This window comes from Vulcaniibacterium thermophilum (genome assembly GCF_007923255.1).
Lineage (GTDB): Bacteria > Pseudomonadota > Gammaproteobacteria > Xanthomonadales > Xanthomonadaceae > Lysobacter_F > Lysobacter_F thermophilum.
In genome coordinates, this window is the sequence record NZ_VOHJ01000008.1 from 1 (window position 1) to 57671 (window position 57671).

The 57671-nt window shown below is 70.7% G+C and carries 44 protein-coding genes, 1 pseudogene and 1 riboswitch (1 of these 46 running past the window's edge); of the genes and pseudogenes, 18 read left to right on the forward strand and 27 right to left on the reverse strand.

The window, feature by feature from the left end; all coding sequences use genetic code 11:
• A partial coding sequence (locus tag FQY64_RS14700; RefSeq protein WP_186760859.1) for a hypothetical protein occupies window positions 1–493 on the forward strand: 493 nt, incomplete at its 5' end.
• Window positions 490–1161 (forward strand): hypothetical protein, encoded by a 672-nt coding sequence (locus tag FQY64_RS04960; protein WP_146472597.1) that lies wholly within the window; start codon window positions 490–492, stop codon window positions 1159–1161. The genes FQY64_RS14700 and FQY64_RS04960, both read left to right, overlap by 4 nt.
• A gap of 7 nt (window positions 1162–1168) precedes the next feature.
• Here the strand turns inward: FQY64_RS04960 and FQY64_RS04965 are convergent, their stop codons facing one another.
• Window positions 1169–3418, reverse strand: coding sequence for a DUF5916 domain-containing protein (locus tag FQY64_RS04965; protein ID WP_146472598.1), 2250 nt, complete (start codon window positions 3416–3418; stop codon window positions 1169–1171).
• 287 nt (window positions 3419–3705) lie between these two features.
• Here FQY64_RS04965 and ybaL point away from each other — a divergent pair, with 287 nt between their 5' ends.
• The 4 genes from ybaL to FQY64_RS04985 all read left to right on the forward strand — a co-directional run bounded on the left by ybaL (window position 3706) and on the right by FQY64_RS04985 (window position 7305).
• Window positions 3706–5376, forward strand: a complete 1671-nt coding sequence (ybaL, locus tag FQY64_RS04970) for a YbaL family putative K(+) efflux transporter (RefSeq protein WP_146472599.1) — start codon at window positions 3706–3708, stop codon at window positions 5374–5376.
• A 40-nt stretch (window positions 5377–5416) separates the two neighbouring features.
• A complete protein-coding gene (locus FQY64_RS04975; protein ID WP_146472600.1) occupies window positions 5417–6133 on the forward strand; it encodes an NAD-dependent deacylase in 717 nt (238 codons plus the stop codon).
• A gap of 83 nt (window positions 6134–6216) precedes the next feature.
• Window positions 6217–6561, forward strand: coding sequence for an MBL fold metallo-hydrolase (locus tag FQY64_RS04980; protein ID WP_146472601.1), 345 nt, complete (start codon window positions 6217–6219; stop codon window positions 6559–6561).
• Window positions 6562–6570: 9 nt separating this feature from the next.
• Window positions 6571–7305 (forward strand): MBL fold metallo-hydrolase, encoded by a 735-nt coding sequence (locus tag FQY64_RS04985; protein WP_186760860.1) that lies wholly within the window; start codon window positions 6571–6573, stop codon window positions 7303–7305.
• 10 nt (window positions 7306–7315) lie between these two features.
• Here FQY64_RS04985 and clpB read toward each other — a convergent pair whose 3' ends face one another.
• Complete coding sequence (gene clpB, locus FQY64_RS04990; RefSeq protein ID WP_146472603.1) at window positions 7316–9901, reverse strand: ATP-dependent chaperone ClpB; 2586 nt, start codon at window positions 9899–9901, stop codon at window positions 7316–7318.
• Between the two features lie 178 nt (window positions 9902–10079).
• Here clpB and otsB point away from each other — a divergent pair, with 178 nt between their 5' ends.
• The 3 genes and pseudogenes from otsB to otsA all read left to right on the forward strand — a co-directional run.
• A complete protein-coding gene (otsB, locus tag FQY64_RS04995) occupies window positions 10080–10850 on the forward strand; it encodes a trehalose-phosphatase (protein ID WP_146472604.1) in 771 nt (256 codons plus the stop codon).
• Window positions 10847–12640, forward strand: coding sequence for a glycoside hydrolase family 15 protein (locus FQY64_RS05000; RefSeq protein WP_146472605.1), 1794 nt, complete (start codon window positions 10847–10849; stop codon window positions 12638–12640). Before otsB ends, FQY64_RS05000 begins: the two co-directional genes overlap by 4 nt.
• A 73-nt stretch (window positions 12641–12713) precedes the next feature.
• Window positions 12714–14075 (forward strand): annotated as a pseudogene (gene otsA, locus FQY64_RS05005) (alpha,alpha-trehalose-phosphate synthase (UDP-forming)); the annotation flags it as partial.
• Window positions 14076–14083: 8 nt separating this feature from the next.
• Here the strand turns inward: otsA and FQY64_RS05010 are convergent.
• The 3 genes from FQY64_RS05010 to rluD all read right to left on the reverse strand — a co-directional run bounded on the left by FQY64_RS05010 (window position 14084) and on the right by rluD (window position 17597).
• Window positions 14084–15685, reverse strand: coding sequence for a SulP family inorganic anion transporter (locus FQY64_RS05010; RefSeq protein WP_146472607.1), 1602 nt, complete (start codon window positions 15683–15685; stop codon window positions 14084–14086).
• 185 nt (window positions 15686–15870) lie between these two features.
• Window positions 15871–16626, reverse strand: coding sequence for a peptidoglycan editing factor PgeF (gene pgeF, locus FQY64_RS05015; protein WP_146472608.1), 756 nt, complete (start codon window positions 16624–16626; stop codon window positions 15871–15873).
• Window positions 16623–17597, reverse strand: a complete 975-nt coding sequence (rluD, locus tag FQY64_RS05020) for a 23S rRNA pseudouridine(1911/1915/1917) synthase RluD (protein WP_146472609.1) — start codon at window positions 17595–17597, stop codon at window positions 16623–16625. The genes pgeF and rluD overlap by 4 nt, the downstream gene beginning before the upstream one ends.
• Before the next feature lie 93 nt (window positions 17598–17690).
• Between rluD and FQY64_RS05025 the strand changes: the two genes are divergently transcribed.
• Window positions 17691–18548, forward strand: coding sequence for an outer membrane protein assembly factor BamD (locus FQY64_RS05025; RefSeq protein WP_146472610.1), 858 nt, complete (start codon window positions 17691–17693; stop codon window positions 18546–18548).
• Window positions 18549–18767: 219 nt separating this feature from the next.
• Window positions 18768–19622, forward strand: a complete 855-nt coding sequence (locus FQY64_RS05030) for a PhzF family phenazine biosynthesis protein (RefSeq protein WP_146472611.1) — start codon at window positions 18768–18770, stop codon at window positions 19620–19622.
• Between the two features lie 15 nt (window positions 19623–19637).
• On the opposite strand, the gene FQY64_RS05035 is transcribed toward FQY64_RS05030, so the two are convergent.
• The 5 genes from FQY64_RS05035 to sucC all read right to left on the reverse strand — a co-directional run bounded on the left by FQY64_RS05035 (window position 19638) and on the right by sucC (window position 27682).
• The gene (locus tag FQY64_RS05035) at window positions 19638–21266 is read right to left on the reverse strand and encodes an NAD+ synthase (protein WP_146472612.1); all 1629 of its coding nucleotides are present in this window, start codon (window positions 21264–21266) and stop codon (window positions 19638–19640) included.
• Window positions 21267–21309: 43 nt separating this feature from the next.
• The gene (locus tag FQY64_RS05040) at window positions 21310–22326 is read right to left on the reverse strand and encodes a ribonucleotide-diphosphate reductase subunit beta (RefSeq protein ID WP_146472613.1); all 1017 of its coding nucleotides are present in this window, start codon (window positions 22324–22326) and stop codon (window positions 21310–21312) included.
• 141 nt (window positions 22327–22467) lie between these two features.
• Window positions 22468–24795, reverse strand: coding sequence for a ribonucleoside-diphosphate reductase subunit alpha (locus FQY64_RS05045; RefSeq protein ID WP_146472663.1), 2328 nt, complete (start codon window positions 24793–24795; stop codon window positions 22468–22470).
• A 327-nt stretch (window positions 24796–25122) separates the two neighbouring features.
• A riboswitch (cobalamin riboswitch) is annotated at window positions 25123–25364 on the reverse strand.
• Window positions 25365–25555: 191 nt separating this feature from the next.
• Window positions 25556–26431, reverse strand: coding sequence for a succinate--CoA ligase subunit alpha (gene sucD / locus FQY64_RS05050; protein WP_146472614.1), 876 nt, complete (start codon window positions 26429–26431; stop codon window positions 25556–25558).
• Window positions 26432–26512: 81 nt separating this feature from the next.
• Window positions 26513–27682 carry an ADP-forming succinate--CoA ligase subunit beta gene (gene sucC / locus FQY64_RS05055; protein ID WP_146472615.1) on the reverse strand — a complete coding sequence of 390 codons (1170 nt, stop codon included), beginning with the start codon at window positions 27680–27682 and terminating at the stop codon, window positions 26513–26515.
• 158 nt (window positions 27683–27840) lie between these two features.
• Here sucC and FQY64_RS05060 point away from each other — a divergent pair, with 158 nt between their 5' ends.
• The 6 genes from FQY64_RS05060 (at window position 27841) to FQY64_RS05085 (ending at window position 35911) form a co-directional block, all read left to right on the forward strand.
• On the forward strand, window positions 27841–29454 hold the full coding sequence (locus FQY64_RS05060; RefSeq protein ID WP_386112885.1) for a sensor histidine kinase: 1614 nt from the start codon (window positions 27841–27843) through the stop codon (window positions 29452–29454).
• 64 nt (window positions 29455–29518) lie between these two features.
• Complete coding sequence (locus tag FQY64_RS05065; RefSeq protein WP_146472617.1) at window positions 29519–30934, forward strand: sigma-54-dependent transcriptional regulator; 1416 nt, start codon at window positions 29519–29521, stop codon at window positions 30932–30934.
• 496 nt (window positions 30935–31430) lie between these two features.
• Window positions 31431–31865, forward strand: a complete 435-nt coding sequence (locus FQY64_RS05070; protein ID WP_146472618.1) for a pilin — start codon at window positions 31431–31433, stop codon at window positions 31863–31865.
• 177 nt (window positions 31866–32042) lie between these two features.
• Window positions 32043–33773 carry a type IV-A pilus assembly ATPase PilB gene (gene pilB, locus FQY64_RS05075; RefSeq protein ID WP_146472619.1) on the forward strand — a complete coding sequence of 577 codons (1731 nt, stop codon included), beginning with the start codon at window positions 32043–32045 and terminating at the stop codon, window positions 33771–33773.
• Window positions 33774–33778: 5 nt separating this feature from the next.
• Window positions 33779–35032: a type II secretion system F family protein gene (locus FQY64_RS05080; RefSeq protein ID WP_146472620.1), complete on the forward strand. Its 1254-nt coding sequence runs from the start codon at window positions 33779–33781 to the stop codon at window positions 35030–35032.
• A gap of 18 nt (window positions 35033–35050) precedes the next feature.
• Window positions 35051–35911, forward strand: a complete 861-nt coding sequence (locus FQY64_RS05085; protein WP_146472621.1) for a prepilin peptidase — start codon at window positions 35051–35053, stop codon at window positions 35909–35911.
• 132 nt (window positions 35912–36043) lie between these two features.
• On the opposite strand, the gene coaE is transcribed toward FQY64_RS05085, so the two are convergent.
• The 4 genes from coaE to FQY64_RS05105 form a co-directional block, all read right to left on the reverse strand.
• The gene (gene coaE / locus FQY64_RS05090) at window positions 36044–36652 is read right to left on the reverse strand and encodes a dephospho-CoA kinase (protein ID WP_146472664.1); all 609 of its coding nucleotides are present in this window, start codon (window positions 36650–36652) and stop codon (window positions 36044–36046) included.
• A 181-nt stretch (window positions 36653–36833) separates the two neighbouring features.
• Window positions 36834–37781 carry a Nudix family hydrolase gene (locus FQY64_RS05095; RefSeq protein WP_146472665.1) on the reverse strand — a complete coding sequence of 316 codons (948 nt, stop codon included), beginning with the start codon at window positions 37779–37781 and terminating at the stop codon, window positions 36834–36836.
• Window positions 37782–37929: 148 nt separating this feature from the next.
• Window positions 37930–40656 (reverse strand): preprotein translocase subunit SecA, encoded by a 2727-nt coding sequence (gene secA, locus FQY64_RS05100; protein WP_146472622.1) that lies wholly within the window; start codon window positions 40654–40656, stop codon window positions 37930–37932.
• Window positions 40657–40801: 145 nt separating this feature from the next.
• Window positions 40802–41695: a M23 family metallopeptidase gene (locus FQY64_RS05105; RefSeq protein WP_229814892.1), complete on the reverse strand. Its 894-nt coding sequence runs from the start codon at window positions 41693–41695 to the stop codon at window positions 40802–40804.
• A gap of 26 nt (window positions 41696–41721) precedes the next feature.
• On the opposite strand from FQY64_RS05105, the gene FQY64_RS05110 reads away from it, so the two are divergent.
• Window positions 41722–42171 carry a DciA family protein gene (locus FQY64_RS05110; RefSeq protein WP_146472624.1) on the forward strand — a complete coding sequence of 150 codons (450 nt, stop codon included), beginning with the start codon at window positions 41722–41724 and terminating at the stop codon, window positions 42169–42171.
• Between the two features lie 172 nt (window positions 42172–42343).
• Here FQY64_RS05110 and lpxC read toward each other — a convergent pair whose 3' ends face one another.
• The 13 genes from lpxC to ftsL all read right to left on the reverse strand — a co-directional run.
• Window positions 42344–43255, reverse strand: coding sequence for a UDP-3-O-acyl-N-acetylglucosamine deacetylase (gene lpxC, locus FQY64_RS05115; protein WP_146472625.1), 912 nt, complete (start codon window positions 43253–43255; stop codon window positions 42344–42346).
• 280 nt (window positions 43256–43535) lie between these two features.
• Window positions 43536–44741 (reverse strand): cell division protein FtsZ, encoded by a 1206-nt coding sequence (ftsZ, locus tag FQY64_RS05120; RefSeq protein WP_146472626.1) that lies wholly within the window; start codon window positions 44739–44741, stop codon window positions 43536–43538.
• Between the two features lie 219 nt (window positions 44742–44960).
• A complete protein-coding gene (ftsA, locus tag FQY64_RS05125; protein WP_146472627.1) occupies window positions 44961–46196 on the reverse strand; it encodes a cell division protein FtsA in 1236 nt (411 codons plus the stop codon).
• Window positions 46193–47029 carry a cell division protein FtsQ/DivIB gene (locus FQY64_RS05130; RefSeq protein ID WP_146472628.1) on the reverse strand — a complete coding sequence of 279 codons (837 nt, stop codon included), beginning with the start codon at window positions 47027–47029 and terminating at the stop codon, window positions 46193–46195. The genes ftsA and FQY64_RS05130 overlap by 4 nt, the downstream gene beginning before the upstream one ends.
• Window positions 47026–47997: a D-alanine--D-alanine ligase gene (locus tag FQY64_RS05135; RefSeq protein WP_146472629.1), complete on the reverse strand. Its 972-nt coding sequence runs from the start codon at window positions 47995–47997 to the stop codon at window positions 47026–47028. The genes FQY64_RS05130 and FQY64_RS05135 overlap by 4 nt, the downstream gene beginning before the upstream one ends.
• Window positions 47994–49454: a UDP-N-acetylmuramate--L-alanine ligase gene (gene murC / locus FQY64_RS05140; protein WP_146472630.1), complete on the reverse strand. Its 1461-nt coding sequence runs from the start codon at window positions 49452–49454 to the stop codon at window positions 47994–47996. The genes FQY64_RS05135 and murC overlap by 4 nt, the downstream gene beginning before the upstream one ends.
• Window positions 49451–50527 carry an undecaprenyldiphospho-muramoylpentapeptide beta-N-acetylglucosaminyltransferase gene (gene murG, locus FQY64_RS05145; RefSeq protein WP_229814893.1) on the reverse strand — a complete coding sequence of 359 codons (1077 nt, stop codon included), beginning with the start codon at window positions 50525–50527 and terminating at the stop codon, window positions 49451–49453. Before murG ends, murC begins: the two co-directional genes overlap by 4 nt.
• Entirely contained in the window at window positions 50524–51810 is a 1287-nt protein-coding gene (gene ftsW, locus FQY64_RS15030) for a putative lipid II flippase FtsW (protein WP_229814894.1), read from the reverse strand. The genes murG and ftsW overlap by 4 nt, the downstream gene beginning before the upstream one ends.
• Entirely contained in the window at window positions 51810–52895 is a 1086-nt protein-coding gene (gene mraY / locus FQY64_RS05150) for a phospho-N-acetylmuramoyl-pentapeptide-transferase (RefSeq protein WP_146472632.1), read from the reverse strand. Before mraY ends, ftsW begins: the two co-directional genes overlap by 1 nt.
• Complete coding sequence (locus FQY64_RS05155) at window positions 52885–54282, reverse strand: UDP-N-acetylmuramoyl-tripeptide--D-alanyl-D-alanine ligase (RefSeq protein ID WP_146472633.1); 1398 nt, start codon at window positions 54280–54282, stop codon at window positions 52885–52887. The genes mraY and FQY64_RS05155 overlap by 11 nt, the downstream gene beginning before the upstream one ends.
• Window positions 54279–55739 (reverse strand): UDP-N-acetylmuramoyl-L-alanyl-D-glutamate--2,6-diaminopimelate ligase, encoded by a 1461-nt coding sequence (locus FQY64_RS05160; RefSeq protein WP_146472666.1) that lies wholly within the window; start codon window positions 55737–55739, stop codon window positions 54279–54281. The genes FQY64_RS05155 and FQY64_RS05160 overlap by 4 nt, the downstream gene beginning before the upstream one ends.
• A gap of 11 nt (window positions 55740–55750) precedes the next feature.
• Window positions 55751–57604, reverse strand: a complete 1854-nt coding sequence (locus tag FQY64_RS05165; protein ID WP_425476671.1) for a peptidoglycan D,D-transpeptidase FtsI family protein — start codon at window positions 57602–57604, stop codon at window positions 55751–55753.
• Between the two features lie 53 nt (window positions 57605–57657).
• Window positions 57658–57671: the 3' end of a cell division protein FtsL gene (gene ftsL / locus FQY64_RS05170; RefSeq protein ID WP_146472634.1), read on the reverse strand. It continues 253 nt past the right edge of the window; only the last 14 of its 267 coding nucleotides appear in the window; its start codon lies off the right edge, out of view — the gene reads right to left on this strand; it ends in the stop codon at window positions 57658–57660.

A 57671-nucleotide genomic window follows, 5' to 3' on the forward strand; every position in this document is an offset into this window, starting at 1 on the left:
GGTGCCGGCGCCCGGCGAGATCGCGCCGGCCCCGGCCGCCGCGCCCGGCATGCCCGGCGTGCCCGCCGCCACCGCGACGCAGCAGGCGCCCGCCGCCGGCGATTCCGCCGACGCCGCGCCGATCGCGCCCGAACAGGCGGCCGACGTGGTGCGCCAGTACCACGCCGAGATCGACCGCGGCGCGTTCGACCGCGCCTACGCGCTGTGGGCGGAAGGCGGCGCGGCCAGCGGCCAGTCCGCCGAGGCGTTCGCCTCCGGGCTGCGCGACATGGTCGACATCAGCGCCGACGTGCGCGCGCCCGCGCGGCTGCGCAGCGGCGCCGGCGTGCTGTACATCGAAGTGCCGGTGTCGGTGGCGGTGGAATACCGCGACGGCCGCAGGCGCCGGCTGGAAGGCGCCTACCTGCTGAAGCGCTCCACCCAGCCCGGCGCCACCGACGAGCAGCGCCAGTGGCGCATCAGCTCGGCCCTGCTGCGCGAGGTGACGCCGTGAGGCCCGTGCTGGCCGCGGCGCTGACGCTCGCCTGCGCCGGCTGCATGCGCGAGGCGTCCACCGCTTCCGCGGCGGCGCCGCCGGCGGGCGAGGAGGTGGTCGCGCCCGCGCCGCGCGACGACGCCTGGCGCCTGCCGGGCCCGTTCGCGCCCGGGATCACCGTCGACGCGCTGCGCGCGCGGTTCGGCGCCCGGCACGTGCGCATTGCCGAGGTTCCCCTCGGCGAGGGCGATGTCGAACGCGGCGTCGTGCTGTTCCCCGACGATCCGACCCGCCGCGCCACGCTGTATTTCCACGACCCGGACGCGCTGCTGGGCCTGGCGTCGGTGCGCGTCGACGATGCCGGCTCGCGCTGGCGGCTCGAGCCGGGCGTCGCGATCGGCATGAGCGGCCACGCGCTGGTGCGCCTCAACGGCGCGCCGCTCAGCTACACCGGCTTCGACTGGGACTACGGCGGACGCGTGATCGACTGGCACGGCGGCGCGCTCGGCGCAGGTCCGCTGCGCTACCACGTCACGCTGTCGCTGGACGCCGGCGAGCCGACCGTCGAGGTGCCGAGCGGCGATGCCACCTTCCGCAGCGACGATGGCCGCTACCAGCCCGCGTTCGCGCGTGCACGGGTGTCGGAGATCGGCGTGTCCTGGCCCGCGCCGGGCGCGGCGGAGTAGCCGCGTCTCAGAGCTCGAACCGGTAGGACAGCTTCACCAGCAACTGCTCGCTGTCGCGCAGGTCGAACGCCTCGCCGAAGTGGCGGTAGACGTCGTAGCGGTTGTCGGGCGCTTCCTCCAGCATCGAACCGCCGCGCACGTAGGCGACGTAGAGGTACGACAGCGGCGCCAGTTCGTAGCGGTAGCGCACCTGGAAGCCCAGCGTGCGCAGCGCGAAATCGGGCACCGCCTCGTCCACCGCGCGCGCGCGGCGGTCGGCGCCCACCCGCCACACCTGTTCGGTCCGCGCGTCCAGGCCGATCGCCTCCAGCCGCACGCGCAGTTCCTGGCGGTCGTCGACCAGCCAGGTCATGCCCGCATCGACGTGCAGCGTCTCGGCATCGAACGTGGCCAACCGGTTGCCGCCGCGCCACAGCAGCCAGTCGGGATTGCGGGTGTAGCGCACCGAGGAGAAGAAGCTGAGGCGGTCGTCGACGTGATAGGTGGGCTCGAGCACGAGCTCGATCGCGCCGTCGTCCGGACCGCCGAGCCCCTCGGCGAAATAGCGCGCGCTGCCGTACCACGCCCAGTGGCCGCGCCGCGGCCGGAAGCGCTCGGCGAACAGGAACAGCTTGGCCGGCATCCGCACCACGCCGTTGCCGCGCAGGATCAGATCGTCGTGGCCGTCGGTCCAGCCGGCCAGCTCGATGTACTGGTTGCCGCCGTCGCGGCGCTCGCTCTGGCGGCCGATCGCGAACGCGTCGGCGATGTGCACGCCGCCGTCGGTGGAGCGGTGCGAGACCGCGAAGCGCCAGTCGTGCGAGTTGTACGGCGAGTCGTCCGGCAGGTCGGTCAGCCGCCGCGCGCGTTCGTAGCGGACGTAGTTGAAGTCGTTGCGTTCCAGAAAGCCGAAATCGTTGAGCTGCAGGCCGTCGCCCAGATGCAGCGCGAACAGTTGTTCGCGCCAGCCGTTGTCGAGCTCGTGGTCGATACGCACCTGCGCGCCGCTGTCGTCCACGCGCGCGCCGACCTGTTCCACGCGCGAGCCGACCAGCACGCTGCGCACGTTCCAGCGTGCGTCGGGTCGCCAGCGGTGTTCGAGCGAGAACACGTCCGCGGTGCGGTCGAAGTGCGGACGCTCGACCCGGGTCAGCATCGCGCCCAGCCCGTGGCGTTCGCTGTCGCGCGTGGCGCGCAGCGCGTAGAAGTCGCGGCCGGCGTCGTCGTCCTCGGTGGCGGCGAACACGCCGTAGCCGAACCCGGCCGCGCTGCCGTTGAGCTTCACCGCCGCGCGCACGTCGCCCGCGCCGCTGCCGTCGTCGGCGGCGCCGCCGACGCGGCGCGTGTAGATCAGCCGGTTGGCGCCGTTGAGGCCGCCGAACGGCACGTCGAAATAGCTCTGGTTCTCGGTGAAGAACGGCCGCTTGTCGTTGAAGAACGTCTCGATCGCGCCGAAATTGACCACCAGTTCGTCGCTTTCGACCTGGCCGAAGTCCGGATTGAGCGTGGCGCTGAGCTGGAACTGCCCGCTCGGCTTCCAGAACACGTCGGCGCCGGCGTCGAAGTCGGTCTCGCCGCCGACCTTGTCGTACAGCCCGACCACGTACGGAGTGACCGCCAGCAGCGACTGGCTGTACTGCGGGATCTCGACCCGCTCCAGCGCCGAGAGGAAGCGCGGCTCGACGAACGTCACCGCCGGCCAGGCCATCCGCTCGCCGGTGGCGCCGATCACGCGGTCGAGCGACAGGCCGATCGTGCGCGTGCCGCCGTCGGCCTTGCGCATCGGCGCGATGTGCCACGGCAGCAGGATCTCCGCGTACCAGGCCTGCGCGTCCTCGCTCACCGCGTGCCGCCAGTCGCCGTCCCAGTCGTCGTTGAACTGGTTCTCGTTGGTGATGGTGGTGTCGATGATGCTGTCCGACAGCAGCAGGGTGAAGTTGTAGCCGGTGCGGCCGTCGCCGTCGAAATCGACGTAGACGTTGACGCGGTCCATCGGTCCGCCCTGGTCGCGCTGCGCGCGCTGGCGGGTGCGCGGCACCTCCGGCGGCTGCTCGGCGCGCACGGCGATCGCCAGCCCCTCCGGCGTGGCCAGCACCCAGGCCTCGGTCGGATGGCGCGCCCGCTCGCGCGAGAGCGGCTGCACCATGCGGAAATCGGTGATGTGCCGCGCGCCCTGCCATTCGGCCGGGTCGATGCGGCCGTCGATCTCGACCGCCCCGGCGTGCGGAGCGATGGCGGCGAGGGCGGCCGCGACGGCCAGGGCGAGCGGTGCGCGCATGGGAGGCTTGATGCGGACGTGGAAAGACCCGCGCAGCCTAGGCCGTTCCGGGCACGCGTCCGAATGGCTTAAGTCATGCCAACCTTGGCGAGAGTCCCTGCATCGTCCGGCGCAGCGCCGGCCACCGGCGCGCCTGCCCGCCGGGGCGAGCGCATGCCGTGACGTTGCCGTCGCTTGCATGCGCTTCGATCGATGGCGGCGCGCGCACCCGGCAAGCGATCTGGCCATGTTTGCGCGTGCACGGTGCGCCCGCGAAACTAGCGCTTGGACCTCGTCGCGGAGACTCGATGCCCCATCACACCTCGCTCATCACGCTGTTGGTCGCCGCCTTCGTCGCTGCGTTCGTGCTCGGCGCGCTCGCGCGTCGTGTCCACCTATCGCCGATCGTTGGCTATCTGCTGGCCGGGGTGGCGGTCGGCCCGTTCACGCCGGGATTCGTCGCGGACGAAACTTTGGCACCTCAACTGGCCGAACTCGGCGTGATCCTGCTGATGTTCGGCGTGGGCCTGCACTTCTCGTTGCGCGATCTACTTCAGGTTCGTGCGATTGCGCTGCCCGGCGCGGTCGCGCAGATCGCAGCGGCGACTCTGCTCGGCTGGGGCCTGGCGCGGTGGCTGGGATGGTCCAACACCGCGGGCATCGTGTTCGGCCTTGCCCTATCGGTGGCCAGCACGGTCGTGCTTTTGCGCGAACTCGAGCAGCGGCGCCTGCTCGACACCGCGCGCGGCCACATCGCCGTCGGATGGCTGATTGTGGAGGATGTGGCCATGGTGCTGGCGCTGGTCCTGTTGCCGGCACTGGCGGGCGGTGGAGGCGAAAGCACCAAGGAAGGTTCGTTGCTGCTGGCATTACTGGCGACATTCGCCAAAGTGGGCGGTTTCGTCGCGGTCATGCTGCTGTTCGGCCGCCGAGTGATTCCTTGGGTGCTTGAGCGCATTGCCGCGACTGGCTCACGCGAACTGTTCACGCTAAGCGTGCTGGCGATAGCGCTCGGCGTTGCGTTCGGTTCTGCGATGCTGTTCGGCGTGTCGTTCGCGCTTGGCGCGTTCTTTGCAGGACTGGTGCTCAGCGAGTCGGAATTCAGCCATCAAGCCGCAAACGAAACGCTGCCGCTGCGCGACGCGTTCGCGGTCCTGTTCTTCGTATCGGTCGGCATGCTGTTCGATCCAGGCATCCTGATCGAGCGTCCGCTGGATGTGGTCGCGACCTTCCTGATCATTGTGCTGGGCAAATCGGTCGCGGCATGGCTGATCGTGCGCGCGTTCGGGAAGGACAACACCACCGCTCTGCTGATCTCCGCCAGCCTCGCCCAGATCGGCGAGTTCTCCTTCATCCTCGCCGGGCTCGGCATGCAGCTCGAAGTACTGCCGCGTGACGGCTACGACCTCATTCTCGCTGGCGCGCTGATGTCGATCATGCTCAACCCGCTGCTGTTCGGCTGGGTGCAGCGGCACGAGCGGCTCGCCGAACGGACCGCGCCGCGCGAGCCGACGCCGGTGCCGCCCGACCTGCGCGAGCACGTGCTGATCGTCGGCTACGGCCGCGTCGGCAGCGAGCTGGCGCGCCTGCTGCACGCGCGCGGCGTGCTGGTGGTGGTGATCGACGGCGAGGACGACCGCATTGACCACGCGCGCGCCGCCGGCCTGCTCGCCATCCGCGGCAACGCGGCCGACGTGCGCGTGATCGGCGAGGCCGCGCCGGAGCGCGCACGGATGGCGTTGCTGGCGATCCCCAACGCGCTGGAAGCGGGCGAGATCGTCGCCGCACTGCGCGCGGCCAACCCCACGCTGACCGTCGTCGCGCGCGCGCACAGCGACGCCGGCGTGCGCCACCTGCTCGAACACGGCGCCGACGGCGCGGTGATGGCCGAGCGCGAACTCGCGCACAGCCTCGCCGAGATGGTGCTGGCCACGCCCGACTATCGCGGCAGCCGGCACCTGCCGCCGGCGACGCTGTAGCCGGTCCGCGGGGTCTCCTTCTTATTTGCCAGGAGAGCGCATGGCGCACATCGTGTTCCTCACCGGTGCGGGGATGTCGGCGGAGAGCGGCATTCCGACTTTCCGCGACGCGCTCACCGGCCTGTGGTCCCGGTTCGATGCCGAGCGGCTGGCGACAGCGGCCGCGTTCCGACGCGACCCGGCTATGGTCTGGGGCTGGTACCGCTGGCGCGCGGCGCGGGTCATGCAGGCGCAACCGCACGCCGGCCATCGCGCGATCGCCGCGCTGGAAGCCCACGGCCATCGCGTCGAGGTGATCACGCAGAACGTCGACGACCTGCACGAACGCGCCGGCAGCACGGGCGTGGTGCATCTGCACGGCGAACTGCTGCGCTCGCGCTGCATCGACTGCGGGGCGGGCGAACACCCCGACCCGATCGTGCGACCGCCCGCGGACGGCGCGCGAGAGGAGCCGCCGCGCTGCGCTGCGTGCGGCGGCCTGATCCGACCGGGCGTGGTCTGGTTCGGCGAGGCGCTGCCGGTCCAGGCCTGGTCCCGCGCGCAGGACGCGCTCGCAGCGTGCGACCGCGTGGTGGTGGTCGGCACTTCCGGGTTGGTGCAGCCGGCGGCCTCGCTGCCGGCGCTGGCGCGTGCGCTCGGCAAGCACGTGCTCGAGATCAACCCGCAGCGCAGCGGCGTGACGGAGGATGCCGACGAACACTGGGCGCTGCCCGCGAGCGAAGGCCTCGTGCGGCTGCTCGAACGGCTGCGCGGCTGAGCCGCCAGGCGACAGTGACTTCCTGCAGTAGGCCGCGCGGCCGCGCGCGCTCACGCTCACGCCCCCCGCCATCGAGACACGCCATGCGGCTGCCCGTTCTGTCCGTCGCCACCCTCCTGCTGCTGGCCGCGTGCACCGATGCGCGCGCCGACGCGCCGTTCCGCCAGGACTACCGCACCACCGAGGTGGCCGACGGCGTGATCGCCTTCGTCGCCGACGAATCGCCCGGCGGCGTCGTGCAGGGCAACATCACCGTGATCGCCGGCGAGCGCTACAGCGTGGTGGTCGATTCGGGCCAGTACCCGGCGCTTGCGCGGCGCATCGTCGAGGACGTGCGCGCACGCGGTTTGCCGCCGGTGAAGTATCTGGTGAACACCCACTGGCACGGCGACCACCTGCTCGCCAATCACGTCTTCAAGGACGCATGACCGGAGCTGGTGGTCCTGCAGCACGCGCAGACCGCGCGCGCCGGTGCGCGCAACTATGCCGACTGGCATGCCAAGGCGCAGGGCTACGGCCGCCTGCCCGACGAGCTGGAGGCGGCCGCCGCGCGCGGCACCAGCGCCAAGGGCGAGCCGCTGAGCGAGGAGCAGCGCGCCGGCAACCGCACCCACGCGGCGCTCCTGCGCCAGTGGCTGGCCGCGGGCGGCATGCAGACGCGCTGGGCGCCGCCCGATCTGACGTTCGGCGAGGGCATCGATCTCGAGCTCGGCAACCGCACGGTCTCGGTACGCCACCTCGGCCGGGCCAACACGGCGGGCGACGTCGTGCTGTGGGACGAGCGCACGCGCACGCTGGTGACGGGCGACATCGTGGTCGCGCCGACGCCGTACTCGTTCGGCTCCTACCACTCGGACTGGATCGGCACGCTGGCGCGCCTGCGCGCGATGAAGCCGGCGCGCATCGTGCCCGGCCACGGCCTGGTGATGGGCGACGACGCCTATCTGCAGCAGCTCGCCGCGCTGCTCGAGGAGACGCGCCGCCAGGTGCGCGCCGGGCGGCACGCCGGCAGGACGCTCGAACAACTGCGCGCCGGGATCCGCCTGCCGGAGTTCGAGGCGCGGTTCGCCGGCACCGATCCCGCACGCATCCGCGCCTTCCGCGCCTTCTTCCTGCAGCCGGGCATCGAGCAGGCCTACAAGGAAGCCCGCGGCGAGACCTGGCTGGAGTGAGGTTGCCGGATCAGGCCTTGCGGAACACGAGCTGGCCGCCCTCGGCCTCGACCTGGACGGTGTCGCCCTGGCCGAACTCGCCGGCCAGGATGCGCTGGGCCAACGGGTTCTCGAGCTGCGCCTGGATCGCGCGCTTGAGCGGGCGCGCGCCGTACACCGGGTCGAAGCCGACGTTGGCCAGCAGCGCCAGCGCCTCGTCCGACAGCGCGATGCGGATGCCGCGCTCGGCCAGCCGCTGTTCCAGCCGCCGCAACTGGATGCGCGCGATGCCCTTGATCTGCGCCTTGTCGAGCGGATGGAAGACGACGATGTCGTCCAGCCGGTTGATGAACTCCGGTCGGAAGTGCGCCTGCACCACGCCCATCACCGCGGCCTTCATCTGCGTATAGGCTTCGGCCGAGTCGTCGCCTCCGAACTCCTGGATCATCTGCGAGCCGAGGTTGGAGGTCATCACGATGACGGTGTTGCGGAAGTCCACCGTGCGGCCCTGGCCGTCGGTCAGGCGGCCGTCGTCGAGCACCTGCAGCAGCACGTTGAACACGTCCGGATGCGCCTTCTCGACCTCGTCGAGCAGGATCACGCTGTACGGACGGCGCCGCACCGCCTCGGTGAGATAGCCGCCCTCCTCGTAGCCGACGTAGCCCGGCGGCGCGCCGATCAGCCGGGCGACGGCGTGCTTCTCCATGAACTCGCTCATGTCGATGCGCACCATCGCCTCGTCGGTGTCGAACAGGAACTCGGCCAGCGCCTTGCACAGCTCGGTCTTGCCGACGCCGGTGGGGCCGAGGAACAGGAAGCTGCCGTTGGGGCGGTTGGGATCGGACAGGCCGGCGCGCGAGCGGCGGATGGCGTCGGACACCACCTTGATCGCCTCGTCCTGGCCGACCACGCGCGCGTGCAACGCCTCCTCCATCTTCAGCAGCTTCTCGCGCTCGCCTTCCAGCATCTTGCTGACCGGGATGCCGGTCCAGCGCGAGACCACCTCGGCGATCTCCTCGGCGGTGACCTTGTCCTGCAACAGGCGGAAGCCCTTCGACTCGGCCTCCTGCGCGGCGGCGAGCTGCTTCTCCAGCTCGGGAATGCGGCCGTACTGGATCTCGCTCATGCGCGCGTAATCCTGCCGGCGCTGCGCGGCTTCGAGTTCGAGCTTGGCCTGCTCGATCTGCTCCTTGATCTTGGTCGCGCCGTGCAGCGTGGCCTTCTCCGCCTTCCACACCTCCTCGAGGTCGTTGTACTCGCGCTCGAGCGCGGCGATCTCGGCCTCGAGATCGGCCAGGCGCTGCTTCGAGGCCTCGTCCTTCTCCTTCTTCAGCGCCTCGCGCTGGATCTTGAGCTGGATCAGCCGGCGCTCCTTCCTGTCCAGCTCCTCCGGCTTGGAGTCGATCTCCATGCGGATGCGCGAGGCGGCCTCGTCCATCAGGTCGATCGCCTTGTCCGGCAACTGGCGGTCGCTGATGTAGCGGTGCGAGAGCGTGGCGGCGGCGACGATCGCCGGGTCGGTGATCTCCACGCCGTGGTGCAGCGCGTAGCGCTCCTTCAGGCCGCGCAGGATCGCGATCGTGTCCTCGACCGACGGCTCGCCGACGAACACCTTCTGGAAGCGCCGCTCCAGCGCGGCGTCCTTCTCGACGTACTTGCGGTACTCGTCGAGCGTGGTCGCGCCGATGCAGTGCAGCTCGCCGCGCGCGAGCGCCGGCTTGAGCATGTTGCCGGCGTCCATCGCGCCCTCGGCCTTGCCGGCGCCGACCATCGTGTGCAGCTCGTCGATGAACAGGATCACCTGGCCTTCGTTCTTGGCGAGGTCGTTGAGCACCGCCTTCAGCCGTTCCTCGAACTCGCCGCGGTACTTGGCGCCGGCGATCAGCGCGCCCATGTCGAGCGCGAGCACGCGCTTGCCGCGCAGGCCTTCCGGCACCTCGCCGTTGACGATGCGCTGGGCGAGCCCTTCGACGATCGCGGTCTTGCCCACGCCCGGCTCGCCGATCAGCACCGGGTTGTTCTTGGTGCGCCGCTGCAGCACCTGCACGGTGCGGCGGATCTCCTCGTCGCGGCCGATGACGGGATCGAGCTTGCCTTCCTCGGCGCGGCGGGTCAGATCGACGGTGTACTTCTCCAGCGCCTGGCGCTGGTCCTCGGCGTTCTCGCTCTGCACCTTCTCGCCGCCGCGCAGCTTGTCGATCGCGGCTTCGAGCCGGGCCTTGGACGCGCCCGCGGCCTTCAGCGCCTGGCCGGCCGGGCCGTCGTCCTCGAGCGCCGCCAGCACGAACATTTCGCTGGCGATGAAGGCGTCGCCGCGCTGCTGCGCGTACTTGTCGGTCAGATTGAGCAGCCGCGCCAGCGCGTTGCTGATGGCGATGTTGCCGGCCTGGCCGGACACCTTCGGCAGCTTCTCCAGCGCCTCGCCGAGGCGTTCGCGCAGCAGCGGCACGTTGGCCCCGGCCTGCGCGAGCAGCGGCCGCGTGCTGCCGTCGGGCTGGTCGAGCAACGCCGCCAGCACGTGCACCGGCTCGACCATCGCATGGTCGCGACCGACCGCGAGCGATTGCGCGTCCGACAGCGCCTGCTGGAAGCGCGAGGTGAGTTTGTCCATTCGCATTGGGGACTCCCCCGAAGAAAGCGGAAACCGAGTTGCAGATGCGGCGCGCGGCGGCCGCTTTCAAGCAGCCGGCGACCGGCGGCGGCACCTTGAAACCGGCGCCGCGCAGCCCAATCTGCGAGCGCCGCGGGACGCCGTCGACCTCGCGCTTACATCCGCCTGTCCACCCTATGTGCACATGGCGACGACGAATCCGAACGACCTGCCACCCCCGCCGCCGCTGGCCCCGGACTGGGCGCTGTTTCTCGACGTGGACGGCAGTCTCCTCGAGTTCGCGCCCACCCCGGACGGCGTGCGGGTTCCCGACGAGCTGATCGCCACTCTGGGCCGCCTGCAGCAGCGGCTGGAAGGCGCGCTGGCGCTGGTCAGCGGGCGCTCGCTGGCGCAGTTGGATCGCCTGTTCGCGCCGTTGCGGCTGCATGCGGCCGGCCTGCACGGCCTGGAGCTGCGCGGCGCGCCGCCGCCGTCGCCGCCGGCGGCGTTGGCGGGCGTGCGCGAGAGCGCCGAGGCGGTCGCGCGCGACTTTCCGGGCGCGCTGGTGGAGGACAAGGGCGCCGCGCTCGCGCTGCACTGGCGCACCGCGCCGGAGGCCGCTCCCGCGCTGCGCGCCGCGGCCGAGGCCGCGCTCGCCGCGCTTCCCGGTTACCGCCTGCAGCCGGGCGATCACGTCGTCGAGGTGCGTCCCGACGGCGCCGACAAGGGCGCGGCGGTGGACCGCATGCTGGCGCAGCCGCCGTTCCGCGGGCGGGTGCCGGTGTTCGTGGGCGACGATCTCACCGACGAGGACGGCTTTCGGCGCGTGCGTGCGCGCGGCGGGCTCGCCGTGCTGGTCGGACTGCGCCGTCCCACCCACGCCACCCATGCGCTGGCCGACCCCGCCGCGGTGCGCGCCTGGCTGCGCGCCGGCGCGATCGACGCCCCGCACCCCCTCCAGGAGGCCCTCGGATGACCCGCCCGCCCACTTCCGCCTCGCTCGATCTGGGTGTGGTCGGCAACGGCAGCGTCGCCGCGCTGATCGATCCGCGCGGCCGCGTGGTCTGGGGCTGCGTGCCCACCTTCGACGGCGATCCGGTGTTCTGCGCCCTGCTCTCGCCCACCCGGCACGAAGGCGGCGATTACGCCATCGAGCTGGAGGATTGCATCGCCTCCGAGCAGGCCTACGTGCCCAACACCGCCGTGCTGCGGACGGTGCTGCGCAACGCGCGCGGCGATGCGATCGAGATCGTCGATTTCGCACCGCGCTGGCGCGAGTTCGGCCGCTTCTACCATCCGGTGATGCTGATGCGCCGCGTGCGCCCGCTGGCCGGGCAGCCGCGCGTGCGCGTGGTGCTGCGGCCGCTGTGCGAATACGGCGCGCGGCCGCCGGAGGTGACCTGGGGCAGCAACCACATCCGCTACGTGGTGCCCGATTTCACGCTGCGGCTCACCAGCGACGTGCCGGTGCGGTTCGTGCTCGATGCGCTGCCGTTCGTGCTCGACCGCGATCTGCACCTGATCCTCGGCCCCGACGAAACGCTGACCCGGCCGATCGGCGCGTACGTGCGCCTGGCCGAGGAGAACACCGTCAACTACTGGCGCGAGTGGGTGCGCAATCTGTCGATTCCGCTGGAATGGCAGGACGCCGTGATCCGCAGCGCGATCACCCTCAAGCTGTGCCAGTACGAGGAGACCGGCGCGATCGTCGCCGCCATCACCACCTCGATCCCGGAAGCGCCGCACACCGTGCGCAACTGGGACTACCGCTACTGCTGGCTGCGCGACGCCGCCTTCGTCGTGCGCGCGCTCAACCGCCTGGGCGCGACGCGCACGATGGAGGAATACCTGCGCTACGTGTTCAACCTGGCCACCACCGACGGCACGCTGCAGCCGCTGTACGGCATCGGCTTCGAAGGGCGGCTGGCCGAGGAGGAGGTGCCGACGCTGGCCGGCTACCGCGGCATGGGGCCGGTGCGGCGCGGCAACCTGGCGTGGATCCAGAAGCAGCACGACGTGTACGGCTCGGTGGTGCTGGCGTCCACCCAGTTGTTCTTCGACCAGCGGCTTTCGCCGAGCGGCGACCGCGCGATGTTCGCACGGCTGGAGCCGCTGGGCGAATGCGCGGCGCGCCTGTTCGACCAGCCCGATGCCGGCCTGTGGGAGTTCCGCGGCCGCGCCGAAACCCACACCTACTCGGCGGCGATGTGCTGGGCCGCGTGCGACCGTCTGGCCAAGATCGCGCAGCATCTCGGCCTGCCCGAGCGCGCCGCCTACTGGCGCGCGCATGCCGACCGCATGCACCGGGTGATCGTCGAGGCGGCGTTCAACGCGCAGCGCGGCCATTTCGTCGATGCCTTCGGCGGCGAGCGGCTGGACGCCTCGCTGCTGCTGCTGGCCGATCTGGGCTTCGTCGCGCCGCACGATCCGCGCTTCGTCGCCACGGTGGAGGCGATCGGCCGCGACCTGCGGCGCGGCAACGGGCTGTTCCGCTACATCGCGCCGGACGATTTCGGCGTGCCGGAGACCAGCTTCACCATCTGCACGTTCTGGTACGTCGACGCGCTCGCCGCGATCGGCCGCTACCAGGAGGCGCGCGACCTGTTCGAGACGGTGCTCGCGCGCCGCAACCCTCTGGGACTGCTGTCCGAGGATCTCGCCTTCGAGGACGGCGAGCCGTGGGGCAACTTCCCGCAGACGTATTCGCACGTGGGCCTGATCACGGCCGCCATGCGGCTCAGCCGCCCCTGGCAGGACGCGATCTGAAGGCGCACGTCCCCCGGCCGCCGGCCACGCCCGCGCGCGCGCCGGCGGCGACAACCTGGAAGGAGGTACTGCGATGAGCCGCCTGGTGATCGTATCCAACCGTGTCGCCGTCCCCGGCGAGTCCCGCGCCGGCGGCCTGGCCGTCGCGCTGCGCGCCGCGCTGGCCGAAACCGGCGGGCTGTGGTTCGGCTGGAGCGGCAAGATCGACCCCGACCGCTCCGGCTTCGTGCGCGAGCAGAGCGAGGGCAACATCCGCTACGTGACGATGGACCTGTCGCGGCGCGACCACGAGGACTACTACAACGGCTTCGCCAACCGCACGCTGTGGCCGCTGCTGCACTTCCGCATGGATCTGGTCGACTACAGCCGCGAGACCTACGCCGGCTACCTGCGCGTCAACGCGCTGTTCGCGGAGAAGCTGGCGCCGCTGCTGGCGGACGACGACATCGTCTGGGTGCACGACTACCACCTGATTCCGCTCGCCAAGCTGCTGCGCGAGAAGGGCGTCAGGGCGCGGCTGGGCTTCTTCCTGCACGTGCCGATGCCCTCCTCCGACCTGCTCGCCGCGCTGCCGGATCACCGGCGCCTGTTCGAGGGCCTGTCGCAGTACGACCTGGTCGGCTTCCAGACCGACCGCGACCTCGAGCGCTTCCAGGACTACGTGCGCCTGTTCGGCGGCGGCCGCGTGGTGGAACCGGGCGTGCTGGAGGCGCCGGGCGGGCGCCGCCTGCGCGCCGGCGCCTTCCCGATCAGCATCGACACCGCGCACATCGCGCGCCAGGCCGAGGCCGCGGTCGGCAAGGCCAGCGTCAAACGGTTGCAGGCCAGTCTCGCCAACCGCGCGCTCGCCATCGGCGTGGACCGGCTCGACTACTCCAAGGGCCTGCCGGAACGCTTCCGCGCGTTCGAGCGTTTCCTCAAGCGCCATCCGCAGCACGTGGGCCGGCTCACCTTCCTGCAGATCGCGCCGGTCTCGCGCGGCGAGGTCGCCGAATACCGCTCGCTGCGCAACGAGCTGGAACAGCTCGCCGGCCACATCAACGGCAGCCACGCCGAACCCGACTGGACGCCGGTGCGCTACGTCAACCGCAACTACCCGCACCCGACCCTGACCGGCTTCTACCGGCTGGCGCAGGTCGGCCTGGTGACGCCGTTGCGCGACGGCATGAACCTGGTCGCCAAGGAATTCGTCGCCTCGCAGAACCCCGACGATCCCGGCGTGCTGGTGCTGTCGACGTTCGCCGGCGCCGCGCGCGAGCTGGACGCCGCCCTGCTGGTCAACCCTTTCGACATCGACGGCGTGGCCGATGCGATCGCGCGCGCGCTGCTGATGCCGCGCGCCGAACGTCGCGAGCGCTGGCTTGCGATGATGAAGAAGCTGCTCGCCCACGACATCACGCACTGGCGGCGCAGCTTCCTCGATGCGCTGCGCGACGCCGAGCGTCAGTTCGACTTCGATCCGCTGATCGTCGCGCCGCGCTGGAACGGCAGCAGCAGAAGCATCAGCGCCGCCAGGACGATGTAGGCGCCGGCGAACTGCAGGGCGATCGTGCGCTGCAGGCCGTCCAGCGCGCCCGGCCACTGCAGCGCGCCCTGCGGCTGCACCGAGTGGATGACGCCGAACAGCGTCGCCACCGCGCCCACCGCCAGGAACGCCGCCGCGCGCGCGAGCCGGCGGTCGATCATCGCCGCCACCGCCGAGGTCCACAGCATCGCGGTGATGATGAAGCCGTTGCCGAGCGTGGCGACGACCGCCAGCTCCGGCAGCCCGTGGCCGTCCAGCGCGGTGCTGAGCTGGGCGAAACGGTCCGGCGCGATCCACGCCGGATTGCCGACCTTGATCGCCAGCATGTACGCCACCGACGGCAGAAAGCCCAGCACCATCGCCGGCGCGTGCTCGCGCGGCGTGGCCTGGAAGGCCTGCACGGTGATGTCGATCGCCACGTACACGATGATCGGCGCCAGCACCGCCAGCGGCAGCCACTGCACCAGACCCGCGACCACGCCCAGCATGCCGCCCACGCCGATGAACACGCCGGTCAGCAGCGTGTAGCCGCTGCGCGCGCCCATGTGCTTGTAGGCGGGCTGCCCGATGTACGGCGTGGTTTGCGCGACGCCGCCGCACAGGCCGGCGACCAGCGTCGAGACCGCCTCGGTGAGCAGCACGTCGCGGGTGCGGTAGTCGTCGCCCGCCGCGCGTGCGCTTTCGCTGACGTTGATGCCGCCGACCACCATCAGCAGGCCGAACGGCAGCAGCAGCGGCAGATAGGGCACGGTGTCGGGCAGCCGCTCCAGGAAGCCGAGGCTCGGCCACGGCAACGCCGGCCGCAGCGGCGCGGGCTGCGGCCAATGGAAACCGGGCGCGCCGAGGCCGGCCGCGCCGAGACCGTAGTACAACGCGGTGCCGATCAGGAACACCGCGAACACGCCCGGCAGACGCAGCGGCAGGCGGCCCTTCGCGACCAGCACGAACAACAGCAGCCCGAGCGTGGCGAAGCCGACGACTGGCGAGCGCATCGCCTCCACCAGCGGCAGGAAGCCCATCAGCACCAGGGCGATGCCGGCGATCGAGCCGAGCAGCCCGGCGCGCGGCACCGCGCGCGTCACCGCTTCGCCGACGAAGGACAGCGCGAACTTCAGCGCCCCCATCACCATCAGCGAGGCCATGCCGAGCTTCCACGTCGCCATCGCCGCGGCATCGGGCGTCATGCCCTGCTGGCGGTAGGCGACGAACGCGGGCCCGAGCACCAGCAGCGCCATGCCGATGCTGGTCGGCGCATCCAGACCCAGCGGCATCGCGGTGACGTCGTCGCGCCCGCTGCGCGCGGCCAGACGGCGCGCCATCGCGGTGTAGATCGCGTTGCCGACCAGCACGCCGAGCGCGGTGCCGGGAAACATCCGCGTGAACACGACCTCGGCGGGAAACCCGAAGATGCCGATCAGCGCGGCGGCGATGAAACCGAGGATCGACAGGTTGTCGACCACGAGGCCGAAGAAGCCGTTGAGATCGCCGGCGACGACCCAGCGCGGACGCGATTGGCGCATGGCAACCCCCTTGGAAGCCGAGCGCGCAGGTTACGGCAGGACGCGCCCGCGCGCCCCTGCGGCGGCGCGGTTCGCGCGGGTCGCGGCAGGAGCGCTTCAGCCGCGACCGGAAGCGCCCCACAGCGCGATCGCCGCCATAGCCGCGCCTGCGCCGCCTCGCGGCGAGGCGTCCAGGCGCGTGCGGCCTACCGCGCGATCCAGACCAGCGTCGCCATCCGCCCGGTGCGCGCGTCGCGGCGATGCGAGAAGAAGCGGTCGGCGTCGGCGATGGTGTCGAACCCGCCGCCGTGGATGCGCCCGTCGCGCAGGCCCGCGCGCTGCAGGCGTCGCCGCGCCAGCGCGTACAGATCCACGCGCCAATGCCCCGGGCGCGTCGGCACGAACGCCGCGGCCGCGCCGGCATCGTCGGCGACGAACGCGTCGCGCACATCGGCGCCGACCTCGTAACTCGCCGGTCCCGCCGCCGGCCCCAGCCAGGCTTGCAGCGACTCGGGTTCGGCATCCATCGCCGCCACCGTGGCCTCCAGCACGCCGGCCGCGAGCCCGCGCCAGCCGGCATGCGCGGCGCCGATCGCGCGCCCTGCCGGATCGCACAGCACGACGGGCAGGCAATCGGCGGTGAGGATGGCCAGCACCACGCCGGGCACGCCGGTCACCGCCGCGTCGGCCTCCGGCTCGTCGGCCGCCGGCGCGTCGAAACGCAGCACGCGGGTGCCGTGCACCTGCCGCAGCCAGCACGGCGGTGACGGCAGCCGCGCGTGTTCGACCAGCAGCGCGCGGTTGCGCTCCACGCGCGCCGGATCGTCGCCGTCCGCAGCGTGGCGGTTGCCGAGATTGAAGGCGTCGAACGGCGGCGGCGACACGCCGGGCCCGTAGCGCAGCGTGGTCAGCGCGCGCACGCCGGGCGGTGCCGGCCAGTCGGCCTCGATCCACGCGCTCACGCGCGCCCCGCATCGACGGCGGCCTGCGTGTCCGCGCGCAGCAGCGCGACCAGCCGCTGCATGTCCTCCGGCATCGGCGCGCTGCAGCGCACCGGTGCGCCGGTCACCGGATGCGCGAACTCGAGCGTCTCCGCGTGCAGCGCCTGCCGCCTGAACCCGCGCAGCGCCTCGACCAGCTCGGGCGTGGCGCCGCGCGGTAGCTTCAGCGGCCCGCCGTACAGCGGATCGCCGACGATCGGATGCTTCAGGTGCGCCATGTGCACGCGGATCTGGTGGGTGCGGCCGGTTTCCAGCCGGCATTCCAACAGCGTGTGCACGCGGAAGCGCTCGCGCAGGCGGTAGTGCGTGATCGCCTCGCGGCCGTCGTCGCGCACGGCCATCCGCAGGCGGTCGCGCGGGTGGCGGTCGATCGGCGCGCGCGCAGTGCCGCCGGACACCAGCGCGCCGACCACGATGGCGAGGTACTGGCGGTGCACCTCGCGCTCGGAGAGCTGCTCGACCAGCGCGGTGTGCGCAGGCAGGGTGCGCGCCACCACCATCACGCCGGAAGTGTCCTTGTCGAGGCGGTGGACGATGCCGGCGCGCGGCAGGTTCGCCAGGCCCGGATCGCGGTGCAGCAGCGCGTTGACCAGCGTGCCGGCGGGGTTGCCGGCGCCCGGATGCACCACCAGCCCCGGCGGCTTGTCGATCACCAGCAGGTGCTCGTCCTCGTACAGCACCTGCAGCGGAATCTCCTGCGGCGCGTCGTGCGTCTGCGTCTCCAGCACGGCTTCGACGGTGACGGTCTCGCCGCCGAGCACCGGATCGCGCGGCCGCACCGTGCGCCCGTCCAGCTTGGCGTCGCCCGATTTGATCCACGCCGCCAGCCGCGAACGCGAATACTCGGGAAACAGTTCCGCCAGCACCGCGTCGAAGCGGCGGCCGGCGGCGTGATCGGGAACGGTGGCGCGAAGGACGGTCGGCTCGGTCATCGGGGCGGCGGGACGCGGTTCAGGGGCCGCTCGCGCGGGCAGTGGGGCCGGCCTGTATTATGGCCGTTCACGTCCCGCTTCCGCGTCCACGCCATGACCCCACGCCCCGCCGTCACGCGCCTGCTGCTCCTGCTCCTGCTCGTCGCCTTCGCCACGAGCGGCTGCGCGCGGCTGAAGGGCATGTTCAAGGACGAGGACGCCGACGAGAACCAGCCGGTCGAGACCCTTTACGAGAAGGGCCACCGCTCGATCCGCAACGGCAACTGGGACAACGCCGAACAGACGTTCCGCCGCCTGATCGCGCAGTACCCCTACGGCCCGTACACCGAGCAGGCGCTGATGGAAACCGCCTACGCGCAGTACAAGGCCGGCAAGTACGAGGACGCGATCAGCACCATCGACCGCTTCATCCGCACCTATCCGACCCACCGCCACATCGCCTACCTGTACTACCTGCGCGGTCTGGCGAACTCGCGGCGCGACACGGTGTTCCTGCAGCGCGTGTGGCGGCTGGACGTGAGCCGGCGCGACCTGTCCACCCCGCAGCAGGCCTACAACGACTTCCAGCTCCTCACCGAGCGCTATCCGAACAGCCGCTACGCCGCCGACGCGCGCGAGCGCATGGTCGCGCTGCGCAACACCTTCGCGCGCCACGAGATCGACGTCGCGCTGTATTACCTGCGCCGCGGCGCCTACGTGGCCGCCGCGCAGCGCGCGAAGAACGTGCTGGAGACCTACCCGCAGAGCCGGTACCAGAACGACGCCGTCGCGCTGCTGGCCAAGGCCTACCACGGTCTCGGCAACGAGACGCTCGCCGCCGACGCCGAGCGTGTGCTGAAGGCGAACGCGCCCGATCACGCCTACTTCTCCGGCGACTGGCCCGACTATCCGAGCCGCCTGCACAAGCTCAACCCGTTCGCGGGCGAGAAGTCCCCGCTCGACACGCGCTGATTCCGGCGCGCCGTCTCGTTCGCCGCGCCGCGACGCGCGGCCGCACGCGCGCGGCACCGATCCGCTGCGGACGCGGCCACGACGCCTCGCCGCGGCGACCGGCCGCTCCCGCCGTCGCGCACCGGCGCCCCGTGGCGCACGACGCGCAACGCAGCGTGACGCGCATGCGCATTGCCTCGCGCGGCTCCAGCGTGTGGTCCGCATCCGGAGACCGCCGCCATGGCCATCGAAATCCTGCGCTACGCCGCCTTCACCGACCGCCCCGAGGGCGGCAATCCTGCCGGCATCGTGCCCGACGCCCGCGGCCTGGACGATGCGCGGCGCCTGGCGATCGCCGCCGAACTGGGCTATTCGGAAACCGCCTTCCTGGAGCCGCGCGGCGCGCGCGAGTACGACGTGCGCTACTTCAGCCCGCTCGCCGAGGTGCCGTTCTGCGGCCACGCCACGATCGCCGCCGCGGTCGCGCTCGCCGAGCGCGACGGTCCGGGCGGCCTGCGCTTCCGCACGCGCGCGGGGCTGGTGCCGGTCGAAACCGACCGGGTCGACGGCCGCATCCGCGCCACGCTGACGAGCGTGGCGCCGCGGGTCGAGCCGGTGCCGCCGGCCTTGCTGACGCAGGCCCTGCAAGCGCTGCGCTGGCGCAGCGACGAGCTCGATCCGGCGCTGCCCGCGCGTATCGCCTACGCCGGCGCGCGCCACCTGATCCTCGCCGCCTCGAGCCGCGAACGCCTCGCGCGCTTGGATTACGACTTCGACGCGCTGCAGGCGGCGATGCTGGAAGCCGACCTGACCACGGTCGCGCTGATCTGGCGGCAGACGCCGCACGTGTTCCACGCGCGCAATCCGTTCCCGGTCGGGGGCGTGGTGGAGGATCCGGCCACCGGAGCGGCCGCGGCCGCGTTCGGCGGCTATCTGCGCGCGCTGGCGCTCGTCGACCCGCCCGCGCAGATCACCATCCACCAGGGCCACGACATGGGCCGCCCGAGCCGGATCGAAGTGACGATCGACGCCACGCGTCCGGAAATCCGCGTCGGCGGCGGCGCGGTGCGGCTCGCGGAGACGACGGTCGGGTGAGCCGGACGCGCCGCCTCAGCCGCGATAGCCATTGCTGATCGGATAGCGCCGCTCGCGGCCGAACGCGCGCCGCGACACCTTCGGTCCCGGCGCCGCCTGGTGCCGCTTCCACTCGCCGATGCGCACCAGCCGCAGCACCTTGTCGACGGTGGCGGCATCGAAGCCGGCGGCGACGATCTCCTCGCGCGACTGCTCCTGGTCGACATGGCGCAGCAGGATGGCGTCGAGCACGTCGTACGGCGGCAGCGAGTCCTGGTCGGTCTGGTTCGGCCGCAGCTCGGCCGACGGCGGGCGTTCGATCACGCCCATCGGGATCACCGGATCGCCCACCGTGTTGCGCCAGCGCGCCAGCCGGTACACCTCGGTCTTGTAGACGTCCTTCAGCGGCGCGTAGCCGCCGCACATGTCGCCGTAGATCGTCGCGTAGCCGACCGCGTATTCGCTCTTGTTGCCGGTGGTGAGCAGCAGCCCGCCGAACTTGTTGGCGAGCGCCATCAGCAGCGCGCCGCGGCAGCGCGACTGCAGGTTTTCCTCGGCGACGTCGGGATCGCGCCCGGCGAACGGCTCGGCGAGCGCGTCGAGGAAGCCCTGGAACGGCGCCTCGATCGGAATCGTCAGCAGCCGCACGCCCTGCTCGGCGCACTGCTCGGCGGCGAGGTCGTTCGACAGGTCCGCCGTGTAGCGCGACGGCAAGCGCACCGCGGTCACGCGGTCGGCGCCGAGCGCATCGACCGCGATCGCCAGCACCAGCGCCGAATCGATCCCGCCGCTCAACCCGAGCCACACGCGATCGAAGCCGTTCTTGCGGCAGTAGTCCTGCAACCCGCGCACCAGCGCGCGCCAGGTCAGCGCCTCGCGCGATTCGTCGCCGTCCTCCTGCCATTGCAGCGGCAGGAAGCGGCGCGCCTGCGCGTCGTAGTCGGCCACCAGCCACTGTTCGACGAACGCCGAGGCCGCCGGATGCACGCGGCCGTCGCCGTCGGCCAGCACCGACGCGCCGTCGAACACCAGCGCGTCCTGCCCGCCCACCAGGTTGAGATAGGCGATGCCGACCCCGTGCTCGCGCGCGCGCTCCTCCAGCAGGCAGTCGCGCTGCACGTGCTTGTCCTGCTCGAACGGCGAGGCGTTCGGCACCACCACCACGCGCGCGCCGGCGGCGACGGTGTCCGCCAGCGGCTCGGGAAACCAGACGTCCTCGCAGATCAGAAGCCCGACCGGCACGCCGGCGACCTCGAACACGCACGTCTCCCCGTCCGGATCGCGCGCGAAGTAGCGGCGCTCGTCGAACACCGCGTAGTTCGGCAGCTCGCGCTTGCGGTAGGTGTGCGCGAGGGCGCCGTCGCGCAGCACGCTCGCCGCGTTGTAGACCACCGCGCCGGCGCTCTCCGGCCAGCCCACCACCGCCACGATCCCGCGCGCGGCCTCCGCCACCTGTCGGATCGCCGCCTCGCAATCGGCCAGGAAGCTCGGGCGCAGCAGCAGGTCCTCCGGCGGATAGCCGCTGATCGCGAGCTCCGGAAACACCACCAGGTGCGCGCCGTACTCGTCGCGCGCCTCGGCGATCATCGCCGCGATGCGCTCGGCATTGGCGTGCACGGCCCCGACCGGGAAATCGAACTGCGCCAAGGCGATACGGAGCGTCATGCGGTACCTCTGCCAGACCACCAGGCGCGCAGTGTACCCGCCCTCAGAACGCCTCTCCGAACGCCACCTCGCCGCCGATCCCGACCTGGTAGGCCGACACCCGCCGCTCGAAGAAATTGGTCAGCTCCTGCACGTCCTGCAGCTCCAGGAACGGGAACGGGTTGCGCGCCCCGTACTCCGGCGCCAGCCCGAGCGCGGCCAGGCGCAGGTCGGCGACGTATTCCAGGTACTGGCGCATCTCCCGGGGCGACAAGCCGTTCACTCCGCCGGACAGCACGTCGTCGGCGAACGCGGCCTCCACCGCCACCGCCTCGTGCAGCATCGCCCGCACCTCGCGCTCCATCTGCGCGTCGAACAATTCCGGCTCCTCCGCCCGCACGGTGCGGATCACCTCGAAGGCGAAGGCCATGTGCCCGGATTCGTCGCGGAACACCCAGTTGGTGCCCGCGGCCAGCCCCGGCAGCAGGCCGCGCGAGCGCAGGAACCAGACGTAGGCGAACGCGGCGAAGAAAAACAGCCCCTCGATGCAGCAGGCGAAGCAGATCAGGTTGAGCAGGAACGCGCGTCGGTTCTCGCGCGTGCGCAGCCGGTCAAGCGCGTGGATCGAATCCATCCAGCGGAAGCAGAACGCCGCCTTGGCCCGGATCGAGGGGATGTTCTCCACCGCGGCGAACGCCTCGGCGCGGCGCGCCGGGTCCGGGATGTAGGCATCCAGCAGGGTCAGGTAGAACTGCACGTGCAGCGCTTCCTCGAACAGCTGCCGCGACAGGTACATGCGCGCCTCGGGCGCGTTGATGTGCTGGTACAGGTTCAGCACCAGGTTGTTGGCCACGATCGAATCGCCGGTGGCGAAGAACGCCACCAGGCGCTCGATGAGGTGTCGGTCGGCCGCGGTGAGCTTGTGGCGCAGGTCGTTGACGTCGATGCCGAAGTCCACCTCTTCCACGGTCCAGGTGTTGCGGATCGCGGCGCGGTACATCTCGTAGAACTGCGGGTAGCGCATCGGCCGCAGCGTGAGTTCGAAGCCGGGGTCGAGCAGGCGGGTTGGCGCGGTGGACATCGGAATCTCCGGAAGAAGGGAGCAGGAACGACGCGGCGGCCACGTCCGTGTGCGCGGCCGACCTCGCAACCGCCGCGTCGCCCCCGCAGGGTCGAATCCCCTCCCCGCGCATGGGGATGGGGAGCGGGTTGCGGCCCGCGCTTACTGGCAGGCCTCGCAGCTCTCGGGGTTCTCGAGCGAGCAGGCCAGCGACTGTTGCGGCGTGTAGGCCCCCGCCGCGCCCACCGTCGCCTTGGCGATGCGCGTGGCCGGGCGCGAGCGCAGGTAGTAGGTGGTCTTCAGGCCGCGCTTCCACGCGTACATGTACATGGACGAGAGCCGGCCGATGTTCGGGCTCTCCATGAACAGGTTCAGCGACTGCGACTGGTCCAGGTACGGCCCGCGCGCCGCGGCCAGGTCGATCAGCGCCTTCTGCGGCAGCTCCCACGCGGTGCGGTAGATCGCCTTGAGCGCGTCGGGAATGCCCGGCACGTCCTGGATCGAGCCTTCGGCGAGCTTGATCGCATCGCGCACCTCCGCGGTCCACAGGCCGAGCTTCTTCAACTCCTCCACCAGATAACGGTTGACCTGGAGGAAATCGCCGGAGAGCGTCTCGCGCTTGAACAGGTTGCTCACCTGCGGCTCGATGCACTCGTAGCAGCCGGCGATCGAGGCGATGGTGGCGGTGGGCGCGATCGCCACCAGCAGCGAGTTGCGCAGGCCGTGGCGGGCGATGCGCGCCTTCAGCGCCGCCCACGCCTCCGGCTCGCCCGGGGTCACGCCCCACAGGTCGAACTGCAGCAGTCCCTGCGCGGCGCGGGTTTCGGCGAAGGCCGGGTGCGGGCCGTGCCGTTCGGCCAGTTCGCACGAGGTTTCCAGCGCATGGCGGTAGATGCGCTCGGCGATCTGCGTCGAAAGCGCCAGCGCCTCGGGCGAGTCGAACGGCAGGCGCAGCCGGAAGAACACGTCCTGCAGGCCCATCACCCCCAGCCCCACCGGCCGCCAGCGCAGGTTGGAGCGGCGCGCCGACTCGATCGGATAGAAGTTCAGGTCGATCACCCGGTCGAGCTGCCGCACCGCGATGCGCACGGTCTCGGCCAGGCGGTCGAAATCGAAGGCGGGTTTGCCGTCCTCGTCGGTGCGCAGGTGCTGGCCGAGGTTGATCGAGCCGAGATTGCACACCGCGGTCTCGTCCCGCGACGTCACTTCCAGGATCTCGGTGCACAGGTTCGACAGGTGCACGGTGCGGCCGGGGCCGACCTGGTTGCAGGTGCGGTTGGCCGTGTCCTTGAACGTCATCCAGCCGTTGCCGGTCTCGCCCAGGGTCTTCATCATCCGCGCGTACAGCTCGCGCGCGGGCAGCGTCTTCACCGCCAGGCCCTGGCGCTCGGCCTGCTCGTAGGCGCGCTCGAAGGCCTCGCCCCACAGGTCCGGCAGCTCCGGCACCGTGCCCGGGTCGAACAGCGACCACGGCGCGTCGGCCTCCACCCGGCGCATGAACAGGTCCGGCACCCAGTTGGCCAGGTTCAGGTGGTGGGTGCGGCGCATCTCGTCGCCGGTGTTGTCGCGCAGCTCCAGGAACTCCTCGATGTCGGCGTGCCAGGTCTCCAGGTAGATGCAGGCCGCGCCCTTGCGCTTGCCGCCCTGGTTCACCGCGGCCACCGAGGCGTCGAGGGTCTTCAGCCACGGCACGATGCCGTTGCTGCGGCCGTTGGTGGAGCGGATCAGCGCCCCGCGTGCGCGGATCCGCGAGTACGCCAGACCGATCCCACCGCTGAACTTGGACAGCTGCGCGACCTCGCCGTAGCGGGCATAGATGTCGGCCAGCGTGTCCTGCGGCGAGTCCAGCAGGAAGCACGAGGACAGCTGCTCGTGGCGGGTGCCGGCGTTGAACAGGGTCGGCGAGCTCGGCAGGTAGTCGAGCGAGGACATCAGCCGGTACAGCTCCAGCGCCTCGGCCGGGGTCTCGGTCAGCGCCACCGCGATGCGCATGAAGAACTGCTGCGGGGTCTCGATCACGCAGCGCCTGTGCGGATGGCGCAGCAGGTAGCGGTCGTACAGCGTGCGCAGGCCGAAGTACTCGAAGCGCAGGGTCTGCGCCGGGTCCACCGCGTCGTTGAACTTGCGCGCATGGGCCTGCACCGTGTGGTGCACGCGGTCGCCGATCAGGCCCAGTTCGTGGCCGAGCGCGATGGACTGCGAGAACGAATGCACGCCCAGGCCGGTCACCTCCTTGTCCACGTAGGCGGCGAGCAGGCGCGCGGCCAGGCGCGCGTACTGCGGTTCCTCGGCGGTGAACGCGGCGGCGGTGCGGATCGAGAGCTCGTCCAGCTCGCGGGTGGTGGCGCCGTCGTAGATGCCGGCGATGGTCTTCAGCGCCACCCGCATCGGGTCTATCTCGTCGAGCCCGAACGCCCAGCGCTGCACCGCGCGCACGATCTTGTTCACGTCCACCGGCTCGCGGCGGCCGTCGCGCTTGGTGACGGTCATGGTCGCGGGCTGGTGCGGCGGGGTCAGCTGGAACGCGGATTGCGCGGCGCGCGGTTCGGGCGCAGGCGCGCCGGCGTCGCGCCGGACGGCCTGCGCCAGGTCGGTTTCGGTCAGGGAATGCATGCGGCTGTCCTCTCCAGTGGGTGGAGAGGAAGCGAAAGCGGCGCGACCCGCGGCGAGCCCGAAGCCCCGCCGCGCGAGCACCGGCCCTCGCCCCCTCGGGCGAGCCGGCGTTGCGCACGGCGGAAACGGACGGAACGCGGACGGCACCCCGCCCGCGCTGCGACCGCGTCCTCCCGCGAGGAACGCCTGGCCAAGCGGACGTCGGCACGACGTCCGGTCGCGGCAGGTCTTCGGGCTTCCGGGCGGAGCGGCGGGTGCCGCCGGCCTACTGCGCGTCGCTTCCCGGCCATGTGCCTGGCCAGTGCCTGATGACGCGGGTCGTTCCCGGTTACCGCTGCGGGGCAGCTCCGGAATTGGCCTTCGCCCCGCGGGACGACAGACCGCACCGGATTCCCATTTCAGCCTCCCCCTGGCGGGGTTCGGCACCAGCGACGACCACAAGATAGGGGGATCATCCGTCCAGGTCAACACAACATGCGGCATTCAGGCTGCCTGGATGTCGCGCACCGCCTGCTCGATCTGGCGCGGATCCACGCCACCGACCACCAGTCGCATGGAGTGGCGACGAGCGATTCACCCCCAAAGCGAAGGCCGCCCGAAGGCGGCCTTTTTTCCAACTCTGGCGGTGGTGCCGCCGTCAGCCGTGCAGGCGCTTCGCCACCGCCGCACCGAGATCGCCCGGCGAACGCACGGTGGTCACCCCGGCCTTCTCCAGCGCCGCGAACTTGCCTTCCGCGGTGCCCTTGCCGCCGGAGGCGATCGCGCCGGCATGGCCCATGCGCTTGCCCTTCGGTGCCGAGGCGCCGGCGATGAAGCCGACCACCGGCTTGGTGACGTACTCGGCGATGAACTCGGCGGCCTCCTCCTCGGCGCTGCCGCCGATCTCGCCGACCATGATGATCGCCTCGGTCTGCGGATCGTCCTGGAACAGGCGCAGGGCATCGATGAAGTTCATGCCCTGGATCGGGTCACCGCCGATGCCGATGCAGGTCGACTGGCCGAGGCCGGCGTCGGTGGTCTGCTTGACCGCTTCATAAGTCAGCGTGCCGGAGCGCGACACGATGCCGACCTTGCCCGGCTTGTGGATGTGGCCCGGCATGATGCCGATCTTGCACTCGCCCGGGGTGATGATGCCGGGGCAGTTCGGGCCGATCAGCACGACGTCGTCATAGCCGCGCAGCACGTTCTTCACGCGCAGCATGTCGAGCACCGGGATGCCTTCGGTGATCGCCACGATCACCTTGATGCCGGCGTCGGCGGCCTCGAGGATCGCGTCGGCCGCGAACGGCGGCGGCACGTAGATGACGGAGGCGTCGGCGCCGGTCTCGTCGACCGCGTCCTGCACGGTGTTGAAGACCGGCAGGCCGAGATGCTCGCTGCCGCCCTTGCCGGGCGTCACGCCGCCGACCACCTTCGTGCCGTAGTCGAGCATCTGCTCGGCATGGAAGGTGCCCTGCTGGCCGGTGAAGCCCTGGACGATGACCTTGGTGTTCTTGTTGACCAGAACGGACATTGCATTGTCCCTGTAGGGCGGGCCTCGGCCCGCCGTTGAAGAGTGAGGAGGAGCGTCGGGCCAGGCCCGCCCTGCGATGCGTCAGGCGGCCCGCTTGACGGCCTCGACCGCCTTCTTCGCGCCGTCGTTGATGTCGTCGGCCGGCGTGATCGCCAGGCCCGAGTTCTTCAGCAGCTCCTTGCCCGCCTCGACGTTGGTGCCTTCCAGGCGCACGATCACCGGCACCTTGACGTCCACTTCCTTGACCGCGGCGATGATGCCCTCGGCGATCATGTCGCAGCGGACGATGCCGCCGAAGATGTTGACGAAGATCGCCTTCACCTTGTCGGACGAGAGGATCAGCTTGAACGCCTCGGTGACGCGCTCCTTGGTGGCGCCGCCGCCGACGTCGAGGAAATTCGCCGGCTCGCCGCCGTTGAGCTTGATGACGTCCATCGTCGCCATCGCCAGGCCCGCGCCGTTGACCATGCAGCCGATGTTGCCGTCCATGGTCACGTAGTTGAGGTCGTGCTGGCTGGCCTTGACCTCGGTCTCGTCCTCCTGGCGGATGTCGCGCATGGCGACCAGCTCCGGATGGCGGAACGAGGCGTTGTCGTCGGAGTTGATCTTGCCGTCGAGCACGGCCAGATCGCCGTTGGTGAGGATCGCCAGCGGATTGAGTTCCACCAGCGACAGATCCTTCTCGTTGAACAGCCGGTACAGCCCCAGCATGATCTTGGTCAGCTGGCCGACCTGCTTGGCGTTCAGGCCCATCGCGAAGCCGAGCTGCCGGCACTGGAACGGCTGCAGCCCCTGCACGTAGTTGACGTGCAGCGTGTGGATGGCCTCCGGATTCTCCTCGGCGACCTTCTCGATCTCGACGCCGCCCTCGGCGGAAGCGATGAAGGTGATCGCCTTGCTCGCGCGGTCGACCAGCACCGACAGGTACAGCTCCTTGGCGATGTCGGTGGCCTGCGTCACCAGTACGGTGTCCACCGGCAGCGCGACGCCGGCCGTCTGGTAGGTGGCCATACGCGTGCCCAGCATCGCCTGCGCGTACTCGCGCACCTGATCCAGCGTCTTCGCCAGCTTGACGCCGCCGGCCTTGCCGCGGCCGCCGGCGTGGATCTGCGCCTTGACCACCCAGAAGTCGCCGCCGATCGCCTTCGCCGCGTCGACCGCCTCTTCCGGCGTGCGGGCCACACGGCCGGCCGGCACGGCGATGCCGTAGTCGGCGAACAGCTGCTTTGCCTGATATTCGTGGAAATTCATGCGTCACCGAGGGGAGTGAACCGGGAGCGCCGCCGCGAGCGGGCGGGCGCATGAGCCCGCCATTGTCGCCGATTCGGGCGCGCCGGGGCAAAAGACACCCGCCCGCGCGGGCCCGCTCGTCCGTGCGGCCGCGCGCGCCGGGCCCCTATACTCGCGGCGTGCCGCCCTCGACCGCCGCCGTGGCCACGCCCACCGCCGCCCTGCGGCGCGAGCTGCATTTCTTCACGCTGTACCGGCTGCTGGAAGCGGCGCTGCTGGCGCTGCTCGTGTTCGGTCCGTTCCTCGACCGGCAGCGCGCGCCGCTGCTCGGCACGATCACCGCCGTCACCTACGCCGTGGTCGCGCTGGTGCTGTTCGCGCTCGGCCGCCACGGCAAGGTCGCCACCCACGCCGCGGTCGGCATCTGCGCCGACCTGGCCGCCGCGGCGCTGGCATCGCAGGCGCTGCCGGGCGCGGCGACCAGCATCATGGTGATGCTGCTGTTCAACGTGGCCGCAGCGGCCCTGCTGCTGCCGCTGCGGCAGGGGCTGGCGGTGGCGCTGGGCGCCACCGCCATCGTCATCGGCGACTGGGGCTGGGCGGTCCTCACCCGCGGCGGCGAACCGAGCCTGCTGGAACCGGTGATGTTCGGCCTGGTGTACGTGGCCACCGCGCTGCTGACCAGCTTCGTCGGCCGCGAGATGCGCGCAAGCCAGGACCTCGCCGAGCGCCGCGCCGCCGAGGCGGCCAATCTCGCCGAGGTGAACGAGCTGATCCTGCGTCGCCTGCGCACCGGGGTGCTGGTGGTGGACGGCCGCAGCCACGTGCGGCTGGCGAACGAGGCGGCGATGCTGCTGCTCGGCGAGAACGGCGACCGCAGCGAGCCGGCGCCGCACGCGGTCGATCTCGCCGCCGCCGCGCCCGAGCTGTGCCGCCGGCTCACGCGCTGGCGCATCGACGGCGAGGTGGACGAGACGCCGCTGAAGCTCGCGCCCGACCTGCCGGAAGTGGTGCCGCGCTTCGCGCGCCTGCTGGCCGGCAGCGACCAGGTGCTGATCTTCCTCGACGACGCGTCGCTGGTGTCGCGCCGCGCCGAATCGATCACGCTCGCCACCCTCGGCCGCTTCGCCGCCAGCCTCGCGCACGAGATCCGCAACCCGCTCGCCGCCATCAACTACGCCGTGCAACTGCTGCAGGAGTCGCGCCAGATCCCGCTCGAGGACCGCCGTCTGCTCGACATCATCCGCCAGCAGGGCACCCGCATGAACAACATCGTCGAGAACGTGCTGGGCATGGCGCGACGCGAGCCGGCCAAGCCGGAGCACATCGAGCTGGTCGGCTTCGTGCGCCAGTTCGCCGCCGAGTACGGCGCGCTGCATCCGCTCGAACAGGACCGCCTGCACGCGGACAGCGCGGAGGAGCGCGTCGATGCGCTGTTCGATCCGCGCCAGTTGCACCAGGTGCTGACCGTGCTGGTCAACAACGCGCTGCGCTACGGGCGGCAACCGGGCGAAGCCGCCGACGTCACCCTGCGCGTGGATCGCGATCCGCTGGGCGCGCCGGTGATCGATGTCGTCGATCGCGGTCCGGGCGTGAGCGATGCCGCAATTCCGCACCTGTTCCGCCCCTTCTTCACCACCTCCGGTCACGGCACCGGGCTGGGCCTGTACATCGCGCGCGAGCTCTGCCGCGCCAACCAGGCCAGCCTCGATTACGTGCCCTCCAGCACCGCCGGAAGCCGCTTCCGCGTCCGCCTGTCCACCGCCAGCGCGCTGCTCGCCGCCGCAGGCTGAACGCGCCCGCGCTTGGCCGGGCGCGGCGCGTTGAGCTATCGTGCGGCGAGGGGAGAAAGACAGAATGGTCCAGCACACCGGCGCGCAGCACAGCGCCCTCATCGTCGACGACGAACGCGACATCCGCGAGCTCCTGGTGATGGCGCTCGGCCGGATGGGCCTGCGTTGCGACACCGCGTCCAGTCTCGCCGAAGCGCGCGGCCATCTGGCGCGCGAGCGCTATGCGCTGTGCCTGACCGACATGCGCCTGCCCGACGGTTCCGGCATCGACCTGGTCGCCGAGATCAGCGCGCGCCACCCGAACACGCCGGTGGCGATGATCACCGCGTTCGGCAACGTCGATGCGGCGGTCGAGGCGCTCAAGGCGGGCGCGTTCGATTTCGTCGCCAAGCCGGTCGACCTGAACGTGCTGCGCGACCTCGTCCGCCATGCGCTCGATCTGCACAAGGGCCGGCGCAGCACGCGCGACACCGTCGCCGAGCGCCTGTACGGCCGCTCGCCGGCGATGACGGTGCTGCGCGACACCATCGCCAAGGTCGCGCGCAGCCAGGCGCCGGTCTACATCGCCGGCGAATCGGGCGTCGGCAAGGAACTGGTGGCGCGCACCATCCACAGCGAAAGCCCGCGCGCGCGCGGCCCGTTCGTGCCGGTCAATTGCGGCGCGATCCCGGCCGAACTGATGGAGAGCGAGTTCTTCGGCCACAAGAAGGGCAGCTTCACCGGCGCGCACGCCGACAAGCCCGGCCTGTTCCAGGCCGCCGACGGCGGCACGCTGTTCCTCGACGAGGTCGCCGAGCTGCCGCTGCCGATGCAGGTCAAGCTGCTGCGCGCGATCCAGGAGAAGTCGGTGCGCCCGGTCGGCGCCAACGTCGAAGTGCCGGTCGACGTGCGCATCCTGTCGGCCACGCACAAGGATCTCGCCGCGCTGGTCGCCGAGGGCCGCTTCCGCCAGGACCTCTACTACCGCATCAACGTCATCGAGCTGCGCGTGCCGCCGCTGCGCGAGCGCCAGGAGGATCTGGCGGGCCTGGCCGAGCGCATCCTCGAACGGCTCGCGCTGCAGCAGGGCCGCGCCGTGCCGCGCCTCGGCGAGGACGCGCTCGCCGCGCTGCGCGAATACCCGTTCCCCGGCAACGTGCGCGAGCTGGAGAACATCCTCGAACGCGCGATGGCGCTGTCCGACGGCAACGAACTCACCGCCGCCGACCTGCGCCTGCCGCGCCCGCTTGCGCCCCTGCCCACCGCCGCCCCCTCGCCGCCGACGCATCCCACGCTCAAGCCCGGCGCCGTCGACCCGCGCACCCTGAGCCCGCGCGACACCGGCACCAGCGCCCTGCCCAGCTTCATCGAGGAAATCGAGCGCGCGGCGATCGTCCAGGCGCTGCAGGAAAACCGCTACAACAAGACCAAGACCGCCGCCGCCCTCGGCATCACCTTCCGCGCCCTGCGCTACAAGCTGAAGAAGCTGGGGATCGAGTAGGCGCCTCGCCCTCGCAGCCCCCTGCGGCATTGCCGCTGCGCCCGCGTCCGATTCCTCCTGCCCCCCCCCCGCAGCGATCCGCGCACTGGCGTCACGTAGGCGCCGACCGCTGCCCGACCCGGCTCGCTCCGCGGCAACCACCAAGCTCGCCGCTGCGCGCACGCCGCCGCGCAGGCCCGATCCTGCGCAATGTCCGGCACGCCTCCTGCAGGTGCGGCACGGCACCGCACGCTCCCGCGAACGGCCGCTCATCCACCGTGAGCCCTGCCACGCCGGTCAGGATGTGACGCGCCGCGTCAGGCCGGCGGTCGACATCGCGCGCGGACGCCGACCTTCGTGATCATCGTCACCCCGGCCCCGTGGCCCCAAGCGCGATTCCCAGGTTGGCACGCCTTGTGCGTATGATCGGGTGCACGTGCTCGCTGCACGGGCGCCCGAAGGACCTCATCCAGGTCAGCGGGCACGTGATGTCCAACCACTCCTAGGGGAAAACCTCATGAAGAACCAGCAAGGCTTCACGCTGATCGAACTGATGATCGTGATCGCGATCGTCGCCATTCTGGTGGCCTTGGCTCTGCCGGCCTATCAGGACTACACCATCCGCGCCAAGGTTGGTGAAGGCCTGGCGCAGGCCGCCGCGGCCAAGACGGCCGTTGCGGAAGCCGCTGCGTCCTGCGCGACCGGTCTCGCCGGCGTCGAGGGCGGCGGCACCGGATGCGATACTGGTTATACGTTCGCTGGCACCGAGTACGTTGACAGCATCACGATCGCTGAAGGCGGCGAAATTACCGTCAACACCCAGAATACTGGCGCCTCGACTGACCCCGTGCTGACGCTGACCCCTGCGCAAGCCACCCAGGATGACCCTGTGACTTGGACCTGCACGTCGACGGCCGCCAAGGCATCGCACGTTCCGGCTACCTGCCGGTAACCGAGCAGAGAGCAGACAAGCCCCGGCAGCGATGCCGGGGCTTTTTTTGTGATAGGCACACGCTTTGTCCTTTGATCCCACACCAACTTCCTACTTGTTCACACAAGCGGCACAGTCACGGTGTACGGCAATGCGGCTTTGGAGTAGGCTCCTAAGGGGGAGTTGATTGGGGCAACGATGAGCAGCCTGCCGACGGTCAACCTGGTTGGCATCACGGGCGTCGCCCGACGCTTGGTGTTGGATGGGGTACTGGAAGAGCAAGCTGCGCGGGAGGCCATGGCGGCCGCGAGCGCCGAGCGCAAGCCTCTTCCACAGTTCTTGTTAGATAAAAAAGTCGTAACCGCGCTTCAACTAGCAGCGGCCAACTCGGTCGAGTTCGGCATACCGTTGTTTGATGTCGAGTCGCTTGATGCGCAGCACTCCGCAATCAAGCTCGTCAGTGAAGAGCTGATTCGCCGGCATGAAGCGCTACCGCTTTTCAAGCGTGGTAACCGGCTTTTCGTTGGCATTTCCGAGCCCACGAATACGCGAGCACTAGACGACATCAAGTTCCAGACAAATCTGGCTGTAGAGCCAGTCCTCGTCGATCCGGAGCGCATTCACCGGATGATTGAGCAGTGGCTGTCTGCTTCGGATGCGCTCACAGGCGAGATCGACGACGCGGAGGGGCTCGAGAATCTTGAAGTATCTAGCGCGGACGATGAGGTAGGGGCTGACTCCAGCGGTGGGGTCGATGCGAAGGGCGACGACACCCCGGTCGTCAAGTTCGTCAACAAGGTGCTCGTCGACGCCATCCGGCGCGGCGCTTCGGACATCCATTTCGAACCCTACGAAGCCGACTACCGCGTGCGCGTGCGCATCGACGGCCTGCTCAAGCAGGTCGCGCGCGTGCCGGTGAAGCTGCACACGCGCATCGCGGCGCGTCTGAAGGTGATGGCGCAGCTCGACATCGCCGAGAAGCGCGTGCCGCAGGACGGCCGTATCAAGCTGAACCTGTCCAAGACCAAGCAGATCGACTTTCGCGTCAGCACGCTGCCGACGCTGTTCGGCGAAAAGGTCGTACTGCGCGTGCTCGACGCCAGTGCGGCCAAGCTCGGCATCGACAAGCTGGGGTACGAGGAGGACCAGAAGCGCCTGTTCCTCGATGCCATCCAGAAGCCCTACGGCATGGTGCTGGTGACCGGCCCCACCGGCTCGGGCAAGACGGTTTCGCTCTACACGGCGCTCAACATCCTCAACGACGAGAACCGCAACATCTCCACCGTCGAGGACCCGGTCGAAATCCGCGTGCCGGGCATCAACCAGGTGCAGATGAACGTCAAGCGCGGCATGACCTTCGCCGCCGCGCTGCGCGCGTTCCTGCGCCAGGACCCGGACGTGATCATGGTCGGCGAGATCCGCGACCTCGAGACCGCGGAGATCGCGATCAAGGCCGCGCAGACCGGCCACATGGTCCTGTCCACCCTGCACACCAACGATGCGCCGCAGACCATCGCGCGCCTGATGAACATGGGCGTGGCGCCGTACAACATCACCTCGGCGGTGACGCTGGTCATCGCCCAGCGCCTCGCGCGCCGCCTGCACGAGTGCAAGCGCGAGGTGCATCTGCCCGAACACGCCCTGCTGGCCGAAGGGTTCACCCGCGAGGAAATCGCCGCGGGCCTGAAGGTCTACGAGCCGGTCGGTTGCCCCGAGTGCACCGAAGGCTACAAGGGCCGCACCGGCATCTATCAGGTGATGCCGATGTCGGAAGAGATCCAGCAGATCGTGCTGCAGGGCGGCAATGCCATGCAGATCGCCGAAGCGTGCAAGCGCGCGGGCATCCGCGACCTGCGCGAGTCCGCCCTGCTGAAAGTCAAGAACGGCATCACCAGCCTCGCCGAAATCAACCGCGTCACCAAGGATTGAGTCCCATGGCCGCCTCCCGTTCCGTTGCCAAGCCCGAGACCGTCCGCCGCGCGGAGGCCCTGCCCATCTTCGTGTGGCAGGGCACCGACAAGCGCGGAGTGAAGATGAAGGGCGAGGTGCCCGCGCGAAATGCCAACCTGGTGCGGGCCGAACTTCGTCGACAGGGAATCACGCCGACGGTTGTTAAGCCGAAGCCGAAGCCACTTTTCGGCGGAGCTGGGCGGGCCATCACACCTCGTGACATTGCGTTTTTCAGCCGCCAGATCGCCACGATGATGAAGTCGGGCGTACCGATCGTCACTTCGATGGAGATCCTCGCGGGCGGCCAGAAGAATCCCCGCATGAAGTCGCTCATCAATACGATTCGCGCCGATATCGAGAGCGGCTCATCGTTGTACGAGGCTTTGAGCAAACATCCGGTTCAGTTCGACGAGCTGTACCGCAACCTGGTGCGTGCAGGCGAATCCGCGGGTGTACTCGAGACGGTACTCGACACGATCGCCACCTACAAGGAGAACATCGAGACGCTGAAGGGAAAGATCAAGAAGGCGATGTTCTACCCCGCGATGGTCGTCGCGGTTGCCATTCTTGTCAGCTCTATCCTTCTGATCTGGGTCGTCCCGCAGTTCGAAGAAGTCTTCAAGGGCTTTGACGCGGACCTGCCTGCTTTCACCAAGATGATCATCGCAATGAGCGATTTCATGATCTCGTGGTGGTGGCTCATGTTGCTAGGGACCGTCGGCTTGGTCGTCGCTTTCATCATGCTTAAAAAGCGCTCGCCTGCTTTCGCCCATTTCCTTGATCGCACAGTGCTTAAAGTTCCTGTGATCGGGCAGATCATGCACAACGCCGCCATCGCCCGTTTTTCGCGGACGCTTGCCGTCACGTTTAAGGCCGGCGTGCCGCTCGTCGAGGCGTTGGATTCGGTTTCGGGCGCAACCGGCAACATGGTGTACACGGAAGCGGTCCGCCGGATCCGCGACGATGTCGCCGTGGGCTATCAGCTCAACATGGCGATGAAGCAGACCAATCTGTTTCCGCACATGGTGGTACAGATGGCAGCGATCGGCGAAGAGGCTGGCGCGCTGGATGCCATGCTGTTCAAGGTGGCTGAGTACTACGAGCAGGAAGTGAACAACGCGGTGGATGCATTGGCCAGCCTGATCGAGCCGCTGATCATGGTCTTTCTTGGCGTCTTGGTCGGCGGCATGGTGATTGGCATGTACCTGCCGATCTTCAAGCTCGCCGGCGCGGTCTGACGGAGCGCGGATCGCTCGATGGCATTCCTCGACCAGAACCCCGGCCTCGGGTATCCGCTCGCGGCCGGGTTGGGGCTGCTGGTGGGCAGCTTTCTGAATGTGGTGATCCTGCGCCTGCCGCCGCGGCTGGAGTGGCAGTGGAAACGCGATGCGCGCGAAGTGCTGGAGCAGCCGGACGTCTACGATCCGCCGCCGCCCGGGATCGTGGTCGAGCGTTCGCATTGCCCGCACTGCAAGCGGGTGCTGCGCTGGTACGAGAACATCCCGGTGCTGAGCTACGCGTTGCAGCGTGGACGCTGCCGCGGCTGCGGCGCGCGCATCTCGCTGCAGTATCCGCTGGTGGAACTGCTGACGATGCTGCTGTTCCTGGTCTGCGTCTGGCAGTTCGGGTTCGGCTGGCAGGGCTTCGGCGCGATGGTGTTCACCGGGTTCCTGATCGCGCTTTCCGGCATCGATCTGCGCACCCAGTACCTGCCCGATTCGCTGACCCTGCCGCTGATGTGGCTCGGCCTGGTGGCGGCCTCCGACAACCTCTACATGCCGGTGAAGCCGGCCCTGCTCGGCGCCATGGTGGGCTATCTCAGCCTGTGGAGCGTGTGGTGGCTGTTCAAGCAGCTCACCGGCAAGGAGGGCATGGGCCACGGCGACTTCAAGCTGCTCGCCGCGATCGGCGCCTGGGTGGGGCTGAAGGGCATCCTGCCGACGATCCTCGTGTCTTCGCTGGTCGGCGCCGTCGTCGGCTCGATCTGGCTGGCGATGAAGGGACGCGACCGTGGCACGCCGATCCCGTTCGGGCCGTATCTGGCGATCGCCGGGTGGATCGTGTTCTTCTGGGGCGGAGAGCTGATCGACGCCTATCTGCGCTGGGGCCTCGGCTGAGCACCCTGGGGGCTTGATGCGCAGTGGGCGCGGCCCGAGCTCGCAAGGCGATCCCGGTGCCGGGCGCGGCCTGCGGTCGTGGGCCGGGGTTGGACGATCGCTTCGGGCGGCGGATCGCGGCTGAAGCCGCCCCTACACGGTCGCGAGGGAGCGGTAGCGGCGATCGAGGGCGGCCACGTGGCCGGCAAGCGCCAAGGGGTTGCCGTCGTTGACCAGCACGTCGTCGGCGATGGCCAGGCGTTGCGCGCGCGACGCCTGCGCGTCCAGCATCCGCTGCGCGAGGCCGGCGTCGATACCGTCGCGAAGCATCAGACGCGCGCGCTGCACGTCGGTCGGCACGTCGATGACCAACACCCGCTGCAGCCACGGGTAGGCCTCGCGCCCGGCTTCGGCGAGCAGCGGGATCATCGCGACGGCATACGGTCCGGGCGCGGCCCGGCAGGCTTGCCGCATCGCCTCGCGCACGCGCGGATGCACGATCGCCTCCAGCGCGCGGCGCGCCTCGGGATCGCCGAATACGCGGCGGCGCATCGCCGCCCGGTCGAGCGCGCCGGTGGCGTCGAGCACCTCGACGCCGAAGCGCTCGATCAAGGCGGCGAGCCCGGGCGAGCCGGGCGCGACGGCCTCGCGCGCGGCGAGGTCGGCATCGACGACCACGACCCCGAGACGTTCGAACTCGCGGCCGACCGTGCTCTTGCCGGATGCGATGCCGCCGGTGAGGCCGACCACGTATTCGCTCATGCGGGCTTCGAAACGGGGCATGGGCATGCCCTTCCGCGGCGATTATCCCCGCTGCCGCAGGGGAAGGAGCGGATCCGTGCCCACGGGCTCCCGCCGCTGCGCTCGTCCCGAGCCTGTCGATGGACCCGAGCGCCGGTCGCGAGGTCGCAGGTTCCAAGAATCGCGCAGACGACGCGAGACCTCACGGCCACAGCCCGCGGATCGCCGCGATCCCCTGCGCGCCGTGGCGGCGCGCCTCCGCGAGGTCGCTGCGATCCAGGCCGCCGATGGCGTAGATCGGCAGCGCGACTTCCGCGCGCAACGCCGCGAATCCGTCCCAGCCGAGGCCGGCCTGTCCCGGATGGCTGGCCGTCGGCTTCACCGGGCCGAGCACGACGAAGTCGCAGCCGAGCGTCTCGGCGGCGCGCAGCTCGTCGAGGTCGTGGCACGACGCCGCGAGCGGCTGTCCGGCCGCGATCGGGCGCACCCACAGCGAACGCAGTTGCGTCGCGCGCAGATGCAGGCCGATGCCGAGCTGCTGCGCCAGCCGCACGTCGCCGTTCACCAGCACCTCCGCACCGGCGGCGCGGCACCGGAGCGCCGCCTGCCGCACGAGCGGGTGCCAGCGCGCGGGCTCGGCGTCGGGGGCGCGCAGTTGCACGCGGCGCACGCCGGCGGCGAGCGCGCGATCCAGGGCCGCCAGCCATGCGGCCTCGTCGTCGCCGGGCGCGGGCGTGACCAGGTACTCGGCCGGCTGGCGCAACGCCGCCACCACCGGCCGGTCCGCCGGCGGCATCGCGTACTGGTGCAGCTTGTGCGGCGGGACCCACGCCAGCGCCTGCCCTTCGCGCCCGCGCACGACGCCGCTCCACGCCGCCAGCTCGCGCACGTCCAGCCGCAGGTGTTTGTCGGGATAGCGCTGCGGTACGCGGATCACCGGCGCGCCGGGTTCGATCTCGATCCCGAGCTCCTCGCGCAATTCGCGCGCGAGCGCGCCTTCGGCGGTTTCGCCGGGCTCGCGCTTGCCGCCCGGAAACTCCCACAGCCCCGCCAGATCGCGGCCTTCCGTGCGTCGCGCCAGCAGGATGCGCCCGCGCGTGTCGCGGATGACGGCGGCGACGACGTCGATGGCGCGGGATTCGGAAGTCAGGAGTCGGGATTCGGAAAAGCGGCCGTCCTGGCGGTGATGCCGCCCTGGCGGTTCCGCTGACGCTGCACCGTCGTCGCGATCCGGGCTGCCTTGCGTTCGGGGGGCACTCGAATCCCGAATGCCCGATCCCGAATCCGAAGCCCGGCTCTTACGCCAACTGCCCATGGCAGTGCTTGTACTTCTTGCCGCTGCCGCAGGGGCACGGGTCGTTGCGGCCGACCTTCGGCATGGCGGCGAGCGCGTCGCTCTCGGCCTGCGCGGCCTCCTCGTCGGCGCCGAAACCGCCCGCGCTGGCGTGCTGGAACTGCATCTGCCGCGCCACGGCCTCGGCCTGCGCGCGCTCGGCCGCCTCCATCATCGCGATCTCCTCCTCGCTGCGGATGCGCACGCGGGCGAGCAGCGTGATGACGTCGCGCTTGACCTTCTCCAGCATGTCCGAGAACAACTCGAACGCCTCGCGCTTGTACTCCTGCTTGGGCTGCTTCTGCGCGTAGCCGCGCAGGTGGATGCCCTGGCGCAGGTAGTCCATGCGCGCGAGGTGCTCCTTCCAGTTCTGGTCGAGCACGTTGAGCATGATGTGCTTCTCGAGCAGACGCATGGTCTCGCTGCCGATCTGCTGCTCGCGCTCGGCGAAGTGGCGGGCGACCGCGTCCTGCACGTGCTCGAGGATGCCTTCGGCGTCGATTTCCTTCGCGCCCGCGACCAGACCCTGCAGGTCGACGCGCACGCCGAGCTCCTGTTCGAGCGTCGCCTGCAGCCCCGGCAGATCCCACTGTTCGTCGATCGACTGCGGCGGCACGAAGCGGGTCACGAACTCGGCGACCACGTCGCGACGGATGCCTTCGATGTTCTCGCGGATGTCCTCCGCGTCCAGCAGCTCGTCGCGCTGGGCGTAGATGACCTTGCGCTGGTCGTTGTTGACGTCGTCGAACTCGAGCAGGTTCTTGCGGATGTCGAAGTTGTGCGCCTCGACCTTGCGCTGCGCGTTGGCGATCTGCTTGGTGACCAGCGGCGACTCGATGATGTCGTCTTCCTTCAGGCCCATGCGCGCCATCACGCGCTGCACCCAGTCGGCCGCGAAGATGCGCATCAGGTTGTCTTCGAGCGACAGGTAGAAGCGCGAAGAACCCGGGTCGCCCTGGCGGCCGGCGCGGCCGCGCAGCTGGTTGTCGATGCGGCGCGACTCGTGGCGTTCGGTGCCGATGATGTGCAGGCCGCCGAGCGCCTTGACCTCGTCGTGCCGCTTCTGCCATTCGGCCTTCAGCCGCGCCTTGGTGACCTCGTCCGGTTCGACGCCGCCGTTCTGCGCCGTCAGTTCGGCGATCTCCGCCTCCAGCGAGCCGCCGAGCACGATGTCGGTGCCGCGGCCGGCCATGTTGGTGGCGATGGTCACCGCGCCGGGACGGCCGGCCTGCGCCACGATCTGCGCCTCGCGCTCGTGCTGCTTGGCGTTGAGCACCTGGTGCGGGATGCCGGCCGCGCGCAACTGCTCGCTGAGCATCTCGGACACCTCGATCGAGGTGGTGCCCACCAGCACCGGCTGGCCGCGCGAGTGGCAGTCCTTGATCTCGTTGACGACCGCGCGGTACTTGCCGGCCTTGTTGAGGAACACCGCGTCCGGATGGTCCTTGCGGACCATCGGGCGGTGGGTCGGGATCACCACCACCTCCAGGCCGTAGATGCTCTGGAACTCGTAGGCCTCGGTGTCGGCGGTGCCGGTCATGCCCGCGAGCTTGCGGTACATGCGGAACAGGTTCTGGAAGGTGATCGAGGCGAGGGTCTGGTTCTCGCGCTGGACCGGCACGCCCTCCTTCGCCTCCACCGCCTGGTGCAGGCCGTCGGACCAGCGCCGGCCCGGCAGCGTGCGACCGGTGAACTCGTCGACGATGATCACCTCGCCGTCGCGCACGATGTAATCGACGTCGCGCTGGTAGATCGCGTGCGCGCGCAGCGCGGCGTTGAGGTGGTGCACGACGTGGATGTTGTGCGGCGCGTACAGGCTCTCGTCCTCGGCCAGGATGCCGGCGCGGCGCAGCAGTTCCTCGGCGTGCTCCTGACCGGCCTCGGACAGGTGCACCTGCTTGCTCTTCTCGTCGACCCAGTAGTCGCCGATGCCGTCCTCGGTCTGCTGCCGCGTCATGTTCGGCACGATGCGGTTGACCTTGATGTACAGCTCGGGCGACTCGTCGGCCGGACCGGAGATGATCAGCGGCGTGCGCGCCTCGTCGATCAGGATCGAGTCGACCTCGTCGACGATCGCGAAGTTCAGGCCGCGCTGGAAGCGGTCCTCCTTCGACAGCGCCATGTTGTCGCGGAGGTAGTCGAAGCCGATCTCGTTGTTGGTGGCGTAGGTGATGTCGGCCTCGTATGCCGCCTTCTTGTCGGAATGCGGCATGCCCGGGTAGACCACGCCCACCGACAGGCCCAGCCATGAGTACAGGCGGCCCATCCACGAGGAGTCGCGTTTGGCGAGGTAGTCGTTCACGGTGACGACGTGCACGCCCTTGCCTTCCAGCGCGTTGAGGTAGACCGGCAGCGTCGCCACCAGCGTCTTGCCTTCGCCGGTGCGCATCTCGGCGATCTTGCCCAGGTGCAGCACCATGCCGCCGATCAACTGCACGTCGTAATGGCGCATGCCGAGCACGCGCCTGCTCGCCTCGCGGCAGACCGCGAACGCCTCCGGCAGCAGCTTGTCGAGCGATTCGCCGTTGGCGATGCGCTGCTTGAACTCCGGGGTCTTGGCCTGCAGTTCCGCGTCGGAGAGCTTCTCCATCTGCGGCTCGAGCGCGTTGATCTTGTCGACGGTGCGTTGGAGCTGGCGCAGCAGGCGTTCGTTGCGACTGCCGAAAACGCGGGTAAGCAGGCTGTTGAGCATGGAGGGATCCGGAAGGGTGGACGGCGCGGGGCCGCGACCACAAACGAAAACAGGGCGCCGGGCGCCCTGCTTCCAAGGTGAAACCGAGTCAGGCGAACCGCATTCTAGCGTGGTGGCGCCGGGCCGCGAATCAAGTGCCCGGGCCTCAGCGCCGCAGCGGCGACTGCTGGCTGAGGAACTTGCGCGGATCCACCACGCGGCCGTTCTCCCACACTTCGAAATGGACGTGGGCGCCGGTCGAGCGGCCGGTCGAGCCGGCCTTGGCGACTTCCTGCCCCGCCCGCACCAGATCGCCCACCCGGCGCGTGAGGCGCGAGTTGTGCGCGTAGCGGGTCACGTAGCCGTTGCCGTGATCGACCTCGATCACGTTGCCGTAACCGGCGCGCGCGCCGGCGAAGCTGACCACGCCGTCGGCCACTGCCAGCACCGGATCGCCGACGTCGGCCTCGAAATCGATGCCCTTGTGGAACTGGGTGCCGCCGCCGAACGGATCGGCGCGGCCGCCGAACCCGGAGGTGACGTAGCTGTCGGAGATCGGCGCGCGCGAGGGCACCGCGTTCATGTCGAGCTGGCGGTTGAACAGCAGCGCTTCCAGCACGGAGAGCTGCTCGCCCGAGGCGCCGAACTGAGCGTCGAGCCGCGCCATCCCCTGCTCCAGCTCGCGCCGGGAGATGTCGCGCACGGGACCGGCGCCACCGACGCCGACCGGCCGTTCGAAATCGAACTCGCCGTCCTGCAACTGGCCGATGCGGGTCAGGCGCTCGCCGAGCGCGTTGAGACGGTTGGCTTCGGCCTGCAGCTCGCCGAGGCGGGCGGCCAGCGCGTTGAGTTCGCGCTGCGCGCCGCGGCGGGTGGCTTCCAGCTCGGCCTGCTGCTGGCGCAACTGCGCGCGCAACTGAACGTTCTCGGCGGCGCTCAGCCCGGCGCCCATCAGCAATCCCGAAAGGAGTACGCTGGCGAACGCGAGCGCCGGCCTGCGCGCGGCGAAGTCGCCGGCGATCTGCAGGTACCGCCCGAAGCCGGTACGCGACGTCTTCATCACGGGTCGTTTGAGCATTGTCCTCGATGTCCGATTCCCGATCCCCGCGCCGTCCGGCCCCGCAGCCCGCGCTCGATGCGCTGCTGAAGGAACCCGCCGGCGACGTCGTCCGCCGCGCCCTGTGGCTGGACGAACTGGACCGTCGGTTGCGCCCCTGCCTGCCGGAGCCGCTGGCCGCCCATGCGAGGCTGGCCAACGTCGACCGCAACAGGCTCGTGTTCGTCGTCGATGCTCCGGTGTGGCGCGCCAGACTGCGGCTTGCCGCGCCGGAGATCCTCGACGCAGCCCGGTCCTTCGGGCTGGGTGCGACGGAACTGGTGGTCAGGACCGCCCTCGACTGCACGGGATCCCGGCCGGCCGCTCCCCTTCGGCCACACCGAAGCCTCGCACCCAGATCGGCCGAGACGCAGGAAGCCCTGCGCGCGGCCCTGGCGTCGCTCTCGTCCGCGGATCCCGAGCCAGGCGACGCCCCCTGACCGGGCCGCCCGGCGTGCCGGGGCGGACGAAGGGGGGATGCTACTGGGGTGCACCCGCCGGGGTGTTAACTCCCGGGCCCGGTTCGCTAGAAATCCGTTAAGAATGAGTTAAACGCTCACCTGGGGTTCACAAGGTGAGACGTCGGTCCGGCGTGAAGCGGCCGTGGGCCGGTCAGGCGTAGGCGGGCATGCCGTAGTGGACCGGCAGGGGATCCACCGGCGCCGGGAAGCTGACCTCCTCCCATGCCTCGCGCTCGGCGAGCAGGGCCCGGACCAGCCTGTTGTTGAGCGCGTGGCCGGACTTGTAGCCGGCATAGGCGCCGAGGACCTGGTGACCGGCGAGGTAGAGATCGCCGACCGCGTCCAGGATCTTGTGGCGGACGAACTCGTCGGCATAGCGCAGGCCGTCGTCGTTGAGGACGCGGAACTCGTCCAGCACGATCGCGTTGTCCATCGAACCGCCGAGGCCGAGGTTGCGCTCGCGCATGTACTCCAGATCGCGCATGAAGCCGAACGTGCGTGCGCGGCTGACCTCGCGGATGTAGGTCTCGGTGGAGAAGTCCACCACCGCGTGCGACTGCGTGGGCGGGATGGCGGGGTGATCGAAGCGGACCGTGAACTCGAGGCGGAAGCCGTCGTACGGCGTGAACCGCGCCCACTTGTCGCCCTCGCGCACTTCCACCGGGCGGGTGACGCGGATGAAGCGCTTGGGGGCGTCCTGTTCCTCGATGCCGGCCGACTGCAGCAGGAACACGAACGGCCCGGCCGAGCCGTCCATGATCGGCACCTCGGCCGCGGACAGCTCGATGCGGCAGTTGTCGATGCCGAGGCCGGCCAGCGCGGACAGCAGGTGCTCGACCGTCTGCACCTTCGCCGGACCGCACGCCAGGCCCGTGCACAGCACGGTCTCGGCGACCAGGTCGGCGCGCGCCGGCACGTCGGTCGGCGGTTCCAGATCGACGCGGCGGAACACGATGCCGGTGTCCACCGGCGCCGGGCGCAGGGTGAGGAAGACCTTCTGCCCGCTGTGCAGCCCCACGCCGGTGGCGCGGATCACGTTCTTGAGGGTGCGCTGTCGGATCATGGCGGGCAGCCTCCCGCGCGACGGCGGAAAACCTGGACGGGGGTATCACGGCGACCGTGAAGAGGCCGGAGAGGGTAGCACGGGGGTCGCTGAACCTGAACGGAAGAGTCCAGTGTCGCGGCCGGATGGTGCGTCCCATCGCCGGAAGCAAAACGGCCGGTCGGCACGTGCCGACCGACCCCAACGCCCGGACGCGCCGGGCAAGGCGGAGAAGCGGTCGCGGCGCCGGCCGTCGTCCGCCTCGCGGCGGAACGACGACCCACGGCGTGGCGGGCGGAGCTCAGTCCGCCTGCCGACGCAGGAACGCCGGGATGTCCAGGTAGCTGGCGTCGTTGCCGAAATCGGCCACCGCCGGCGCGGAGGCCTCGACTCGGCCGCGCAGGCTCCCGGCGAAGCCGGGCACGGCCGGCTCCATGCGGTCCATCGCCGAGAACTCCGGCTGGCCGGTGGTGGCGTTGCGTACCAGTTGCACCGGCGCGCGCTGGTATTCGCGCTCGCCGCCGCGCACGCTCTGGCGCGTGGTCGCGCGGTTGAGGCCGGTGGCGACCACGGTGACGCGCACCTCGTCCTGCATGTCCGGATCGAGCACGGTGCCGATGACGACGGTGGCGTCCTCGCTGGCGAAGTTCTCGATGGTGCGGCCGATCTCGTCGAACTCCGCCATCGTGAAGTCGGAGCCGGCGGTGATGTTGACCAGGATGCCGTTGGCGCCCGCCAGGTTGACGTCGTCGAGCAGCGGGTTCTGGATCGCCGCTTCCGCCGCCGCCTGCGCGCGGTCGTCGCCGCGGGCGGAACCGGTGCCCATCATCGCCAGGCCCATCTCGCTCATCACCGTGCGCACGTCGGCGAAGTCGACGTTGATCAGGCCCGGGCGCACGATCAGGTCGGCGATGCCCTGCACCGCGCCGAGCAGCACGTCGTTGGCGGCGCGGAACGCCTGGATCATGGTCGCGTTGCGGCCGAGCACGGTGATCAGCTTCTCGTTCGGGATCGTGATCAGCGAGTCGCAGTGGTGCGACAGCTCCTCGATGCCCTTCAGCGCCACCTGCATGCGGCGGCGGCCCTCGAACGGGAACGGCTTGGTGACCACGGCGACGGTGAGGATGCCCATCTCCTTGGCGAGCTGCGCCACCACCGGCGCGGCGCCGGTGCCGGTGCCGCCGCCCATGCCGGCGGTGATGAACACCATATCGGCGCCGGAAAGCGCGTCCATGATGCGCTCGCGGTCCTCGAGCGCGGCCTGGCGGCCCACTTCGGGGTTCGCGCCCGCACCGAGGCCCTTGGTGACGTTGCTGCCGAGCTGCAGCTGCAGCTTGGCGCCGCAGTTCTTGATCGCCTGCGCGTCGGTGTTGGCGGTGATGAACTCCACGCCGTCGACGCTGCTGTTGACCATGTGCGCGACCGCGTTGCCGCCGCCGCCGCCCACGCCGATGACCTTGATCACCGCGTTCGGGGCCATCTTCTCGACCAGTTCGAAATGTGCCATGTCCTCGTCCTCCGCTTGGTGGCCGGGAATCGGGAATGGGGAATCGGAAATCGATTCCGCGTTCTCCGTTCCGGCGTCTTTGTGTGTGTTGTCTACTCGGGGCCTACCTGCTTCGCGTTGCCGCTTGCGCCTGCTGCTCTTGCTCTTCCGATTCCCTGTTCCCTGTTCCCTATTCCCTGTTCCCTGTTCCCGACTCGCGATTCCCGTTCGCCGCCACGCTCAGAACTCACCGCGATACCAGTTCTTGAGCTTCGCCAGCAGCCCGCCGGCGCGCCCGGTCGACAGCACCGGGCGCCGCGGGTTCTCGATCTGGCTGCCCATCAGCAGCAGGCCGACGCCGGTGGCGTGCACCGGGTTGCCCACCACTTCGCCGAGGCCGGTGACGTGCTGCGGGATGCCGACGCGCACCGGCATCTGCAGCATCTCCTCGGCCAGCTCGACGACGCCTTCCATCTTGGAAGCGCCGCCGGTCAGCACCATGCCGGCGCGCACGTGCGGCTCGAAACCGCTGCGGCGCAGCTCGGCCTGCACCATCTCGAAGATCTCCTCGTAGCGCGCCTGCACCGCCTGCGCCAGCGAATGGCGCGGCATCCGGCGCGGCGGACGGTCGCCCACGCTCGGCACCTGGATGCTTTCCTCGGCGGTCGCCATCTGCGCCAGCGCGCAGGCATAGCGCACCTTGATCTGCTCGGCCTCGGGCGTGGGCGTGCGCAGCATGTGCGCGATGTCCTCGGTGACCTTGTCGCCGGCGATCGGCAGCGAGGCCGAGTGCGCGATCGCACCCTGCACGAACACCGCGATATCGGTGGTGCCGGCGCCGATGTCGACCAGCACCACGCCGAGCTCCTTCTCGTCGGCGGTCAGCACCGCGGTGCTGGAGGCGAGCACGCTCAGGATCAGGTCGTCGACCTGCAGGCCGCAGCGCTGCACGCACTTGGTGATGTTGGCCGCCGCCGACTGCGCGCACACGACGAGGTGGGCGTGCACCTCCAGCCGCACGCCGGTCATGCCGACCGGGTTGCGGATGCCTTCCTGCGAGTCGTCCAGCACGTAGTCGCGCGGGATCGCGTGCAGGATCTTCTGGTCGGCCGGGATCGCCACCGCCTTGGCCGCCTCCAGCACGCGTTCGAGATCGCCGTAGGTGACCTCGCCGTCGCGGATCGGCGCGATGCCCTGAGAGTTGCGGCACTGGATGTGGCTGCCGGAGATCGAGGCGTACACCGAGCGGATCTCGCAGCCGGCCATCAGCTCGGCCTCCTCGACCGCGCGCTGGATCGACTGCACGGTCGATTCGATGTCGACCACCACGCCGCGCTTGAGCCCGCGCGATTCGTGGCTGCCGATGCCGATCACCTCGATCGGATTGCCGGGCGAGTACTCGCCCACCAGCGCCACCACCTTGGAGGTGCCGATGTCGAGGCCCACGATCAGCGATTTGTCGCCCTTGCGGTTCATGTCGTTGGTCGGGAATCGGGAATAGGGAGTCGGGAATCGATCGACGGGACGAAGGCGCGAGCGACACGGGGTTCGGGCGGCGGCGTGGCGGAGCGGCTCCGGGATGCGGCCTTCCCGGCTCCCGACTCCCCATTGCGGGTTTCCGGACGCCAGGCCAGCGCGAAGCCGTTGGTGTAGCGAAGATCCGCACGCTCCAGCCGCTGTCCGCCGGCCAGCAGGCGCGGCAGCAGGCGGGTGAAGCGCGCCAGGCGCGGGCGCACTTCGCTGCGGCCGAGCACCACCTGGGTGCCGGTGTGCAGGGCGAGCGACCAGCTACCGCGCTTGTCCAGCCGCACCTCGCGCACGCGCAGGCCGATCGGCGCGAACAGCGCGCGCGATTCGTTGTAGACCGCGACCACGTCGCGCACGCGCGCGTCCGGGCCGTCGAAGCGCGGAAGGTTCGCGGGCACGCGCCCGCGACCCGGATCGAACAGCCGGCCTTCGGTGGACAGCACGCGGTCCTCGCCCCAGCGCGCGAACGGTTCGTGCTCGTCGACGATCACTTCCAGCACGTCGGGCCAGCGCTTGCGCACTTCCGCGCGCGCCACCCACGGCAGGCGCGCGACCGCCGCCTGCGCCCGATCCAGCGGCACCGCGAAGAAGCCGCGGCGCGCGTACGGCACCAGCGTCGCGCGCAACTGCGCTTCGCTCACGTGCTCGAACTCGCCCGTCACCCGCAGCCGGCGCAGCGGCCACTGCTCGGCGCCGATCCAGCCGTTGAGCACGGCCACGACCGGCAGCGCGACCAGCGCCAGCGCGATCAGCCAGGTGAGCAGGCGCAGCAGCGCGGTCACGGGCGCGCGCCTCCCACCGACGTCTCGAGGATGCGCCAGCACAGCTCCTCGAACCCGATGCCGAGCTGGCGCGCGGCCTTCGGCACCAGCGAGTGGCTGGTCATGCCCGGCGCGGTGTTCACCTCGAGCAGGTAGAGCCGGCCGCTGGCGCGGTCGCGCATCACATCCACGCGTCCCCAGCCGCTGCAGCCGGCCGCCTCGAAAGCCGCCAGCGCGATGCGGCGGATCTCTTCTTCCGCGGCGCCGTCGAGGCCGGGGCACAGGTACTGCGTGTCCTCGGCGACGTACTTGGCGTGGTAGTCGTACCACTCGCCCTTCGGCACGATGCGGATCGACGGCAGCGCGCGGTGGATGTCGCCGTCGCGCAGGATGCCGACGGTGAGCTCGTCGCCGACGATCAACTGCTCCATCAGCAGCTCACCCGGGTACTGCGCGGCGAGCGCCACCGCCCCGTCGAGCCCGGCGTCGTCGAATACCCGCGACACGCCGACGCTGGAGCCCTCGCAGGACGGCTTGACGATCACCGGCAGGCCGAGTTCGCGCGCGGCGGCGTGCACGTCGGCGCCCTTGGCGAGCCGCACGTAGCGCGGCGTCGGCAGACCGAGCGACAGCCAGACCTGCTTGGTGCGGATCTTGTCCATCGACAGCGCCGAGCCGAGCACGTCGGAACCGGTGAACGGCACGCCGAGCGCGGTCAGCAGCCCCTGCAGCACGCCGTCCTCGCCGCCGCCGGCGCTGCCGTGCAGCACGTTGAAGACGCGGTCCACGCGCCCGCCGCGGATCGCCTCGATCAGCGCCGGAATGCCGTCGACCGCGTGCGCGTCGATGCCGCGCGCGCGCAGCGCCTCGAGCACGTTGCGGCCGGAGTCGAGCGACACCTCGCGCTCGGAACTGGTGCCGCCCATCAGCACGGCGACGCGGCCGAACACCGCGGGATCGGCGAAACGCGGCGGCGAGAAGGAAGTCACGTGATCTCTCCCGGAAAACCCTGCGCGGCCAGGCGCTGCGCGGCAGCGCCGATGTCCCCCGCGCCCATCATCAGCAGCAGATCGCCGTCGGCCAGCACGTCCGGCAGCACGCCGGCGATCTCGGCGGCACCGCCGACCACGACCGGGTCGATGCGCCCGCGCGCGCGGATCGCACGCGCCAGCGCCTTGGCGTCGGCGCCGGCGATCGGCGCTTCGCCGGCGGCATAGACCTCGGTCAGCACCAGCGCATCGACGCTGGAGAGCACGGCGGCGAACTCGTCGAGCAGATCGCGCGTGCGCGTGTAGCGGTGCGGCTGGAACGCGACCACCAGGCGCTTGTCCGGCCAGCCGCCGCGCGCGGCGGCGAACACCGCTTCGAGCTCCTTCGGGTGATGGCCGTAGTCGTCGACCAGTTGCACGCGCGCGCCCTTCGGCGTGACCAGCTCGCCGAGCCGGTTGAAACGGCGGCCGATGCCGGCGAAGCCCTTCAGCGCGCGTGCGATCGCCTCCGGCGCGATGCCGAGTTCCCAGCCGATCGCCGATGCCGCCAGCGCGTTCTGCACGTTGTGGCGGCCCGGCAGCGCCAGTTCGACCGGCGTGCGGCTGCCGTCCGGCAGCACCAGCGTGAAGCGCATGCAGGGGCCGTGCTGGCCGATGTCCTCGGCGCGCACGTCGGCCTGCGGGTCGAAGCCGTAGGTGAGCGTGTGCCGCGGCATCTGCGCGGCCAGTTGCGCCACCTCCGCATCGTCGATGCAGAGCACCGCCAGGCCGTAGAACGGCAGCCGGTGCAGGAATTCGGCGAACGCCGCCTGCACGCGGGCGAAATCGCCGCCGTAGTTTTCCAGGTGGTCGGCGTCGATGTTGGTGACCACCGCCATCTGCGGCGTCAGGCGCAGGAAGCTGCCGTCGCTCTCGTCGGCCTCGGCCACCAGCCAGTCGCCCTTGCCGAGCTTCGCGTTGGCGCCGGCGGCGAGCAGTTGGCCGCCGATCACGAAGGTCGGATCGAGCCCGCCCTCGGCGAGCACGCTCGCGGTGAGCGATGTGGTGGTGGTCTTGCCGTGGGTGCCGGCGATGGCGATGCCGCGCTTGAAGCGCATCAGCTCGGCCAGCATCTCCGCGCGCGGCACGATCGGGATGCGCTGCGCGCGCGCCTCCAGCAGTTCGGGGTTGTCGGCGCGGATCGCGCTGGACACGACCACGCAGTCGCTGCCGAGCACGTTGGCGGCGGCGTGGCCGCGCTGCACGTCGATGCCGAGCGCGGCCAGCCGCCGGGTGACCGCGTTGTCGGCCATGTCCGAGCCGGACACGCGGTAGCCGAGCGTGCACAGCACTTCGGCCAGGCCGCTCATGCCGACACCGCCGATGCCGACGAAATGCACGCGCGGCGCGCGGCCTTCGGCCACCGCGCGGGCGATGTCGCCGAGGTACGGGATACGGCGGGTGCGCGACGGGCTCATGCGGCCGTCTCCGAAGTTTCGATGACGATCCGGGCGACGCGCTCGGCGGCGTCCGGCCGCGCCAGCGCGCGGGCCGCGTCCGCCATCCGCAGCAGCGTCCCGCGCGCGGCGCATTCGCCGATCTCCCGCACCAGCCGCTCGGCGAGATCGCCGCCCTGCGGCAGCAGGCGCGCGGCGCCGTGTTCGACCAGGTATTCGGCGTTGCGGGTCTGGTGGTCGTCGACCGCCTGCGGGAACGGCACCAGCAGGCTGCCCACGCCGGCGGCGCACAGTTCGGCCAGCGTCAACGCACCGGCCCGGCACACCACCAGGTCCGCCCAGGCGTAGGCCTCGGCCATGTCGGCGATGAACGGTTCGACGGCGGCGGCCACGCCGGCGTCGCGGTAGGCGCGTTCGGCCTCGGCCAGCAGCTTCTCGCCGCACTGGTGGCGCACTTCGACCGCGTGCGTCAGCCGCAGCACGGCGAGCGCCTGCGGCACCGCGGCATTCAGCGCGCGCGCGCCCTGGCTTCCGCCCAGCACCAGCAGGCGCAGCGGCCCTTCGCGGCCGGCGAAGCGCTCGGCCGGAGGCGGCAGCATCGCGATCTCGTCGCGCACCGGATTGCCCACCGCCTCCTCGCGCGCGAACGTGCCGGGGAAGCCGGTCAGCACGCGGGCGGCGAACCGCGCCAGCACGCGGTTGGTCATGCCGGGCGCGCGGTTCTGCTCGTGCACCAGCAGCGGCACGCCGCACAGCCGCGCCGCCAGTCCGCCGGGGCCGGCCGCGAAGCCGCCGAAGCTGATCACCGCGCGCGGCGCGTGGCGGCGGATCAGCCGGCGCGCGGCACGCACCGACGCCGCCAGCGTGAACGGCGCGCGCAGGAGGGTGCCGACGCCCTTGCCGCGGATGCCGCGCACGTCGATGGTGTCGATGTCGATGCCATGCGGCGGCACCAGGCGCGTTTCCATGCCGCCGGCGCTGCCGATCCAGCGCACCGGCACGCCGCGCGCGCGCAGGGCATGGGCGGTCGCGATCGCCGGGAAGATATGCCCGCCGGTGCCGCCGGCGAGCAGGATCACGGGACGGCCCTTCACGGCGTCACCCCCAGCGTCGGTTCGATGCGCTGACGCAGGCGGCTGGTGCCGCGCAGCGGCGTCACCGCCGCCGCCGGGCGCGCCGGCTCGCCCGCGGGCGCGGCCGGCGCGGGTGCGGCGGCCGCCTCGCTGCGGCGCAGCGCGACCTGGCGCTTGGCGCGATCGAGTTCGTAGGACACGCGCAGCAGCAGACCGAGCGCCGCGCAGGTCATCACCACGCTGGAGCCGCCGTAGGACACCAGCGGCAGCGTCAGCCCCTTGGTCGGCAGCATGCCGAGGTTCACGCCGATCGAGACGAAGCTCTGCAGCCCCATCCACAGCGCGATGCCGAACGCGACGTAGCCGGCGAAATAGCGGCGCATCCGCACGCATTCGTAGCCGACCCACAGCGCGCGGCCGACCAGCAGGGTGAACAGCGCCACCACCAGCAGCACGCCGGCGAAGCCGAGCTCCTCGCCGATCACCGCGAGGATGAAGTCGGTGTGCGCCTCGGGCAGGTAGTTGAGCTTCTGCACCGAGGCGCCGAGCCCGACGCCGAACCACTCGCCGCGTCCGATCGCCATCAGCGCGTTGGCGAGCTGGTAGCCGTCGCCGAACGGATCCTTGAACGGATCGGTGAATGAGGTGATGCGGCGCATGCGGTAGGGCTCGGCGATCGCCACCGCGGCCAGCGCCGGCAGCAGCAGCAGCACCGGCCCGAACATGCGCGGCATGTTCACCCCGCCCAGCACCAGCATGCCGCCGGCGATCGCCAGCAGCAGCGCCGAGGAGCCGAAGTCCGGCTGCAGCAGCAGCAGCACCACGAACAGCAGCACCACGACGAGCGGCTTGAGCATCGCCGGCCAGGTGGCGCTGACCTCCTCGCTGTAGCGCTTGAGGTAGCTCGCCATCCAGACGATGAAGAACACCTTGACCGCCTCGACCACCTGGAAGTTGGACACGCCGAGGTTGATCCAGCGCCGCGCGCCCTTCACCGTCGCCCCGATGCCGGGGAGCAGCACCGCGACCAGCAGCGCCAGGCATACCGGCAGCAGCCACTGGGCGTACTTCTCGATCGTCTTCAGCTCCATCCGCATCACCAGCAGCGCGGCCACGGTGCCGGCGCCGATGAACATCAGGTGGCGGGTCAGGTAGTAGTACGGCGAGGCCGCCTGCGCGACGCCGCTGGAGCCGACCATCACCACGCCCAGGCAGGCGAGCGCGACGATCGCGGCCAACAGCCACGCGTCGAAGCGGCCTCCGATCGCCTCCAGTCGCAGCGCCTGGCGGGTGCCGACATCCATCAGCGCACCTTCAACGTGGCCAGGCCGACCAGCACCAGCACCACCGAGATGATCCAGAAGCGCACGATCACGCGCGGTTCCGGCCACCCCTTCAGTTCGAAGTGGTGATGGATCGGCGCCATGCGGAACACCCGCTTGCCGGTCATCTTGAACGACGCCACCTGGATCATCACCGACAGCGTCTCGATCACGAAGATGCCGCCCATCACCACCAGCACCAGTTCCTGGCGGACGATGACGGCGATGGTGCCGAGCACGGCGCCCAGCGCGAGCGCGCCGATGTCGCCCATGAACACCATCGCCGGATAGGTGTTGAACCACAGGAAGCCGAGGCCGGCGCCGGCGATCGCGGCGCAGATGATCACCAGCTCGCCCGCGCCGGGGATGCTCGGGATCTGCAGGTAGTTGGAGAACACCGCGTTGCCCGAGGCGTACGCGAACACGCCGAGCGCGCAGGCGACCAGCACGGTCGGCATGATCGCCAAACCGTCGAGGCCGTCGGTGAGGTTGACCGCGTTGGAGAAGCCGACGATCCAGAAATAGGCGATCGCCACGAAGGTGACGCCGACCAGCGGCAGCGCCACCGCCTTGAAGAACGGGATGTAGAACGTGGTCGCCGCCGGCACGTCGGCGGTGTAGAACAGGAACAGGCCGGCGCCGAGCCCGAACAGCGACTGCAGCGCGTACTTGGTGCGCGAGCGCATGCCGTTCGGATCGCGGCGGACGATCTTGATCCAGTCGTCCCACCAGCCGATCCAGCCGAACGCCAGCATCACCACCAGCACCAGCCAGACGTAGCGGTTGCGCAGGTCGCCCCACAGCAGCACCGAAGCGGCGACCGTCAGCAGGATCAGCGCGCCGCCCATGGTCGGCGTGCCGGCCTTGGAGAAATGCGACTGCGGGCCTTCCTTGCGGATCGGCTGGCCGCCCTTGAGCTGCGCCAGCCGCCGGATCACCGCCGGCCCCCACCACAGCGAGAGCGCGAGCGCGGTGAGCGCGGACAGGATGCCGCGGAAGGTGAGGTAGTTGAACAGACCGAACAGGCTCTGCAGCTGTTCCAGCCAGCGCGCCAGCTCAAGCAGCATGATCGTCCCCCTTCCCCTCGGCCGCGAGCAGGGCCGTCACGATCCGGTCCATCGCGCTGCCGCGCGACCCCTTCACCAGCACCCGGACGCCGCCGCCGGCAGCGGCCAGCGCGGCGCGCAAGGCCTGCGCCAGCGCATCGTGGCTGTCGAAATGCGCGCCGCCCGCGCCGAACGCGTCGACCGCGTGCGCGCTGAGCTCGCCCAGCGCGAACAGCCGTGCCACGCCGGCCGACCGCGCACGACGGCCGGCCTCGCCATGCAGCGCGGCGGCGTCGGCGCCGAGCTCGCGCATGTCGCCCAGCACCAGCCAGGCCGCCTCGCCGGTCGCACGGCAGGTTTCGGCCAAGGTGTCGATGCCGGCGGCGAGCGAGCCCGGGTTGGCGTTGTAGCTGTCGTCGATCAGATGCGCGCCGCCGGGCAGGCGGTGCGTCACCAGCCGTCCGGCCACCGGCCGCGCCGCGGCGAGCCCGGCGGCGATGGTCGAAAGCGGCACGCCGAGGCCGAGCGCGAGCCCCGCCGCGGCGAGCGCGTTGCGCACGTTGTGGCGGCCGGCCATGTGCAGTTCCACCGGCGCCTCGCCCTGCGGTGCGACCAGCACGAAACGCGAGCCGCCGTCGAACGGCTCGATGTCGCGCGCGGTGAGGTCGGCGCTGTGGTCCAAGCCGAACCAGAGCAGGCGCCGGCCGTGCGCGCGCTCGGCGAAGTACGGCGCGAAAGCGTCGTCGGCGTTGATGACGGCGGTGCCCTCCGGCGGCAGCGCGTCGTAGATCGCGGCCTTGGTGTCGGCCACGCCGAGCAGGCTGCCCATGCGCTCCAGATGCGCGGGCGCGATGTTGTTGACGATCGACACGTCGGGACGCGCGATCGCGCACAGGTAGGCGATATCGCCCGGCTTGCCGGCGCCCATCTCGTAGACCGCGAACTCGGCGTCCTCCGGGGCGTCGATCACCGCCAGCGGCAGGCCGATCTCGTTGTTGCGGTTGCCGGGATTGGCGTACGCGCGGCCGGCGCGCTCGAGGATGGCGTGGACCAGCGTCTTGACGCTGGTCTTGCCGTTGCTGCCGGTGATCGCCACCACGCGCGTGCGGCGTTCGCGCTGCATCGCGGCGGCCAGATCGGCGAGCGCGCGCTCGGTGTCGGCGACGACGACCTGCGGCAGGTCGGCATCCACCTCGCGCGCCACCAGCGCCGCGGCCACCCCGCCGCGCGCCGCGGCGGCGACGTGATCGTGACCGTCGAAACGCGCGCCCCTGAGCGCGACGAACAACGGCGCGCCCGTGGCCGGCAAGGCGCGGGTGTCGGTGCAGACCGCGTCCACCGTGCGGTCCTCGCCGCGCACACGGCCGCGCGCGATGCGGGCGATGTCGGATAGCCGCAGCGGCCTCATGCGCGGATCTCCAGCGCGCGGCGCGCCACTTCGGTGTCGTCGAACGGGTGCTGCACCCCGGCGATCTCCTGGTACGGTTCGTGGCCCTTGCCGGCGATCAGCACCACGTCGTGCGGGCCGGCCCCGGCGATGGCGGTTTCGATGGCGACGCGGCGGTCGCGTTCGACGACGACCCGCTCCGGCGCGCGGAAACCGGCGCGGATGTCGGCGACGATCGCATCGCCGTCCTCGTGGCGCGGGTTGTCGTCGGTGACGACGATGCGATCCGCCAGTCCCTCGGCGATCGCCGCCATCTGCGGACGCTTGCCGCGGTCGCGCTCGCCGCCGCAGCCGAATACGCAGATCAGTCGGCGCGCGGCATGCGGGCGCAGCGAGCTCAGCGCCTGCTGCAGCGCGTCCGGCGTGTGCGCGTAGTCGATCACCACCAGCGGCCGCACGCCGTCGCCGCCGAGCCGGTTCATCCGTCCGTGCACCGGCTGCAGTTGCCCCAGCCGTTCGGCGATGTACGGCGCGGGCTCGTCCAGCGCATACAGTGCGCCGGCGACCGCGAGCAGGTTGTCGACATTGAAGCGCCCCAGCAGCGGCGAGCGCACGGGGAAGCGCTCGCCTTCGATGTCGAGCGTGAACGCAAGGCCGGCGGCGTCCGGACGGATGTCGCTGGCGCGCAGCTCGGCCAGCGGCTGGCCGCGCGAACTCACGCCGATCGCGCGCAGGCCGCCCGGCAGGCGGGCGAACAGCTCGCGGCCGAAGCCGTCGTCGAGGTTGATCACGGCCGCCTGCAGCCCGGGCCAGGCGAACAGCTTCGCCTTGGCGGCGCCGTAGCGCGCCATGTCGCCGTGGTAGTCGAGGTGGTCGCGGGTGAGGTTGGTGAACACCGCGACGTCGAAGTGCACGCCGTCGACGCGGCCCTGGTCGAGCGCGTGCGAGCTGACTTCCATCGCCAACGCCTGCGCGCCCTCGTCGTGCATGCGCGCGATCAGCGCGTGCAGCGGCAGCACCAGCGGGGTGGTGAAGCCGGTCGGTTCGACGCGTCCGTACAGGCCGGCGCCGAGCGTGCCGATGGTGCCGCAGGTGCGGCCCATGCGCGTCCACGCCTGCGCGAGCAACTGCACGGTCGAGGTCTTGCCGTTGGTGCCGGTGACGCCGACCACGTCCATGCGCGCGGTCGGCCGGCCGTAGAAGCGGTCGGCCATCTCGCCGAGCCGCGCGCGCAGCCCGGGTACGGCGACCGCGCCGCGCGGCAGCGCGATGCCGGGCGGCACCGGCGGCTCGTACAGCACGATCGCGGCGCCGGCCGCCTGCGCATCGGCGGCGAACTTCAGCCCGTGCGCGCCGAACCCGGCGATGGCGACGAACGCATGCCCCGGACGCACCGCGCGGCTGTCCTGCGACAGCCCGGTGATCGTCAGCCCGGCCGGAATGGCCGCCACGTCCGGCAGCAGCTCCGTCAGCAGCATCGCGCGCGCGCTCATCGGCCGGCCTCCGCGGCGGGCGCCGGCAGCGGCGCCCGCACGGTGAGCGGGGTGGCCGCGGCGAGGTCGTCGACCGGCAGCACCGGGCCGCTCTCGCCGCGCTGCTGGCGCTTCAGGCCATCGGCGGTCTGCGCGGCGATCCAGGTTTCGATGTCGTCCGGCGCCACGTCCATCAGCCGCAGCGCGCCCTCCATCACCGAGCGGAACACCGGCGCCGACACCAGGCCGCCGAAGTAGCCCTTGGCCGGATCGGGATCGTCGATCACCACCACCATCGAGAAGCGCGGCGCGTGCGCCGGCACCACGCCGGCGAAGAACGATACGTAGCGGCGCGAGTAGCCGCCGCTGGCGTTGAACTTGCGGGCGGTGCCGGTCTTGCCGGCGACGTGGTAGCCGAGGATCGCGGCCTGCTCGGCGGTGCCGCCGGGCTCGGTGACGGTCTGCATCATCCGCACGATCTCGCGCGCGGTCGGCGCGTCGAGCGCCTCGCGCGCCTCGCCGCGCTGGCCCTTGACGAAGGTCGGCGTCAGCAGGCGGCCGCCGTTGCCGAGCGCGGCGTAGGCGCGCGCGATCTGCAGCGGCGTGGCCGACAGGCCATAGCCGTAGGACATGGTCGCCTTGGTGGTGCCGCTCCAGCTCGACGGCGGCGGCAGCACGCCGGACACCTCGCCGGGGAAGCCGCTGCCGGTGGAGCGCCCGTAGCCGAAGCGGCGGATGAACTCGTAGAAGTACTCATCGTTCATCCGCGCGGCGAGCTTGGCCGCGCCGATGTTGGAACTCTTGGTGATCAGCCCGGTGACGGTCTGGATGCCGTAGTTGCGGTGATCGCTGATGGTGTAGCGCCCGAGCTGCATGTGCCCGGGCGAGACGTCGATCAGCGTCGCGGGCGTGGCGATGCCGGCCTTGAGCGCGGCGGCCACGGTGATCGGCTTCATGGTCGAGCCCGGCTCGACCACGTCGGTCACCGCGCGGTTGCGGTGCGCGTCGCGATTGCCGCCGCCGACCGCGTTCGGGTTGAACGTCGGCAGGTTCACCATCGCCAGCACCTCGCCGGTGTGCACGTCGAGGATGACGGCGGAACCGGCCTTGGCGCCGGTGCGCTCCAGCGCCGCGCGCAGTTCGCGGTAGGCGAGGAACTGGATGCGGCGGTCGATGCTGAGCGTGAGGTCCTTGCCCGGCTGCGCGGGGCGCACCAGGTCGACGTTCTCGACGATGCGGCCCTTGTTGTCGCGGATCACCCGCTTGGCGCCGGGCTTGCCGCGCAGCCACTCGTCGAACGCGAGTTCAAGGCCCTCCTGGCCGCGGTCGTCGATGTTGGTGAAGCCCAGCACGTGCGCCAGCGCCTCGCCCTGCGGGTAGAAGCGGCGGTACTCGCGCTGCGAGAACACGCCCGGCACGCCGAGCGCGAGGATGCGGCGCGCTTCGTCGGGGTTGATGCGGCGCTTGAGGAAGACGAACTCGCGGTCGGCGCGCTGGCTCAGCTTGCGGGTCAGCTCGTCGAGCGGCGCGCCCAGCGCGGCCGCCAGCCGCGGCAGATGCTGCGGGGCCTTCAGCAGTTCCTGCGGGTTGGCCCAGATCGACTCGACCGGCGTGGACACCGCCAGCGGCTCGCCGTTGCGGTCGGTGATCATCCCGCGCGAGGCCGGGATCGGAATCTCGCGCAGCGAGCGCGCGTCCGCCTGCCGGCGGTAGAAGTCGTTGTGCACCACCTGCAGTTCGAACGCGCGCACCACCAGCGCCACCGAGCACAGCGCCAGCGCGCCGCCGACGATCTTCAGCCGGCCACGAAGATCGAACTGCGGCCGGCCGCGCAGCGGGCCTATGCCGCGCGCGCCGTCGCCGCCGCGCAGCCGTTCGCGCAGACGGTTCAGCAGCGAGTCGCGGGCGGAATCGCGTCGGCCGTTCACGGGCGCACCA

Excerpts from the sequence above, each read along its gene's own strand:
- FQY64_RS04965 (WP_146472598.1), bottom strand. The coding sequence starts at position 3,418 with ATGCGCGCACCGCTCGCCCTGGCCGTCGCGGCCGCCCTCGCCGCCATC.
- ybaL (WP_146472599.1), top strand. The coding sequence starts at position 3,706 with ATGCCCCATCACACCTCGCTCATCACGCTGTTGGTCGCCGCCTTCGTC.
- FQY64_RS04975 (WP_146472600.1), top strand. The coding sequence starts at position 5,417 with ATGGCGCACATCGTGTTCCTCACCGGTGCGGGGATGTCGGCGGAGAGC.
- FQY64_RS04980 (WP_146472601.1), top strand. The coding sequence starts at position 6,217 with ATGCGGCTGCCCGTTCTGTCCGTCGCCACCCTCCTGCTGCTGGCCGCG.
- clpB (WP_146472603.1), bottom strand. The coding sequence starts at position 9,901 with ATGCGAATGGACAAACTCACCTCGCGCTTCCAGCAGGCGCTGTCGGAC.
- otsB (WP_146472604.1), top strand. The coding sequence starts at position 10,080 with ATGGCGACGACGAATCCGAACGACCTGCCACCCCCGCCGCCGCTGGCC.
- FQY64_RS05000 (WP_146472605.1), top strand. The coding sequence starts at position 10,847 with ATGACCCGCCCGCCCACTTCCGCCTCGCTCGATCTGGGTGTGGTCGGC.
- FQY64_RS05010 (WP_146472607.1), bottom strand. The coding sequence starts at position 15,685 with ATGCGCCAATCGCGTCCGCGCTGGGTCGTCGCCGGCGATCTCAACGGC.
- rluD (WP_146472609.1), bottom strand. The coding sequence starts at position 17,597 with ATGACCGAGCCGACCGTCCTTCGCGCCACCGTTCCCGATCACGCCGCC.
- FQY64_RS05025 (WP_146472610.1), top strand. The coding sequence starts at position 17,691 with ATGACCCCACGCCCCGCCGTCACGCGCCTGCTGCTCCTGCTCCTGCTC.
- FQY64_RS05030 (WP_146472611.1), top strand. The coding sequence starts at position 18,768 with ATGGCCATCGAAATCCTGCGCTACGCCGCCTTCACCGACCGCCCCGAG.
- FQY64_RS05035 (WP_146472612.1), bottom strand. The coding sequence starts at position 21,266 with ATGACGCTCCGTATCGCCTTGGCGCAGTTCGATTTCCCGGTCGGGGCC.
- FQY64_RS05040 (WP_146472613.1), bottom strand. The coding sequence starts at position 22,326 with ATGTCCACCGCGCCAACCCGCCTGCTCGACCCCGGCTTCGAACTCACG.
- FQY64_RS05045 (WP_146472663.1), bottom strand. The coding sequence starts at position 24,795 with ATGACCGTCACCAAGCGCGACGGCCGCCGCGAGCCGGTGGACGTGAAC.
- sucD (WP_146472614.1), bottom strand. The coding sequence starts at position 26,431 with ATGTCCGTTCTGGTCAACAAGAACACCAAGGTCATCGTCCAGGGCTTC.
- sucC (WP_146472615.1), bottom strand. The coding sequence starts at position 27,682 with ATGAATTTCCACGAATATCAGGCAAAGCAGCTGTTCGCCGACTACGGC.
- FQY64_RS05065 (WP_146472617.1), top strand. The coding sequence starts at position 29,519 with ATGGTCCAGCACACCGGCGCGCAGCACAGCGCCCTCATCGTCGACGAC.
- FQY64_RS05070 (WP_146472618.1), top strand. The coding sequence starts at position 31,431 with ATGAAGAACCAGCAAGGCTTCACGCTGATCGAACTGATGATCGTGATC.
- pilB (WP_146472619.1), top strand. The coding sequence starts at position 32,043 with ATGAGCAGCCTGCCGACGGTCAACCTGGTTGGCATCACGGGCGTCGCC.
- FQY64_RS05080 (WP_146472620.1), top strand. The coding sequence starts at position 33,779 with ATGGCCGCCTCCCGTTCCGTTGCCAAGCCCGAGACCGTCCGCCGCGCG.
- FQY64_RS05085 (WP_146472621.1), top strand. The coding sequence starts at position 35,051 with ATGGCATTCCTCGACCAGAACCCCGGCCTCGGGTATCCGCTCGCGGCC.
- coaE (WP_146472664.1), bottom strand. The coding sequence starts at position 36,652 with ATGAGCGAATACGTGGTCGGCCTCACCGGCGGCATCGCATCCGGCAAG.
- secA (WP_146472622.1), bottom strand. The coding sequence starts at position 40,656 with ATGCTCAACAGCCTGCTTACCCGCGTTTTCGGCAGTCGCAACGAACGC.
- FQY64_RS05105 (WP_229814892.1), bottom strand. The coding sequence starts at position 41,695 with ATGAAGACGTCGCGTACCGGCTTCGGGCGGTACCTGCAGATCGCCGGC.
- FQY64_RS05110 (WP_146472624.1), top strand. The coding sequence starts at position 41,722 with ATGTCCGATTCCCGATCCCCGCGCCGTCCGGCCCCGCAGCCCGCGCTC.
- lpxC (WP_146472625.1), bottom strand. The coding sequence starts at position 43,255 with ATGATCCGACAGCGCACCCTCAAGAACGTGATCCGCGCCACCGGCGTG.
- ftsZ (WP_146472626.1), bottom strand. The coding sequence starts at position 44,741 with ATGGCACATTTCGAACTGGTCGAGAAGATGGCCCCGAACGCGGTGATC.
- ftsA (WP_146472627.1), bottom strand. The coding sequence starts at position 46,196 with ATGAACCGCAAGGGCGACAAATCGCTGATCGTGGGCCTCGACATCGGC.
- murC (WP_146472630.1), bottom strand. The coding sequence starts at position 49,454 with ATGAGCCCGTCGCGCACCCGCCGTATCCCGTACCTCGGCGACATCGCC.
- ftsW (WP_229814894.1), bottom strand. The coding sequence starts at position 51,810 with ATGGATGTCGGCACCCGCCAGGCGCTGCGACTGGAGGCGATCGGAGGC.
- mraY (WP_146472632.1), bottom strand. The coding sequence starts at position 52,895 with ATGCTGCTTGAGCTGGCGCGCTGGCTGGAACAGCTGCAGAGCCTGTTC.
- FQY64_RS05155 (WP_146472633.1), bottom strand. The coding sequence starts at position 54,282 with ATGAGGCCGCTGCGGCTATCCGACATCGCCCGCATCGCGCGCGGCCGT.
- FQY64_RS05160 (WP_146472666.1), bottom strand. The coding sequence starts at position 55,739 with ATGCTGCTGACGGAGCTGCTGCCGGACGTGGCGGCCATTCCGGCCGGG.